Raw genomic sequence first — 53,763 nt, forward strand, 5'->3', positions numbered from 1 at the left:
AAAGCAGGCGCCCCGCCGGGGCCAAATGCCTGCCAAAGTTTCAGCAACGTGATTTCGGCGCACAATTGTGAACACCGTCCACAAACCATAACAAAGAGAATGGACGGTGTCCACGTTTCCATCGTCCATGACCGTAACCAACCGCAACACGCCGACCCTCCGCAGCACCTACCGCCATGGCGACCTGCGCCGCGCCCTGCTGGAGGCCGGCATCGATCTGGCGCGCCAGGGCGGCCCCGATGCCGTGGTGCTGCGCGAGGCCACACGCCGCGCGGGCGTGGCGCCGAATGCGGCCTACCGCCATTTCGCCAACCGGGACGACCTGCTGGCCGCCGTCCGCACGGCGGCCCTGGCGGCCGTGGCCGAGGCCATGGAAGCCGAACTGGCCCAGGTGCCCACCACCGGCACACCCACCGCGCAGGCCCACGCCAAGGTGCGCGCCGTGGGCGCGGGCTACCTGCGTTTTGCGCACGCCGAGACCGGGCTGTTCCGCACCGCCTTCGGTGGCCGCTTCACCGTGCAGCACGACCCCGACCCCGCCATGGGTGGCGCCACCGGGCTCAACCCGTTCCAGCACCTGAGCGCAGCGCTCGATGACCTGGTGACCGCAGGCGCCCTGCCGCCCGCGCGCCGCCCCGGCGCCGAATACCTGGCCTGGTCCACCGTGCACGGCATGGCATTGCTTTCCATCGACGGACCATTGCGGGGCACGCCGCAGCAGATGCTGGATGGCCTGGGACAGCGGCTGCTCGATATGGTGGAGCGGGGGATTTAACCCCGCGCCGGATGGCAGGTGCAGTGCCCACGCCGCCACAGGCCCGCAAGGTGCGCCCCATGCACAGCCTGGCGCCACACCCATTGCGCGTAAACGGTAGCGCGCGCGCCAAAAAAACCGCTCAGCAACACGCTGGGGGTGTGGTTCACCACTTCATGCCACCAGCGCGCGGGCACATAGAGCACGTCCCCGGGCTCCAGGTCCACCGCCCAGGCGTCGCCTGCAACAACACCTCGGTCCACCACGGCATCAGCATTCAGTGAAGCCAGGGCCGCCCAGCGGTCATGCTTGGCGGCAACGGCACCCAGCCGCTCCACCACCCCCGGGCGCAGCAGATAAAAGCGCTTGCGTCCCACCAGCTGCACGGCAAGGTTGTCGAGGTAGTCATTGTGCAAACCGGTGCGCGCCCCTGCAGGGCCGATCCAAGTCTGGGAGTCATGCAGCGCCCCGGGCGGAAACAGCTCTTGCGGGCGCACATCGGCGCGCAGCGGTGTGAAGGTGCCCAGCAGGTCAAATTCCTTGAGGTACATCGGCACCTTGCCGGTGGCAGCGGGGCCTTGCAAGGACTGGAGATAGGCGCCCAGGGTGGAAGACTGGAACACCGTGGCGCCCAGCTCGCGGTTGCCCTGTACCAGCCGCACGGGCAGGTCGGGGGCCAGCGCACCCAACCGCTCCCAGGTCCATTGCGCCACGGCTGGCCAATGGGCTGCGCGCTGGCGAAACACACAGGGCTCGCGGCGGCCGATGGCCTCGGCCACGGAACCTGCCTGCACGGCCAATGGCTCCCACGCGCCTTCATGGCCCGCCATCACAGCACCCTGGCCAGGCAGCGTTCCATCCCGCGCAGCCAGGACAACGGCACATGTCGCCACAGCGGAGCCAGGAAGGACAGCGGGATGCGCCCCCGCACCACCACCCCGTAGTCCAGCGACGCTGCATGCGGAAAGTAGCCCGCCTTGCAGGCCACGATGGTCTTGAAGCCCTTTTTCCAGTAGTAACGCAGCTGCGGGTCTTGCGGCCCACCCCGGCGCATGGCGTAGACGTACGACTCGACCGGGGCATGGGGCTCCCCCCTGCGCCAGCGGGCGAGGCCCGGCGCGGGCGAGCCCAGGTAGATCTGGCGCCAGCCGGCCTTCAGCGCACGTGGCCAGAAGAACGCAAAGATCGCCTCCACGCCTTGCGGGCTGATGCTGCTCAGACTGATGCCGAACAGGTCACGGCTGGATTGCCCCCCGTCATGGCTGCAAATCTTCGCGCAATCTGCCCAGGTGCGGGCACTTTGCAACTGCACCGCTGAAATGGGCTTGAGGAACAGCGAGGCCAGTGCCTCGCCCGTGCGCGGGCAGAACGCCCCCATGCACAACTGCGGGTGGGCCGCGATGCGCTGCGCCATGGCGTCTGCATCGGCAGCCTGGCCGTCGCTCCACTTCTTGTGCTCCAGCACCAGCAAGCGGGGGATGTCGCAGGCCTGCAGCGGGCGCACTTCGATGCGTGCCTTCTCTGCGTTTCGGCCCACCTGCGAGGCTGGCGCCAGGCGGTGCATCGGCAGCCCGTAGCCCAGCCACCCCACCGCCATGCGGGCCAGACCCACGGCCTGTCGCAGCACAAAACCCGCCACAGACCGGGCACCACCGAGCCAGCCCAGCCGGCCTTGCGCGCGGTCGGTCTGAAAAAAGTCCCAGGTGTGGCGCGCCACATCCCCCAACAGGATCAGGGACGCCAGCACATACAGCGCCATGCGGCGCCCGTAGCCCACCCGACCCACCTCACAGAGCATGCGCAACGCCACACCATGGTGTGCCACCTCTTCTTCGCAATGCCAGCGCCACAGGCTGGACTGGCGGGACGCGTTGTGAACCAGCCATCCCTCGCCGCGCAGCGCATGGCGTGAGACCAGCGCTGTCAGGTATTCAAGTGCCGCCGCCAGGGCCAGTCGCTCCCTCCAGGACAGCGCATGCTCCAGGCCCTGCACGGCGCGTTCAATGCGCGCCTCCAGGGCTATGGCGTTGTAGCCCTGGGCCGCCAACTGCGCGTTGTACAAGCGGTGCGCCCGCTGGTGGGCACGCTCTTCGCGCACGAACTGCGCCACCTCGTCCTGCAACGGTGCGCCTTCGGGCAGGTGCGTGGCAGCATCTTCCATCGCCCGGATCACAAACTGCTCCCCCGAGGGCAGCAGCAACGACAACGCATTGAACAAATACGAACGAAAAGGGGTCTGGTTCCAGAACCGCTCGGACTCCCCTGGCACCACCATCACTGTTTGCATCACCGCAGACCATTGGTTAAAGCCTGCCGAAGGTATTGAAGGTGCATGTCGCCCATGTGACACCATCCACAAATATCGGTACGGCGGCTGCAGCGGCGGGGCACGGTCTGCGTTGACGTGCCTGCTCGTTTTTTTTTGACGCTTTTATACCTTTGCCGCTTATCTACAAAGCGTAGACAGCTACAAGTTAGATAGCATTTTCCATCCAGCCCCAGTCACGGCAACCCATAAAGCTGCGCTGTGGCCCTCACCCGTGCCACCAGCGCGCGGCGCAACGCAGCAGGCCGCAGCACCTCCACCTGCGGGGACAGCCGCATGAGTTGCCCACAGGCATGCTCCACCGATTCGATGGGAATGGTCACGGCCACGCGACCGTCATTGCGGCGGGGCGGCGGGGCGGCCGCCACCGCGCGTGCCACGGCACGGCTGAGCGCGCGCAGCCCTTTGAGCCCTGATGGCGTGGCCAGCAGGGCCGCCTCGCCGGTGTAGAGCCCCGCTTCAAAGCGCTGGATCGACTGCGCCCAATAGCCGGCCAAGTCAAACCGCGCAGGGCGGCGCACCGGCGTGGCCAGCGCCGTGGCCACCCGGATGTTCGACACGCGGTAGGTGCGTGGCCCGCCCTCCGCAGAAGCGGCCGCGCCCGCAGGCACAGCCACCAGGTACCAGACCCCTGCCTTGAGCACCAGGCCCAGCGGGTTCACCGTGCGCTCCACCGTGTCGGCCCAGCTTTCGTAGCGCATCGCAACCTGGTGCCCGCTCCACACGGCGGCGGCCACGGTGGGCAGGTGCGGCGTGGGATCGCTCTCGCGGTACCAGTCCACCGGGTCGAGGTGCAGGCGGGTGCTCACGCGCTGCGCGTCCTCGCGCCACGACGCGGGCAGCGACGACAACAGCTTGAGCCGCGCCCCCTCCACATCGCCGCCCAGGCCGAGTTCCTGCGCGGGGCCGGGCAGGCCACTCAAAAAGACGGCCTGCGCCTCCGACGGTGTGAGCCCCGTGAGCGTGGTCTTCCAGCCCGGCAGCAGCGCAAAACCGCCATGGCGCCCGCGCTCGGCGTAGATCGGCACACCGGCCGCGCTGAGCTGGTCCACATCGCGGTACAGCGTGCGCACCGAAACCTCCAGCGCCTGGGACAACGCCTGTGCGCTCATGCGGCCCTGGGTTTCGAGCAGCATCTGAAGGGAAAGCAGGCGGCTGGCGCGCATGGGGAGTCAGTTTGTGTGGTGCGGCTAAGAATTTTTAGTCGCTTGAGGCAATGGCGAAAGATAGCGCAAATACCTGCCATAGGTTGGCAGGTATTGCGGCGCAGACTGCAGCCTGACTGTTGAAACCACCCCACCAGGAGCCCGCATGCCCGACACCGCCATGGCCACGCGCCACACATCCGTCCCCATCACTGCCGCCGCCGTCGTTGCCGACGACTGCCCCATCGTCGAACTGCGCCAGTACACGCTGCACGCGGGGCAGCGCGATGTGCTGATCGACCTGTTCGACCGCGAGTTCGTGGAGACCCAGGAGGCGCAGGGCCTGCGCGTGCTGGGCCAGTTCCGCGACCTGGACCGGCCTGATCAGTTTGTCTGGCTGCGCGGCTTTGGCAGCATGGAGGCGCGCCGCCAGGCGCTCGAAGCCTTCTACAGCGGCCCCACCTGGGCCGCGCACCGCAACGCCGCCAACGCCACCATGGTCGACTCCGACAACGTGTTGCTGCTGCGCCCCGCGTGGCCTGGGGCGGCAGGCGCGCTGCCGCAGCACGCGCGCCCCGCGGCTGGTGCCAGTGGCTCGGCCCCGGGCGTGCTGGCCGCCACGGTGTTCCACCTGCACGAGGCCGCCACACCCGCGCTGCTGGACTTCTGCCGCCACCGCATGGCCCCCACGCTGCAACGCGGTGGCGCGCGCCACGTGGCCTGGTACTGCACCGAGACCAGCGCCAACACCTTTCCCCGCCTGCCCGTGCGCGAGGGCGAACACGTGCTGCTGGGGCTGGCGCTGTTCGGCCGCGAGGCCGCGCTGGAGGCTTTCACCGACAGCGCCGCATGGGCGCGCGGTGTGGCGCCGGGCCTTGCACCCTGGTTGGCCCGCGCGCCCGAAATCCACCGCCTGCAGCCCACCGCCCGCTCTGCGCTGCATGCCTGACGTCCCCCCGCTCGCCTTGCCGATGAAAGAACCCGCCATGACCACGCCGAACCTCATCACCATTCCCTCGCCTGCCGAAGCCCCCAGCGCCGCACGCGACTTCGACTTCCTCCTGGGCCCCTGGCGCATCCGGAACACGCGCCTGGTGCACCGGCTGCAAGGCTGCAACGACTGGGAAGTGTTCGATGCCACCGGCACCGCCCACGCCCTGCCTGGCGGCATCGGCAACTGCGACGACTTCACGCCCCTGGCCTGGAAGCCCGGCTTCGTCGGCATGACGCTGCGCGTGTTCAACCCGGTATCGAAGCGCTGGAGCATCTACTGGCTCGACAACGCCACGGGCGGCCTGGACCCTGCCACCGGCCTGCTGCAGTCACCCGTGGTGGGCGGCTTCCAGGACGGCGCAGGCCTCTTTGAAGGCGAAGAAGTGTTCGAAGGCCGCCCGGTGCGCGTGCGCTTCGAATGGTCGCAAAAGCACAGCGGCGCGCCGCGCTGGCAACAGGCGTTTTCGGACGACGGCGGCACCACCTGGGAGGTGAACTGGGTGATGGAGTTTTCGCGCCCGACGTAAGCCTCGCAGCACGCAATCAGGTCGTTCAGTGCGCGGCCGACATCACCTCGGCCAGCCAGTCCACGAACACCCGCACGCGTGGCGAAAGCTGGCGGCTGTGCGGATACAGCACGGACACCGGCATGGGCGCGGGGCGAAACGGCGCCAGAACCTCGCACAGGCTGCCATCGGCCAGCCGGGGCGCGATGTGGTAGCGCGGCACCTGGATCAGCCCCAGGCCCGCGGCGCAGCAGGCGTGATAGGCATCGGCATCGCTCACGGCCACGGGGCCCTTGAGCTGCACGCTCCTGGCCACGCCATCCACAATGAAGTCAAAAGGCAGCGGCTTGCCCGTGCGCTGCGAGAGGAAGTTGACGGCACGGTGCCCGCGCAGCGCGTCCACCGTGGTGGGCGTGCCGTGGCGCGCCAGGTACTCGCGGCTCGCGCAGGTCACCTGCGGCAACAGCGCCACACGCCGCGCCACCATGGTCGAGTCGCGCAGCTCGCCGCCGCGCAGGACACAGTCCACGCCTTCGCGCACCAGATCCACCAGCCGGTCACCCATGCCGATCTCCAGTTCCACATCGGGGTAGCGCATGCAGAACTCGCCGATGCGCGGCAGCACGAAGTGCCGCGCCAGCGTGCCCTGCAAATCCACGCGCAGCTTGCCGCGCGGCGTGCTCACGGCGTTGCCGAACGCGGTTTCGGTTTCTTCCAGGTCGGCCAGCAGGCGCTGGCAGCGTTCGTAGTACGCCTGGCCGTCGGGCGTGGTGCTGACGTGGCGCGTGGTGCGCTGCAGCAGCCGCGTGCCCAGGCGCTTTTCCAGGTCCTGCACGGCCAGGGTCACGCTCGCGCGCGGCAGCTGCAGGTCTTCGGCCGCGCGCGTGAAGCTGCCCAGCTCGACGATGCGCGTGAAAAGCTGCATGGATTGAAAACGGTCCATCACGAAAGGGCTTCTGGCTGTGAGCGATTGTTGTGTTCAGCTGAACAGTGATGGCAATTTTAGGTATTTATCAATTCTGACAACAACAGAACAATGCCTCCATCCCTGGCGCCGCCCACCCGGCGCCCCAATCACCGCACCAGGAGCCTTGCCATGCACCCGATCACCACCACCCCTTTTCAGGCGTCGACCCCCGCGGGCCCGCGCGTCGCCCTCGTCACCGGTGCATCGCGTGGCATCGGCGCCGCCATTGCCCACCGGCTCGCGCGCGACGGCTTTCGTGTGGTGGTCAACTACGCGGGCCGCGCCGCGGACGCACAGATGGTGGTGCAGGCGATCACGGCGGCGGGCGGAGAGGCCATCGCGGTGCAGGCCGACGTGGCCGACAGCAGCGCCGTGCGCCAGTTGTTCGATGCCACCGAGCAGGCCTTTGGCCGCGTGGACGTGCTGGTCAACAACGCGGGCGTGATGCCATCCACCCTGCCGCACCTGGCGCAGACGGACGATGCCACCTTCGACCGCCTGGTCGCCATCAACATCAAGGGCACGTTCCACACCCTGCGCGAGGCCACGCACCGGCTGCAGCCCGGGGGGCGCATCGTCAACTTCTCGAGCAGCCTGGTCGGCACGGCCCTGCCAGGCTATGCCGTGTACGCGGCCACCAAGAGCGCGGTGGAGACCCTGACCAGCGTGCTCGCCAAGGAACTGCGCGGCCGGAACATCACGGTGAACGCCATTGCGCCCGGCCCCACAGCCACCGCGCTGTTCCTGGACGGCAAGACGCCCGAGCTGATCGAGCGCCTGGCCCAGGCCAACCCGATGGAGCGCCTGGGCACGCCCGAGGACATCGCCAACGCAGTGGCCTTCCTGGCCGGGCCGGATGGCGGGTGGATCCATGGGCAAACGCTGCGGGCCAATGGCGGGATGGTGTGAGCGTCTGCTTTTCCATAAAAATGGCCACTACCGCTTTATCCCATTGCGGTGAATGCTATCAAAAGAGAAGCAATTAACCACGCCTACGCAGTCACTGCCTGCGCGGCCTCGTGCGCCGGGAAGTCCGTGGACGCTGCCACGGCCCGCCACTGCGCGGTTTCTTGCGCCACGAAGGCGTGTGTGTCGGCAATGGTCTGCAGCGTGTCCGTGCCCAGCGGCAGGCGCAGCGGCGGCGTGGGGCTGGCCACCAGCTTCATCACGGCCTGGGCCAGGCGCACGGGGTCGCCAGGCTGGTTCAGGTTGATGCGGCGCGCCGCTTCGCGCACGGCACCCGCGCTGGCGGCGTAGTCGTCCAGCACGCACGGCGCCACGGCCAGCGAGGCGCCGTCGAGGAACTCGGTGCGGAAATAACCGGGCTGCACTGCCGTGGCATGGATGCCCAGCGGGGCCAACTCGGCATGCAGCGCCTCGGTCAGGCCTTCCACCGCGAACTTGGTGGCGCAGTACACGCCAAAACCTGCGCTGGAACGCACCCCCCCCAGCGACGAGATGTTGATCACGTGCCCTGCGCGGCGCGCGCGCATGGCGGGCAGCACGGCCCGGGTCACATGCAGCAGGCCGAACACGTTGGTGTCGAACAGGCGCTGCACTTCGTCGGCCGTGGATTCCTCCACCGCGCCCAGCAGCCCGTAGCCCGCGTTGTTGACCAGCACGTCGATGCGGCCAAAGTGCTCCAGCGCGGCGCCCACAGCGTGGCGCGCCTGGGCTTCGTCGGTCACGTCGAGCGCCACAGGCAACAGTGCGTCGCTGGGGCCCAGGCGCTTTTCAATCGACGCGGCATCGCGGGCCGTGGCGACCACAGCGTCGCCCTGTGCGAGCGCGGCCTCGGCAATGCGGGCACCAATGCCGCGCGAGGCGCCGGTGATCATCCAGACACGGGGGAAGGAGGAGGAAGGGATAGCAGTCGAAGCGGTCATGTCGGAAGTCCTTGAAAGGGATTGGGAACGGGGTTCTGGCAAACGCAACACGCAGAGATGCTGAGGCGCGGCCATGGAGGTGAACTTTAGGCAGACCATTGCCATCGCACTAGCCCATAATTGCTGACTTTATTTACAAGCAAAACTTGCCAATCTCTCGAAACGGACACCATGGCCATCAATGAACTGCGTGCCATTGCCACGTTTGCCAAAGCCGCCGAACTGGGCAGCCTGCGGCAGGCCGCCTCGGCCCAGGGCATCACCCCGCAGGCCGCCAGCCTGGCGCTGGGGCAGCTCGAATCGCACCTGGGCGTGCGGCTGTTCCACCGCACCACGCGCAGCCTGAGCCTGACCGAGGAGGGGCGCCAGTTTCTGGAGGCTGCGCAACCGGGCCTCTCGACCCTGCAGCGGGCGGTGCACGGCGCACGGCGCGGGCGCGAGGAGATTGCGGGGCCGCTGCGCATCGTGGCGCCGCGCTCCGTCATGCTGGAGGTGGTCTGGCCCGTGCTCGACGCGTTCTGCCGCCGCTACCCGCTGGTGGAGCCCGATGTGCAGCTGGACGATCGCATCGGCAACTGGGTGGAGGACCGGGTGGACGTGGGTTTTCGCTCAGGCTACCCCCCCGAGGGCGGGGTGATTGCGCGGCGCCTGATGGCGCTGCAGCTGGTGGCGTGCGCCACGCCGGACTACCTGGCCCGCCATGGCACACCCACCCGCATCGAAGACCTTGCGCAGCACCGCTGTAGTGGGTTTCGCCACCCCAGCACGGGCAAGCCCATGCCCTGGGAGTTCCAGGTGGGCGATGACATCGTGGCCCATGCCATACCGCCTGCGTTCTGCGTCAACGACATCGAGCTGGAAGCCCGCGCCGTGCTGGGCGGCCACGCCATCGGCCAGCTCGTTGGCGTGACGGCGGCGCCACTGGTGCGCAGCGGACAACTGGTGCCGGTGCTGACCGAATTCGTGCCCCAGCACCTGGGCCTGTACGTGTACTACGGCAGCCGGGCGGCGCAGCCGGCCCGCGCACGCGCCTTCATCGATCTGGCGGTGGAGATGCTGGCAGACAACCCGGCGTTCGGCCTGAGCGCGCAGGAGCTGCGGGGCACGGCCCCAAGGCCCCGGCGGCGCAAGCCCTCGTTGGCCTGAACGGGCACATGTAGCTCGCGCCGCCACATGCAGCCGTGCGCCCCCAAGCCGTGTTGGCGCACCGCTTCTTCGCCTGGGAAAGGGGCGATTGCTGGCCATTCGGCAAACAGTCCGTTGTGGAAAAGGGTATTTATCGCTTTCGCCGCGCGCCCTACAGTGACTTGACTGCCCGAGAGGCGGAAGCAACGCACCGGATTCACCCATGACCACCTTCTCTGCCACGGTCCAGACGCACATCAAGGCCTCCCCGGCACTGGCGTTCCAGCACATCGCGCCCATCGACCCGCGCGCCCTGTTCACCGGCTACGGGCCTTTGCCCGCAGTGACTGGCACGCGCGACCAGACGGGCGCCTGGGACACGCCGGGGCAGACCCGCACCGTGGCGCTGTCCGATGGCAGCCTGGTCGAAGAAAGGCTCAAGCACTACCACCCGGCGCAGTACTTCAGCTACACCGTCAGCGGCTTCACGGGTGCGATGCGCTGGCTGGCCACCGGCGCCAACGGGGCGTGGTGGTTTGACCCCCAGGCGGGCGGCACGCAGACCACCGTGCGCTGGCGCCACGCCTTCCACCCCCGCTCCAAGTGGGCCGCACCGGTGCTCTGGTTGCTGGCCAACCTGCTGTGGCGCGGCTACATGCGCAAGGCGCTGCGGCTGGCCAAGATGCAGATCGAGACCCCCCTGCGTGCGCCCGCAGGCCCGGCGATTTCAGCCTGAGTCGGCCCCCATCCGGCCCGACGACCGCTCACCACAGCTCAGTTGCTTTTGGCTTCGAAGAACGGCGTGCCCTGGATGGTCGACGGGCTGACGGTAAAAGTTCTCAGCGGCTGCAGGGGCTGGGTCTCGCCTTGTTTCAGCGCAGGGCGCGGGGCGCCAGGGTTCAGCGCGGGCGCTATGCAACCCGTGCGCACCGTTTGCACCACTTCAGGGTCCAGCGCCCGGCGTTTGCCCAGGCGGCTGCCCGACAGAAACAACATGTCCCCTTGCAGCTCGGCCCGCTGGTTCATGAGGGGCATGGCCTGCAGCGGATCGAACCCCACCCGCACCGAATTGGCACCGTCCAGCCGGTACTGCACCACCTTCACCACCGCGGGCTTGCCCGGTGCCTCCTCCACCACGTCGCCCAGGTAGAAGTAGCGCACCGACTCCGCAGGCAAAGGGGGCAGCGGGTAGTTTTCAGACCAGTTGCTGTTGCCCTGGCCAAACAGCGGGCGCAGCGCGGCCGGGGCCTTGTCGTCCGCCGACACCGCAAACACCGGCGCGCGGGCACTGGACAGCGTGTGGCCATGAAAGTCGAACTCCACCATGGCACCCAATGCGGCCACCTTGCGGGCATAGGCCGGGAACAAGGTCTGGTCCTGCCGCACCTGTTGCAGCCGCACTCCGCTGCCTTCCGACTTCCAGCGGCCCGCCATCACCATATCCAGCGCCCCGCCGGTCAAGGCAAAACAAAAGGTGTTGTCGGCCAGCAGCGCCAGTTGCGCGATGGTGTCCACGGAGCCGCCCCGGTATTCGCCCACATAGCCGGACTCGGCGGTGGTGGCGGCGTGCAGGGTGAAGCTGGCCGTCAGTGCGGCCAATGCTGCGGCAGTGGCGCAGGCGCTGCGCAAGAGGCGAGGAGTGTGGTTCACAAACGTGGTCCCAGGTGGAAGGGTGGGCCACTATATCGCTGCGGGCGCAACCACCCGCCCTGATCCCCCTGGGCGGCAAAGACATCGCACCACACACTCCCACCGACGACGGCTGCCCGCGCCGATGCGACGTAAGCGACGTAAGCGACGCGGCGGATCAGCCTGCCGCACGGGGCCAACGCGTCCAGGGGCGCTCTGGATCAGGCCGCAAACCCGCCATCGATGAGCAGGCTGGCCCCCGTCACCATGCCCGACTCCGGCCCCGCCAGATAGGCCACCATACCCGCGATTTCGTCGGGGTGGGCGTGGCGGTTTAGCGCCATCATGCCGTGCATGTTGCTGGCCAGGGGGCCGTCGGCGGGGTTCATGTCGGTGTTGACCGGGCCGGGCTGCACGTTGTTCACCGTGATGCCACGCGGCCCCAGGTCGCGCGCCAGGCCCTTGGTGAGGCCCACGATGGCGGCCTTGCTCATGCCATACACGCTGAAGCCTGCCCATGGCACACGGTCGGAGTTGGTGCTGCCGATGGTGATGACGCGGCCATAGGCCCCGCCCTGGCCCATGTGGCGCACGGCGGCCTGCGTGGCCACGAACACCGCGCGCACGTTCACGTTGATCGTGTGGTCGAAATCGGCCAGCGCGAAGTTGTCGATCTCGCCGGCCACCGCCACGCCCGCGTTGTTGACGAGGATGTCGAGGCGGCCCAGCGTGCGCGCCGCGCCGTCGATGGCTTGCGTGAGGGCGGCGGCGTCCGCACTGTCGGCGCGCAGCGCCAGGGCCTTGCCACCACCCGCTTCAATGGCAGCCACCAGCGCCTGCGCGGGGGCTTCGGAGCTGCTGTAGGTGAAGGCCACCGCCGCTCCGTCGCGCGCCAGGCGCTGGACGATGGCGGCGCCAATGCCACGCGCGCCGCCGGTGACAAAGGCAACCTTGCCAGCCAGCACACGTGAAGAGGCTGCGGGTCCCGCTGCCGAGGGGGATGCGTCAAGCACAGAAGACATGGTGTTTCTCCAAAAAACAGGTGATTGAAAAGGTTCGTCACAGAACCCGGAATGCCTGCAGTGTCGGCAAACAATTGCCTTCCCGGTAGCCATGAATAGGCTAGATCTATTTCAACTGCCAGTTGAAAATGCAGGCCATGCAACCTCTGAGCCACCTGGAATCGTTTGTCAAATCCGCCGAGTCCGGCAGCTTCTCGGCCGCTGCGCGGCTCATGGGCCTCACGCCCGCCGCCGTGAGCAAGAACGTGGCGCGGCTGGAGGCCAGCCTGGGCGTGCGGCTGTTCCAGCGCAGCACGCGGCGCCTCACGCTCACCGAGGGCGGGCAGCGCCTGCTGGCGCAGATCAGCCCGCCGCTGACCGCGCTGGCCGATGCGGTGGACCACGCGGCCGAAGCCGAGCAGCAGCCTGCGGGCACGCTCAAGGTGAGCATGGGCCAGGCCTTTGGCCGCGCCTACATCGTGCCGCTGCTCACCGAGTTCTTGCAGCGCTACCCGGCCATCCAGCCCGACTGGCGCTTTGAGAACCGCCAGGTCGACCTGATCGGCGAGGGTTTTGACGCCGGCATTGGCGGCGGCCTGAACCTGAACCCCGACATGGTGGCGCGCACGCTGGGGCCCATCCACCTGGTGGTGGTGGCCGCCCCCGCGTTGCTCAAGGGCCGCAAGACGCCCCGCCATCCGGCAGACCTGGCGCAGTGGGACGGCATTGCGCGCCGCGCGATCCGCACGGGGCGCGTGCCCGTGACCACGCTGCGCAACAAGGCGGGCGACGCTGCAGCGGCAGAGTTCTGCCCCCGCATCGTGTTCGACGACCCCGAGGCCATGTGCCAGGCCGCGCTGATGGGCCTGGGCCTGGCCGTGCTGCCCATGCCGTTTGCGCAGCCCTGGCTGGCGCGCGGCGACCTGGTGCGGGTGCTGCCAGGCTGGTGGGCGGATGCGGGGCCGACATCGCTGTACTACCCCAGCAAGAAGCTGCTGCCAGCGCGCACGCGGGTGTTTGTGGATTTTGTGGTGGAGCAGTTCAGCCAGCGCGGGTTTGCGCAACGGGTGCGCGGAGATGGATGAACGCCCGGTGGGAGTCTCCAAGCGGCCAGCCCGGGCCAGGCGGCGCCTTTGGCGTGCGCAAAGCTTGCCGCTCCTACACTGCGCGCACCCGTTGACCGCTTGCTGATCGCTGGAAGGAACCCGCATGCACCCCCGCTGGCCCACCCGTTCGACCACCTGGATGACCCTCGGCCTGCTGGCCTGCCTGGCCACCGGTGCCGTGCACGCCCAGCCCGCCGATGCGCCCTGGCGCGAAACCTCGGCATCCGCCGAACAAGCGCTGGACGCCACGGCCTTTCAGGGCGTGGACGCCGCACTGGCCACCCAGTTCACCGATGTGCAAAGCGCCGTGGTGGTGCTGCGCGGCCGGGTGGTGTACCGGTTCTACCGCGATGGGGAGCCTGACAAGCTGCGCGATACGCAGTCGGCCTCCAAGAGCGCGCTGTCGGCCTTGCTGGGTGCGGCCATCGCGCAGGGCCGGATCACCAGTGTGGACCAGCGTGTGATAGAGCTGGTGCCTGAGTGGGTGCCCCTCAACACCGACCCGCGCACCGCCACCATCACGCTGCGGCACCTGCTGACACTGACGGCGGGATTTGCGCAGGACAGCGGCCCGCGCACCCGCGCTGGCACCGCTGCGCCGTTGCCCGTGCGCGAGGCCTGGGCGCGGCCGCTGGCGGCAGACCCGGGCCAGGTTTTTTCCTATGACAACTCTGTCACGCCACTGCTGGTCACCGTGCTGGAAAAAGCCACCGGCATGCCCCTGGCCGACTACGCGCGCCAGCAACTGGTGGGCCCGATGGGCTTGGCCGAGCCAAGCTACCGGGACAGCATCGTGCACCTGCGCACGCTGGACATGGCCAAGCTTGGCCAGTTGTACCTGCAACGCGGCCAGTGGAACGGCAAGCCGCTGGTGCCCGAAGCGTTTGCGGACGCCTCGGTGCAGGCGCAGAACACAGGAGGCCCGCCGGTGGGGTTGCACTATGGCTACCTGTGGTGGGTGGTGCCCGGCAAGGCGCCGCGCCCCACCTTCATGGCCAGTGGGTATGGCGGGCAGTTCATCTGGGTCTATCCGCCCCTGGACCTCGTCGTGGCCACCACGTCCGCCGTGTCATCCGACAGCCAGCAACGGGGCCACGCATTGCAGCTGATCCGCGGCCCGCTCTTTGCGGCAGCCCAGCGCCGCGTGGCGGGCGAGCCGAAATAGGCTTCGGCCCGGACTGTCCCAAAGAATTCGATTCTTTTTGCTCTTCAGCGCTTATCCATCCAGCGCAGGCAGCTATGCTTTTTGAAGCACCCAATAACAAACGTGCTCAGGGCTGTTTGCCCACAAACGCGACCGACAGCCCCTGGGCCGTCACAGTGATGGGCCCCGGCTGCAGGCCCAGACCGTCGAACACGGCGGTATCCTGCGGGCGCAGCTGGTGCAAGGTGACTTCGCGCAACGACTGTTCGGCGAGCACGGGCGCGTAGGCGTTGAGCAGTTCGGTGACGGCCGGCTTGAGGGACGGGAAATCCAGCCGCACCAGCCGGATCTGGTGGGCGCGCAGCGTGCGGTCGCTGGCTTCGTAGCGCAGCCCAAACTCCACATCAAAACTCCCGGCATGGCTGCGGCGCAATGCGGCACCCGCCGCGTCCACCACCATGGCCGCGCCCAGGCGATTGACCTCGGGCAACAGGCGCAGGTTGGGCGCCTGCAGGGTGAGGTCGAACAGGCCCTGCACCGGCACGCTGCGCGGGAACTTCGTGGCCACCATCTCCTGCAGCTGCGCGAGCGGCACGGTGTAGGTGGGCTGGGCCAGCGCGCCACGCCCCGCCAGCAGCAACGCGGCCCCGCCCAGGGCCAGGCCGCTGGAGGCGGTGGTCAGAAATCGTCGGCGATGCAGCATGCGTGCGCTCCTTGGGGCTGTTGTGGCAGTCGATGCAATGGTTGCCATCGTTGTGGTGGTTGCGGTGTCGCGGATGCGGCGGCCGGGCACTATGCAGGGCGGATGGGCCAGAACATGCTCCGGGCAGGCCGGCGCAATAATCGGCGCGATGACGCCACCGCCCATCCATCGATGCCAGGTTTTCGCCTCTCCCTGGCAAGGTGTGTACTGCACACACGCAGAAAGTTCCCGCCACTACGGCCGGCACTGGCATGCAGTCTACGGGCTGGGCCTGCTGGACGATGGCGCGCAAAGCTCCGCCAGCGGGCGCGGCCCGGTGGATGCCTATGCGGGCGACCTCATCACCACCAACCCGGGCGAGGTGCACGATGGCCAGCCGCTGGGCAGTGCCTCGCGCCGCTGGCGCATGGTGTACCTGGAACCGGCGGCGCTGCAGGCCCTGGCGGACAACGAGGCCCCTGGGGCGGGGGCCGACATCGCGCTCACCCGCCCCGTCATCCAGGACCCTGCCCTGGCCCGCGCCCTGCACACGCTCATCACGCGCGTGTTCCGGTGGAACGCCCTGCAAGCACAGCCGCTGCACGCCCCGCCGTCGGCCGATGCCATGGACCGCCTGGCCTGCGAGGAATCGCTGGCCCTGACCTCTGCGCTGCTCCTGGAGCGCCACGCCAGCACGGCGACACCGCCCACTTCGCGTGCCACCGCTGCCGCCGAGGTTGTGCAACAGGTGCGCGACTGGCTGGCCGATGCGCCACTGGCTCCGCCCTCCCTCGCACAGATGGCAGCCCTTGCCGGGCTCAGCCGCTACCAGCTGCTGCGGCGCTTTGCCGAGGCCTATGGGTTGCCGCCGCACGCCTGGCTGCTTCAGCAGCGGGCCGAGCGCAGCCGCCACCTCATCCGGCGCGGTGCCAGCCTGGCCGATGCCGCGGCGGCCAGCGGCTTTGCGGACCAGAGCCACATGACCCGCATGTTTGCGCGGCAATTTGGCTTCACGCCCGGTGCATGGCAAAAGGCGCACCGCCGCCCCGGGGCGCAATAACGTTCAAGACGCAGCGCGCGGGCCCCGGGAGACTGCCGGTTGATTCATCACTTCGGCAAGGTTTCCGCTCATGTCAGATTCGCTCAAAGGCCAGCTGCTGTGCAGCCTGGGGATGGTGCTCGTGGGCAGCACGGTGGTGGCCAGCAAGGTCATCGGCCAGGACATCGAACCTTTTCTCGCCACGGTGCTGCGGCACGCGCTGGCGCTGCCCGTGTTCTTTGCGCTGATGCACTGGCGCGGCCAGCGGCTGCCGCGCGTGGGCCGGCGCGACGCGGTGCTGCTCACGGTGCAGGCGGCGGCGGGGAGCGTGGGGTACTCGGTGCTGCTGATCCTGGGCGTCACCCTGGCCAGTGCGTCTGACGCGGGCATTGTGGCGGGCACGCTGCCGGCGGCGGCCGCGCTGTTCTCGGCCCTGCTGCTGGGCGAGCGGCCCGGCTTGCGCCTGGTGCTGGCCATCGGCCTGGCCACGGCAGGCGTGATGGCCGTGGCCTTTTCCCCCGACGCGGCTGGTGGCAGCAGCAACCCCACGCGGCTGGCAGGCATCGCACTGGTGCTGGCCGCCGTGGCGTGCGAGGCGGTGTTCATCCTGGCCAACAAGCGCCTGTCGCGGCCCCTGCCTGCGCTGGCGATGTCCACCCTCATGTCGGCGGGCGGGCTCTTGCTGTCGGCCCTGCCCGCCGCGTGGCTGGCGCGCGAGGGCTCGGGTTCTGCTTCGGCCTTCACCGCCCCGGCAATGGCGGGGGTGCTGTACTACGCGTGGGTGCCCACGGTGGGCGGATTTCTGCTGTGGTACGCGGGCAGCGCGCGCACCAGCGGCGTGCGCGCATCGCTGGCCACCGTGTGGCTGCCGGTGTCGGCGCTGGCGCTGTCGGCCGGCGTGCTGGGCGAAGCCATCCGCCTCTGGCAGTGGGCCGGGCTGGGCTGCGTGCTGGCAGGGATGGTGCTGGCGGCCACCGCCCCCCGAGAGCGGCCATGACGGGAGGCCACAACGCCCTGTGCGGGCCCGCCAGAGGCTGTTGATCCGCCGCGCCCTTAGAGCCTGTTTACGATCTCCCAGAGCATGAAAATAGGGAGGTGACCAGAAAGCCATACCCAAGCGATATCAGCCGAGAGAAATTTGCAGAGATAGAGGAGCTGCTGCGTGGAGTTCGTCGCAGCACTAAGCCTGCGACGCTAGACCTTTATGAAGTGTTCTGCGCGGTGTTGTATCTACTGCGCACGGGTTGCCAATGGCGCTTTCTGCCACCTGAGTTTCCCAAGTGGCAAAACGTCTATGCGTACTGGCGCAAGTGGAGCGAGCCTGACCAGCACGGCGCGAGCGTGCTGGAGCAGGCTTTAAAAAAATCAGGTTGGCGTGGCCCGAGAGAGACTGGGGCGCAGCGCCTCAAGCGCGTTCTTGATCGTGGACGCGCAGAGCGTGAAGAACACGGACACGGCGGCCTTGAAGGGCTATGACGCGGGCAAGAAAGTCTCTGGCATCAAGCGCCACATTGCAGTGGACACCCAAGGGCTGCCGCACGCCATTGCGGTGACTACAGCACAAGTGACGGACCGCAAGGGGGCTTTGCAGGCACTGCAGCGCTGCAAGCCAGCTCTGGGCAAGGTGCAAGCCTTGCTGTGTGACAGCGGCTATGTGGGCAAGCCGTTCGCCCAGGGCGGTGCAAGAGATTCTGGGCGGACAGGTCAGCGTGCACATTGCCAAGCGCAGTGAGCTGCATACGTTCAAGGTGATGCCCCAGCGCTGGGTGGTGGAGCGCAGCTTTGCGTGGCTGGAGAAGAACAGGAGGTTGTGGAAGAACTGCGAGAGGCTACTCAACACCAGCTTGCAGTTCATCCACTTGGCGTTCTTGGCTCTGCTACTTCGGAGATCGTAAACAGGCTCTTAGAGGAAGAAAAGAGGCTACCGCCCCACCACCGACCAGCCTGCTTTCTGGTTGTCCTTGTCGTTTTCATATTCCCACGCCGTGCCGCAGCGGTCGCACACATAGCGGGTGATGGTGACGGAGCCCGTCTCGCGGTCTTCCTTGCGGTTACCGCGCTGCACCAGCTCGGCGTGGCCCGGCGCCTTGCGCCAGTTGCGCTGAATGCCCTGGCAGGGCTCGCACAGCGCCATGGGTTTGAGTTCGTTCTGTCGGGCCAGGTCTTTGGTCATGGGGTGTCAGCCGTCGTGGGCCGGTGGGGTGGGTTTGTCTGCTGCGGGGCGGCTACTGTAAGGCACCTGCGGGGGCAAAGACACAGCACGGCGGCTGAATTTGAAGCCAAATTGGCCTCCAGCGCTTGATGGATAAGCGCAATCAGCTATCAAATATGGAGCTACCCCTTAGAACCTGTTCAAGATCTTTTCGGGGTGCACAAGTACCTTGCCCGAAGGGTTGGAGTGAAATCCCCGAAAAGATTTTGAACAGGCTCTCAGCCCAACACCAGCGCCTTGGCCATGCGCGCATTGCGCAGCACCACGCCCGCGCGCTGCACCTGCTGGCGCTCTTCCACCACAAAGCCCTGCGCGGCAAAAAAAGGCTCGGCGGTCAGGCTCACGTGGGCGTGCAAGTGGGCGATGCCGCGCTGCGCCGCCTGCGTGTGGATGTGTGCCATCAGCGCCCGGGCCACGCCCTGGCCTGCAAACGCCGGGCCCACAAAAAACATGTCGATGGTGCCGCTGGCCTGCAGATCGGCAAACCCGGCAATGGCGCCACCGCCCTGCGCCTGCGCGATGAAGGGCTGGTTGGCCTGCATGCGCCCGGCCCACTGCGCGGCGTCATGGTGCGGCGGCGCCCAGGCAGCGAGTTGTTCGGCGGTGTAGTCCTTGCAGGCCAGGCCATGCACCGAGGCGTGGAAAACGGCGCGCAAGGCGGGTTCGTCGCCAGAGCGAAAGTTGCGGATGTGGATGGACGGCATGGCGAGCAAGCTGCAGAGAAAAAGGGGCGCGATTGTGCCGCAAGGCCTTGGCGCCACCCTGCCACCTGCGCATCTCCCGCACGCGGCGGGCTGGACGAGAGGCGTCAGCCCGCCGCCATGCGCAGCCTGCGCGCCGCGTCTTCGTCGCGCGCGTCGTCGATCTCGCGCAGCACGGCCTGCATGTCCACATCGACATGCTGCGGCGCATAGCGGCCGGTCAACGGGGTCTCGTTGCTCAGCAGCCCGCTCTGGTACAGGCTCCAGATTTCGGGGCCATATTGGGTAGTGCGCAGCTCGGGCGCGAACTGGCCGAAGAAATCGCGCAGGTTGGCCACGTCGCGCAGCAGCATGCGCTGGGCGTGGTTGTTGCCCGCAGCGTCCACGGCCTGGGGCAGGTCGATGATGACGGGGCCGTCGGCGCCGGGTTCACCCTCGGCGCCGGGCAAGTGCGCCAGCAGGATGTTGAACTCCGACAAGTCACCATGCACCACCCCCGCGCACAGCATGCGCACCACCTCGGCCACCAGCGTGGCGTGGTGGGCTCGGGCATCTTCGGGCGTGAAGCTCACATCGTTCAGGCGCGGGGCGGCATCGCCGTGGGCGTCGGTCACCAGCTCCATGAGCAGCACGCCGTCGTGAAAGTTGTAGGGCTGCGGCACGCGCACGCCCGCAGCGGCCAGGCGGTAGAGCGCATCGACCTCGGCGCTTTGCCAGGCGGCCTCTTGTTCTTGCCGACCAAACTTGCTGCCCTTGGCCATGGCGCGGGCCGAGCGCGAGTTCTTGACCTTGCGGTTCTCGGTGTAATCCACGGCCTGCCGAAAGCTGCGGTTGTTGGCCTCTTTGTAGATCTTGGCGCAGCGCGTTTCATCACCACAGCGCACCACGTAGACCATGGCCTCCTTGCCGCTCATGAGTTGCCGGACCACGGTGTCGATCAGGCCTTCCTCAATGAGGGACTGCAGGCGGGGGGGTGCTTTCATCGGGGCTGTGCGGTAGAGGGGAACCGTCCATTGTCGCTGTAAGAGCCTGTTCAAAGTCTTTTTGGAGATCGCATTGGAGTGCAATCGGGATGAGTGGATGCTTCGGATGTGCCGCATGGGCTCGTGCCCATGCAAGCAGCCGAGGCTTCCAATCGCCCGATTTCACTCCAACCCTGCGGGCAAGTGCCTTGCCGGGCGGTCTGCGGCGTTGCGGCGCTTGTGGATAGCCAAGCTATCAACTGCGCACCGCGCCTTGCATCCCATCCAGGCAAGGTACTTGTGCGACTCCAAAAAGACTTTGAACAGGCTCTGAGGCCGTTGCGGGGCTTTCGGCGGCCGCCAGCGAGACCAAGGCCACCGAGGCTCTGAACGACAATCCGACACGGCCCGTGGATGCCTGTTGCACCTGGGCCCGGCCCCTTTCACACGGCCATCCGCCTGCTGTACAGACCGCAGCACTTCACGGACCGCTGCTGCGTCCCCCCCAAACACCCATCGCCCGCCTTCGCGCCGCGAAAACCCAGGAGACTTCCCCCATGCCCTTTCCCACTGCGCACCCAGCCCCTGCCCGGCGCGCCGCTTCGTTGGCGGGCCTGCTGGTCTCGTGCGCCCTGGCTGCGCAGCCAGCGGCGGCTGCCGGGTTCCGCCAGGGTGCCTATGCAGACTCGCTCGGCGGCACGGCGGCGGTGTGCGTGACCTCGCAGCACATGGCCAACCTGACAGCCACCGCCTGGAAACAGTCCATGCAGCAGCGCGGGATGGACTGCACGGTCAGCGAGTCCACCCGCCCCCTGCCCGGCCACGAGACCTGGAAAGCCAGTTGCATCGCCAAGGCCCCGGGCGCGAGCGCGGGTGCCACCGCAGCGCACCTGTACCAGTTCACCGTGCATGCCGACGGCGAGCAGCTCATCATCGACAGCGGCATGAAGACCTCTGCGGGACAGCAGGTGATGAAGAATGCTTTTTCTGGCACCTACCAGGGCGCCTGCGCGCCCGGCACCCCGCCCCTGGACGTGTGGGCCTACCTGGACGGCACGGACGGGATGGGGACGCCCGCGCAGAGCGAGGCACGCAAGGCGGTGGCCACCGACCTCATCCGCTGCGCCAACGTGTTCAACGGCCTTTCGCTCAGCGTGGCAAAACCACGGCAGGAAGGCATGCGCGCTGCTGCGGCCGCAGTGATGGAAGCAGCGGTGGAGCTGCACCCGGGCGAGGGCGACTTCCACCTGGACGCGCTCAAGAAGTCGGCACCCGAGGTGTCGGCCGAGCTGGTCGGGACGTCGGCAGAGAGGAAGTTTGCGCTGTACCAGTCCTGCAGCCCGTATCTGGAGCCGGACGGCATCGCCAAGGCCGTGCAGAGCCGCGCGGCAGCGGGCGCCACCCCACGCTAGAACGGCGATTCGTTCACGGCTGCCGCATGCCGGTGCCCCCACGCACGAACGCCCCGCACCACGCGAAGTGGTGCCGGGGCGTTGGCTGGGCCATGGTGACCGAACGGGGCTTCTTATTTGTCCAGCTCGGCGGCCAGCATGTCCCAGCTGGGGTAGGAGCTTTCGTCCAGGGTGATCGCACCCTTGCCTGCGGCAAACTTGAAGGCGGTGGTGCCCGTGCGGGCAAATTCCAGCGTCTTGAGTTTGCACACTGCGGCCTTGGAAGGGGCATCGTTGCAGTAGCGCGGCGCGTTGTCGACGATGGTGCCGGCCGCGTAGCGCACCTGGCGCAGGTGGTCCACGGTCTGAAAGCTGTCCTGCTTCACATCCATCTTCACATCGCAGCCGCACGACTGCTTGAGGGTGCCGGCGGCAGCCTTCAGGGCCGGGGTCACCTCGGCGGCAAAAAAGTCGCGCTCGGCCTTGCCCGCGTGGGCCAAAGATGCGGCGACAAGGCTCAGGGATGCGATCACCAGCGTGTGTTTTTTCATAGTTCCTTAAAGTGATGGGCTCCAGAAATACGGGCCCTTGCTCCTCCCTCGCAAGTGGCCCGCGCCGCCATGGGCGGCTGGAGCGCCGCGGATTGTGCAGCGTGCCGGGCCCCGCAGCTGTAACCATGCGCTAACGGCGCGATGCATTTTTCGCAACAGGTCATGCAAGCCCTGCGGGCGCCTTACCCGGCCCCGCCTATGGATGCGTTGCGCAGCGCCTGGTGTGCCTCGCTGGCCCAGTCGGGCGGCAGCTGGTGCTTCGCCTGCAGGTAGTGGTGGGTGAACACGTCCAGATACGCCTCCAGCGTCTGCGCGGCCTGCAGCTCGCCCGCCAGCGCGAGGCACAGCGCGCCCACCTCGGAGGTGCAGAAGTGGTCCGTGCGTGTAGAGCGGCGCAGGTGGTAGCGCGAGAGCTGCTCGGGCTGCAGACTCAGAACCGGAAAGCGGTCCAGGTAAGGGCTTTTGCGGAACATCTTGCGCGCCTCGGGCCAGGTGGCGTCGAGCAGCACAAACAGCGGGCGCTTCCATCGTTCTGGTTCGACCCCGGCTCGGGGCACCGCCACCTGTGTGACCACCCGCTCGGGCGCCACGAACTCGCCAGGGAACACCACATAAGGTTGCCACTGCGGGTCGGCCAGCAGCGCCAGCAGGTCGGGGTGGACCTCGGTGCGCGCCCAGCCGAAGGCATGGGTGTCGGCCACCACATCGGCAATCAGCCAGCCGGTGTTGCTGGGCTTGAGCGGCTCGATGTCGGCCATCAGCAGGCACATGCCCGCGCGCGTGGGCAGCACGGGGCGCAGCGCGCAGATGCAGTGGCTGGGCACCAGGCGACAGCCCGCGCAGCGCTCGCCCTTGGGGCCGCCCCGGGCCAGAAAGGGCTTGGCACTGCGGGCCAGGCGCTCAGTGCGCAGGCGCGAAACAGCGTGGGGGGCTGCGGGGGTGGCCATCCCCGCAGCCGATTTTTCAAGGGGCTGCGTCACCGGCCGCCCGCACGTTCCAGCGCAAACAGCGGCAGTTCGGCCTGCGGGCTCAGCCACACACCGCCGCCCAGCTCGGTAAAGCCCTCGCCAAGCGTGCGGCGGTAGAGCTGCGCGGGGTGGCGGAACATGCGCGGGTCGGTCACCTGCTCGTCCACCACGTCCTGCTCCCAGTCCTCGCGCGCGACGGCCTCCACATACAGGGCGCCCCGGCTCAGGCGGGCCAGGTTGCGCATGGCCTTTTGCACGTCGGCCTCGCTCAGGTAGGGCAGCACGCCCTGGCAGATCACCAGGTCATACGGCGTGCGGGCCTTGTAGTCCACTACCGAGCCACGCTCCCACCCAAAACGCTCACACAGGTATTCGCTGAACTCCACGCCGTGGAACTGCGCCTGCGGAAAATGCCGCGCGATCACATCGCGCCACAGGCCAATGCCGCAACCCACATCCAGCACACGCCGCACGGGCACGCGCAGGTACTGCAGGTAGCTGCACACAAACGCACCCAGCCGCTCGGTGTGCGCCGGGTCCACCACGCTGGTCTTCTTGTCGAAGTAAAAGCGCTGGTAGTACGCCTCGTCAAAGATGGCCGCGTCCGCGCTGCCGCTCACTGGTTTCACTGCTGGGTCCTTCCGCCACGGGCCACCCTGCAGGGGCGGGCGCCGGGCACCTGTTCATGGCGGGGAGTATCGCCCACCCGGTGGCCCTGGCCGATGTCGGTGTAGTCTGTGGCCATGGATTCGCTGATCTCCGCCGCAGCCCGCGCGCTGGCTGCAGGCGATGCCCTTGCCGCCCTGCAGCGGGTGGCCCTGCGCGACGACCCACCGGCCCTGGCCCTGCGTGGCATTGCCATGGCCCAGCTGGGCGAGCACCCACGCGCCCGCGAACTGCTGCGCCGCGCTGCACGCGGCTTTGGTGCGCACGAGCCCGTGGCCCGCGCGCGCTGCGTCGTGGCCGAGGCCGAGGTGGCCCTGGCCCTGCGCGACCTGGGCGGACAAACACACGCGCTGATGACTGCCGCCGCCATCCTGCAGGCCCACGGTGACATGGCCAACGCACTGCAGGCGCGGCTGGTGGCGGCGCGCAAGCTGATCTTGCTGGGCAGGCTGGACGAAGCATCGGCTGCGCTGGAGAGCGCGCTGCCAAGTGCCCAAGCCACCGGCTCGGCAGCCCGCCTGCCCGCATCCCTGGCCGCAGTGGCCGAACTTGCCGCCGCAGAGCTGGCCCTGCGTTCGCTGCACATCGGCGCGGCGCGCACGGCCCTGCAGCGCGCACACGAGGCGGCGGGCCAATCGGGCGTGCCCGCCCTGGGGGCGGAGGTGGCCCACGCCCACAGGCTGCTCCACCAGCCAGCAGCCCGCCGCCTGGCCCAAGGCGCCGAGCAGATGCTGCAGCTGGAGGACGTGGCGGCGCTGCTGGCATCCCCCACGCTGGTGGTGGACGCCTGCCGCCACGGCGTGCGCGCGGGCGACGTGTGGCACCCGCTGGCACGCCGCCCCTTGCTGTTTGCGCTGGTGCGTGCGCTGGCCACAGCCTGGCCGGGCGGCGTGGACCGCGAAGCCTTGATTGCCGACGTGTTCCGCACCCGCCACCCCGATGAAACCCACCGCGCCCGGCTGCGGGTGGAAATCGGCCGCCTGCGCGCCCTGATCGCACCGCTGGCCGGGGTGGAGGCCACACCGCGCGGCTTTGTGCTGCAGCCCCACGGCGGGCGCGATGTGGCCGTGCTGGCCCCGCCCGTGGATGGCGAGCAGGGCGCGCTGGTGGCCTTGCTGTCTGACGGAGCGGCCTGGTCCACATCGGCCCTGGCGCTGGCCCTGGGCGACAGCCAGCGCACCGTGCAGCGCGCGCTGGCCGATCTGGAAGGCAGCGGCCGCGTGCGCGCCATCGGCCAGGCGCGAGCCCGCCGCTGGCTGGCCGCGCCGCTGGTGGGATTCACGACGATCTTGTTACTCCCCACCGCGCAGCCGATTCAATAAAGTGACTTCACCGCCCAACGCACACCCCCTCCGCCGTGCACCGGGCACCCCACCAGGAGCCACAGATGACCACCGCCACCAACGCCCCCGCCCACGACACCGCCTGCAGCAGCGACATCGCCGACACCCCGCCGTCTCGCACACACGCGCCGATTGCCTCGCGCCAACCCGCCGAGGTCGTGCGCGAATACGGCCCCTTTGCGGGCGCCAGCGCCATCCACGGCGTGACCCACGACGGCCAGCGCGTGTGGGCCGCCACGGGCGAACAGCTGGTGGGTTTCGACCCCACCAGCGGCGCCACCACCCGCACGCTGGACGTGACCTGCGACGCGGGCACGGCGTTTGACGGAACCCACCTCTACCAGATTGCCGAGTCGCGCATCGACAAGATCGACCCCGCCACGGGCCAGGTGGTGGCCACGATTCCCGCGCCGGGCGGCGGCAACGATTCAGGCCTGACCTGGGCCGAAGGCAGCCTGTGGGTGGGCCAGTACCGCGACCGCAAGATCCACCAGATCGACCCCGCCACGGGTGCCATCCGCCGCACCATCGAATCCAACCGCTTCGTCACGGGCGTGACCTGGGTGGACGGTGAGCTGTGGCACGGCACCTGGGAAGGCGACGAAAGCACACTGCGCCACATCGACCCCGCCAGCGGCGCGGTGCTGCAGCAGCTGGACCTGCCGCCCGGCGTGGGCGTGAGCGGGCTCGAGTCCGACGGAGCCGGGTTGTTCTACTGCGGTGGTGGCGGCAGCGGCAAGGTGCGCGCCGTGCGTCGGCCACAGGCCCACACGGCGGCTTAAAGAAGGGAACGAGGCGGAGCCCAAGAGCGGCTCACAAAACTCAGCGAAGCGGTTCTGGCTAGGCGCTGCGTCGCAGGCAGTACGGCCAGTACGACAAGACGCAGCAACGACGCCAGAAGAGTTTTGTGAGTCGCTCTACGCCACAGCGGGCTTGGGCGGGCGGTGCAGCGCGCAAATCTTGTTGCCATCTGGGTCGCGCAGATACGCCAGGTACAGCGGACCCGACGGGCCTTCACGGTAGCCCGGCGGGTCTTCGCAGGTGGTGCCGCCGTGGGCCACGCCCGCCGCGTGGAACGCATCGGCCTGCTCCGGCGACTGCATGGCAAAACCGATGGTGCCGCCATTGGCAAAAGTGGCCGCCTCGCCATTGATGGGCGTGCTGATGCAGAACGTGCCAGTGGGGCCCCGGTAGAAGTAGCGGTTCTTGTTGGCAACGCCCGGGGGTACACCGATGGTGCCAAGCAGCGCGTCGTAAAACTTCTTCGACACCTCCAGGTCGTTCACACCGACCATCACATGACTGAACATATTTCTTGTCTCCGTTGAAGCCCCGGTGGGGCGGGTTGTGGGCGGGAAGAATGTTACTTGCTGGTAGGTAGCCCGGGCCGGGCCTTGGTCGTTTGGCCTCCGCGCCACACCGCGCTGCCGCGTGCCCCATAGGTCGCTATCCGTTCGGGCTGAGCCCGTCGAAGCCAGGGCGCTTCCTGCGAACAGCCCTTCAACCCTTTGGCGAACCCAGGGGCGAACGGCCTGTCGGAGCCAGCAGGCGTGCCATCAAAAATTCAAGCAAAATTGGCCTCCAGCGCTTATCCATCCATCGCTATCAGCTATTAAATGCAGAGCATCCACTGCCGACTGCTCCGCTACCCACACCGCCCGCCATGCCGCTGCCCACACCCCCCGCATATTTCACCCCCGTCCCGCTCGACAAGGCCTACCGCCTGCTCAACCACGGCCCCACGGTGCTGGTATCGGCCGCGCACGCCGGCCAGCACAACGTGATGGCCGCCGCCTGGGCCTGTGCGCTGGACTTTTCACCGCCCAAGGTGACGGTGGTGCTCGACAAGGCCACCCGCACGCGCGAGCTGGTGGAGGCCAGCGGCGAGTTTGCGCTGCAGCTGCCCACCGCGGCCATGGCCGCGATGACCGTGGCGATTGGCACCGACAGCGCCAAGACCCACCCCGACAAACTGCAGCAACATGGCGTGCAGCTGTTCCACGCGCCCGGCCACGCCGACACCCCGCTGGTGCAAGTCTGCGCCGCCTGGCTGCTGTGCCGCGTGATCCCCGAGCCCCACAACCAGCAGACCTACGACCTGTTCATCGGCGAAGTGGTGGCCGCCTGGGCCGACGAGCGTGTGTTCCGCAACGGGCACTGGGAGTTCGACACCGCGCCCGATGCACTGCGCACGCTGCACTACGTGGCGGGTGGGCAGTTTTATGCGACGGGGGCTTCGGTGCGGGTGTAGGGACCCGTTCCGAAGCCGGGGGAGCAGCGGCGATGCAGCAGCGGCTGCAGTCATGGGGCAGCGGGTACCGTTGAGACTGACGCTGCAACAAGCTGCGCCTTATCAAGACAAAGTGGCCTCTAGCGCACCGCACGGCCCTCCCCCTCATTCCCCATCCGAAATCCCCAGCTGCTTGAGGTCCGCAAATTTGGCTGCCATCGTCGGGTTGCCGCGTGTGAGCTTCTTGATCGTGAGATCTTCGGCCTTGTCGTTGGCCAGGCGCAGGTTGTTGGCCGACTTGTGCAGCGCTTCCTTGGTCTTTTCCAGGTCTTTGATGGCCTCATCAATGCGCTTGATGGCCTCCTCGAACCCGTCCGACGCCAGGCGCCAGTTGCGCCCAAAGGCCCCCTTGAACTCCTCCAGTTGCGACTCGAACTTGGTGATGTCCAGGTTCTGCGCTTTCACCAGCGCCAGCTCGGACTTGTACTGCAGCGACTTCATCGACGCGTTGCGCAGCAGCGTGATGATGGGGATGAAGAACTGCGGCCGCACCACGTACATCTTGGGGTAGCGGTAGAACATGTCCACGATGCCGGTGTTGTAAAGCTCGCTCTCGGGCTCCAGCAGCGACACCAGCACCGCGTACTCGCAGCCTTTTTCAGTGCGGTCCTTGTCCAGCTCTTTCAAAAAGTCTTCGTTGCGCTTTTTGGTGGCGGTCTCGTCGTTCTCGTTCTTCATCTCGAACATGATCGAGACGATCTCGTTGCCCGACTCGTCCAGGTCGCGAAAGATGTAGTCGCCCTTGCTGCCACTGCGCGCGTCGTTGTCCTTCTCAAAGTACGCGCGGGGAAACGCCGTGGCGCGGATGCGGTTGAACTCCGTCTCGCAGTGCTGCTCCAGCGTCTCGCCCACCATCTTGGTCGACAGGCGCGCCTTCATGTCCCGCAGCCGCGCAATCTCGCCGTCGCGGTCACGCAACTGCAAGGCGTACTGCTCCTTGATGGCGTTCTCCTCCAGCTGCTTTTTCATCACCACCAGGTTCAAGTCGTTCTTGAATTCATCGCGCTCCCGGGCGACCACCGTGACCGCCTCGGACACCGCCAGCCTGCGCACCACCTCGCCTGCCTCCAGTTGCGACTTGAGCTGCTGGATCTCGGCGTCCTTTCTGGCGGCCACGCCTTGCAGCTCCTGCGCCAGCCGGGCTTCTGCCAGCTGGGCCGCTGTTTGCTGCGCTTGCCGCACGCGCTCCAGCTCATTCGCCATGGCATCGCGCTGCTTTTCCACCGCGCTCAGGGCCTGCGCCACCGCCAGATCGCGCTCCACCGCGCCCGCACCCAGCTGGGCCTTCAGGGCTTGAATCTCGGTGTCTTTGGCGGCCGCCGACTTCTGCAGCTCATTGGCCACCTGGGCCTGCGCCAGCGCCACCGCATTGCGCTTGTCCTGCTCGGCCAGCTCCAGCCGCTCGTGCAACTGCGCGCTGAAATCCGCGTCGCGCACCTGCTTGAGGATGTCGGCATACCCGGTTTCGTCGACCTTGAACGCCTTGTTGCAGTGGGGGCAGATGATGTCGTGCATGGCGGTCACCGTGTGTCTTGTTCGTGTTTAGTGGGTAGGGGAGCATAGCGGGCAGGAGCGTGCGCGGACGGAGCCTGTCGCAGCGTCGCGCAGCGCTTCAGCAGGCTCAGCGAGAACGGCTCCAGTGGATTCATGCCGCCTCAGCCGCAGGCCTGCGGCGGCAGTTCTTGTATCGCGCCCATCTTGCGGATCACGAGGTCAATGAACGCAGACACCGCCAGGGGCAGGTAGCGCCGGCTGGGGTAGACCATGTGCACGCCGTGCCCCTGCCGGTGGTACTGCGGGAGCACGGGCACCAGCAGGCCAGCGCGTAGATCGCGGTGCGTCAGCGTGGAGGGCAGCAGCGCAATGCCCAAACCCGCCAGCGCGGCCTTGCGCAGGGCCTGCGCCGTGTTGCCGCTGAAGCGGCCAGCCACCTGCACCTCGGCCGGCGCGCCCTCCGGCCCCGTCACGCGCCAGGTGGCCTTGCCGCTGGGGTGGCTGAACACCAGGCAGTCGTGGCCTGCCAGGTCTTGCAGCGTGGCCGGAACACCCTGGCGGGCGATGTAGGCCGGGCTGGCCACCAGGCCGTCGTTGCCCGCATCCAACACCTTGCGCGCAAACAGGCCCGAGTCCTCCAGGATACCGCCCCGAAGGGCCACATCAATCCGGTCTGCAATCAGGTCGGCGCGCCCATCACTCAGCACAAAGTCCACCCGCACTTTGGGGTGCGTGACCAGGAACTCGGTCAGCCACTCCATCGCAAAGAAATCAAAAAAATCAGCCGGGGCCGCCACCCGCACCAGGCCGCTGGGCTCCTGGTTCACCGCCAGCAGTTCCTCGCCCGCGTCCATCAGCCCCTCTACTGCGCCGCTGCAGCGCTCCAGAAACACCTGGCCCGCGCTGGTGAGCGTGAGATGGCGGGTCGAGCGCTGCATCAGCCGGGTGCCCAGCTGCGCTTCCAGCTGCTGCACCCGGCGGCTCAGGGTGTTGGGCGGCACGCCCAGGCGGCGCGAGGCCTCGGCAAAGCTGCCGCAGCGCACCACCTGCACAAAGATGGCCACGTCGTTCAGATCCAGCATGGTTTCGCTCATTCATTCGATTAATGGACGAGTGCAATCATATTGCGCTATCTAGTCAATAAATCGACGAATTTTTAAGCTACAGGCATCAGTTCAACACCTCCAAGGTTCTCTGTATGTCCGCACCCGCCACCGCCCCCCGCGCCATCGCCCACCGCACCCGTGGCACCACACACGGCCCCATCACCCGCCTCATGAGCCCCGGGGACCTGGGCCAGGTGCTCAAGCCCTTTATCTTTTTGGACCTGGTGCACTTTCAGCCTGGCGCGGCGCAGCAGGGCTTTGGCATGCACCCCCACTCGGGCATCGCCACGGTCACTTTCTTGTCGGAAGGCGATGTGCGCTACGAAGACAGCACCGGCCAAGCCGGCCTGTTGCCTGCGGGCGGCGTCGAATGGATGCGTGCTGGCAACGGCGTGTGGCACACCGGCGCCCCCGTGGGCGACACACCGGGCCGAGGCTTTCAGCTGTGGGTGGCCCTGCCCGCAGCGCTGGAGAACGCCCCCGCCCAGAGCCAGTACCTCGCCCCCGAACTGGTGCCCCAGGTGGGCCCGGTGCGCGTGCTGATGGGCGCCTACGGCCCAGCGCACAGCCCGGTGGCGGCGCCCGATGGCATGACCTACCTGTCGGTGCACCTGGCCCAGGGCGAACGCTGGACTTACACGCCGCCCCAGGGCCACACGGTGATGTGGGCGGCGGTGGCTACCGGCGCACTCACTGCAGGCGAAGCCATTGACGAAGGCGATCTGGTGGCGTTCGAGCCCAGCAGCCAGAGCATCGACTTTGTGGCCACCCAGGCCACCAGCTTCGTGCTGGGCTCCGCCGTGCCGCACCCCCACGACCTGGTCATGGGCCGCTACTCGGTGCACACCAGCCCGGCCGCCCTGGCACAGGGCGCCACAGAAATCCGGCGCATTGCCACACAACTGCGCCAGGCCGGGCGGCTGGCATAGCGCTACTCACTTCCCATCACGTTCTTTCAACCCACTTCACTCATCCAAGGAAAACATCATGAACATCGGCATCATCGGCTCTGGCGGTCTCGGCTCCAACGTGGCCCGCGCATTGGCCAACAAGGGACTGTCAGCCACACTCTCTACCCGGCGCGGTCCGGAATCCCTGGCCGCTCTGGTGGCCGAACTGGGCCCCACCATCAAGGCGGGCACCGTGGCAGAAGCTGCAGCCGCCGACATCGTGCTCATCGCCGTGCGCTGGGAAGACCTGGGCCAGGCGCTGGGCAGCCTGCCCGCCTGGAACGGCCGCATCGTCATCGACGGCACCAACCCCGTGGCGTTTCTGGACCCCAACTCACCCGACGCCCAGGACCCCACCAACCCGCTGGCGGCCTACGGCATCAAGGCCATCGACCTGGGCGGGCGCTCGTCCAGCGAAGTGTTCAGCGAATTCGTGCCCGGTGCCCGCGTGGTCAAGGCGTTCAACCACCTGGATGTGAACGTGCTGGCCCAGCCCCAAGTGTCGGGCGGCCAGCGCACCATGTTCTATGCAGGCGACGATGCGGCCGCCAAGGCCGAAGTGCGCAAGGTGCTGGACGCCGTCGGCTACTTCCCGGTAGACCTGGGCACGCTGGCGGTGGGTGGCCGGTTGTCGGAGCTGCCGTTTGGAGCGCTGTCGAGCACGCAGTTCATCAAGATCTGAGAGGGGTGCCTGCCCAGGCACTTTCAGGGCCCCAGATGCACCTTGTTTAGCTCAATGTGCCTGGGGCCTATGTATTTATTGCAAGCGCTGGTCACCGCTGAATTGGTATCCATGGAAGAGGTGCCCGGGGCAGGCTCCCTCAGCCCGTGGGTGTGGCGCCGTGAGGCTTGGGTGTTGGATCGCTGGATGACAACACGCTGGAGGTGGCACTGACCGCGATGGACACTGAATACCAGCGGGACGATGACCGGGATCATTGGCCATGTGGATGTGTTGAAGGAGCGGATTCAGGCGCAGATCAGGGTTAAATTGCACAGCATGCGTACCACTCCCGCTTCTGCACACGTCGCCGCCCCGGCCTCCCTCATCGACTCCCCCCAAGCCGCGTGGCGCTTGCTGACCACCCTGGGGCTGGTGGTGCTGGGCAACAGCAGCATGTATGTGGTGTCGGTGGTGCTGCCTGCCGTGCAAGCCGAGTTCGGCGTAGGCCGCGCGGATGCATCTCTGCCCTACACGCTGATGATGGTGTGCCTGGGGCTGGGCGGGCTGTGGACGGGGCGGATGGCGGACCGGCATGGGCTGATGCCGGTGCTGTGCGTGGGGGCGGTGGCGGTGTGTGGCGGCTTTGTGTGGGCGGGGCTGTCCGGCAGCATCTGGATCTTTGGGCTGGCCCATGGGCTGATGGGGCTGATTGGCAGCTCGGCCACGTTTGCGCCGTTGATGGCCGACACGGCGCTGTGGTGGAACAAGCGGCGGGGCATTGCGGTGGCTATTTGCGCCAGCGGCAACTACATCGCCGGTGCGCTGTGGCCGCCCATCGTGCAGCACGGCATCGAGGCCATTGGCTGGCGCCAGACCTATGTGCTGATGGGGCTGGTGTGTGGCGCGGGCATGCTGCTGCTGGCGCTGCGCATGCGGCAGCGGGCGCCGATGGTGTTGATGGATGTGGCTGCGGCTGCGACGGCGGTGCCTGCATCGTCTGCGTCGTTACCTTCGGCAGTGGGCGCTGCGGCGGGTGCTGCCTCTTCTACAGCGACTGCGGCACCCGCTCCATTGGTTCCTTCAGCCGTAGACCGCAGCCGCCCGTTTGGCTTGCGCCCGGTGCACGCGCAATTGCTGCTGTGTGTGGCGGGCGTGGCGTGCTGCGTGGCCATGGCGATGCCGCAGGTGCACATCGTGGCCTATTGCACCGACCTGGGTTTTGGCGCGGCGCGGGGGGCCGAGATGCTGTCGCTGATGCTGGCGTGCGGCATTGTGAGCCGCCTGGTGTCGGGCGTGATCTGCGACCGCATTGGCGGTGTGCGCACGCTGCTGCTGGGGTCGGCGTTGCAGGGGGTGGGGCTGGCGCTGTTTCTGCCGTTTGACGGGCTGGTGCCGCTGTATGTGATCTCGGCGATGTTCGGGCTGTTCCAGGGCGGCATCGTGCCTGCCTACGCGATCATCATCCGCGAGTATTTCGCGCCGCAAGAGGCGGGCGCCCGGGTGGGCGCGGTGATCATGGCCACGCTGGTGGGCATGGCGCTGGGGGGCTGGATGTCGGGTTGGATCTTTGACGTGACGGGCAGCTACCATGCGGCGTTTTTCAACGGCATGGGGTGGAATCTGCTGAACCTGTCGATCATGGGCTGGCTGTACTGGCGGGTGCGGCGCCAGGGTGCCGTGGTAGGGCGGGTGCAACCCAGTGCGGGGTGAGTGCGGCAAGCGCTGGCGGCTTGCTGGCCACGCGGCGCCACCATGCCGCTGAAATTTGGTTCAAATTGGCCTTTAGCGCTCAATGGACAAGCGTTAGAAGCTATTTATTTGTGAGCAATTGAGCGCTACAGCATTCGCTCAACAGGCCCCGGCAGGTGCAACCCGATTTTTGGATCGGCCTGCACCTGCCGGGGCCCCACGGGAACGCAATAGCAGCTGCGGTCCCTGAGCAGGTCGTCGTTGCCTTCGACCCCGTGTTCGGGCAGCTCAGCAAGGCGCTTCTCACCGGGCGCATGCCTTCATCCAGAAGGCATGCGCCCCGCGCTAGTAGCAACTACGTCGCCTTTGCTGTCAGCCTCTCCTCCCTGTTCCCGACCTTGTATGCATTTGTTACTTCAACTTCACTGTAGGGGGTGAGGGGGCACGGCGCAACCTGCGAAAGTTGGTAGGTACGGCTGGTTGCGTGGGGCGTGGATACGGCAAGAAGAAACAGCTAAAAATTGATCCGCCGCTTTGCTGTATTGCGCCAATAGCTCCCGTTTTGATAGCAAATGGCATTTACACGGCGCAAGCCCGCGCGCAATGCGCTGCGCGTTTCTTCGGGGTCTTTGTGCGGATTGGCTACACCACCGCCTGCAGATACCGCTTGGCAAGCTCTTTCTGCGCGGTGGCATCCACCCCCAGCACGTCCACCAGATACGGCTGCAGGCCACCGAACTCGGTGTCTACCTTGTGCAGGGCGGCGTCCAGAAACTCCTCTTGCACACGCCACAGCACGGCCAGCACCTCCTCGGGGGCGTGGCTGCCCATGCCTTCGGGGCGGCGGTAGAGGGTGTTGGTGAGCAGGTAGTCGTGCATGACCACGTCGCGCGGCACGCCCAGGGTGAGCAGGATGAGGGCGGCGGCAAAGCCGGTGCGGTCTTTGCCGGCTGTGCAGTGGAAGACGGTGGGGGCATCGCTGTCCAGCAGCAGGCCAAACAGCTCGGCAAAGCGCGGGGCGTTGTCGTGCACAAAGCCCCGGTAGGTGTCTTGCATCAGCCCCACGGCGTCTTGCGCGGTGAGCTGGCGGCCGGTGCGCTGCAGCTCTAGCGCGCGCTGCACCACGGTGGGCTCGATGGCCAGCGGGTGATAGCTGATGCCGGGCAGCGCGTAGGCATAGGCAGCGCTTTCGGCCTTGCCGCGAAAGTCCACCGCGCGGGCCACGCCCAGTTCGGCCAGCAGGGCCTGGTCCTCGGGGGTCAGGGCCGCCAGGTGGTCAGAGCGAAAGATGCGCCGCCACTTCACGGGCCGCCCGCCCTGGCCGGTGTAGCCGCCCAGGTCCCGAAAGTTGGTGGCGCCTGCGAGGGGGAGAGATCGGGTGGGTGCTTGCTCTTGCTGCATGGTGCGTGGCACAGGTGTGCGGTGGATAGGGATGCTGAAGCAACAAGGATAGTCGGGTGGTGCGGCTGGCGCATGTCGCACGGGTGGCTGGTGCAATGCGTGGAGCGCGACCGTGTGCAGAATCCGGGCATGCAGCGTTTTGTGCCCGTGCCCTCTGATTTGCAGCCCTGGTTGATGGCAGGGGTGGTGGTCGATGCCCCTGCGGAGCTGGTGCAGTCGCAATTTCCGGCCATGGTGTCAAGCATGCTGGTGGTACGGCTGGCGGGGCAGGTGTGTTGCCAAGGAGCGCTGGTGCCGCCAGCGGCCTGGATCAGCGCCAGCACCACGGCCACGGTGTACGAACACGGCGGGCCGGTGCGGGCCGTGGGGCTGGTGCTGCAGCCGGAAGCCGCGACGGCACTGTTTGCCAGCGCGCGCGGGCTGGTGAACACACTGCGGCCGTTGGCGGAACTGGTGGGGCCTGGGTGGACCGAGGTGGAGCACGGCGTGCATGCGGCGCCGGATGATGGCGCGCGGATCGCGGTGCTGTGCCAGTTCGTCCGGCAGCTGGTCGCGCCGCCGTCACCGTGTGAAGCCCGGCGGCAGCAGGCGCTGGCCTTGCTGCATGCGGCCAGCGACGATGCAACAGACGCGGACCAGCGTCTGGGCCTGAGCCAGCGGCAGTTTGAACGGCGCTTTGTGGCGCACTGGGGCATGGCGCCCAAGCAGTTTCAGGTGATTGCGCGGCTGAACAGCACGCTGGGCAACGCCCTCGCCGCGCCCGGCGGCCCGGTGGTGGACCTGGCGGCCGACCAGGGCTATTACGACCAGTCGCACATGGCGCGCGATGTGCGCAGGCTGGCGGGCCACCCGCTGCAGGCCCTGGTGCAAGGCACGCGCAGCCCGCTCACCGCGCACTGGCCCTTGCAGATCGGCGCGCAGGCCCTACCGAATCAGCCAGCCCCACCCTTGGAGCCCACGCGCAAGCGCTGAGCCAGGTACAGCGGCATCACAAACGCGAGGCCAATGCCAAAGCAGGCTGCGATGTAAGCCCAGCGCCATGCGCCCAGGCTGCGGTCTGCCGCCACCCAGGCGGAGAACGCCACGGCGGCCAGGTACACGTCGCAGGTGATGCCGGTGGTCAATGCATTGGCAAAGGCATCGCGCCAGAAAACGTCGGGCATCACGCTGCCACCCGCCAAAAAGTACACGGTGTTGAAGTACCAGGGAACGGCCAGGCCCAGGAGGGCCAGCAGAAGAAAAAAAGCGCGCAGGTGGGTGTGGTTTTGCATCGGTGCATGCGGCCCTCTAAAGAGAAAGAGAGAGGCCTTGGGTAGTGAATCAACGCACCGATTGAATCCGCGCAGCCCCTGGCGGGCTAGGAAAAAACCGACATGTCTCACACGGGGGGCCTGCCGCTGCACGCCATCTTCATGAACTTACTGCGCGCGCGGCAGCGAGGTCACGGCGCCATCCACCGGCAGCTCCTGCGTGCCCTTCGGGCAGGGCTGGTCGGTGTAGGTGGTGCGGCCGTCCTTCACGCACTTGCGCGGCTGCGGGGCCACGGGCTCGGACGCGCCGCCACTCGCAGCCCGGGCTTGTGCGGCGGGCTGCTGCTTGCCGGGCGGCAAGGTGTCGGGGCCGGGGCGGGTGATCTTCTTCCAGGCCTGCTCGGTCCACGGCCCGGCGTGGGGCAGCCACTGGTCGGCCGTCCACCATGCGGCGGCTGCGGCGGCCAGCAGCAGTGCCGCCAGGATGGACCAAAGGGCTCGTTCGCGGGTGCTGCGCATGGGGTGGGCCTGGGGTGTGGTGGGTATGACCACCAAGCTTAAAACATCAGGGCGCCCACCGCCCACGTGGTATCACCGCTGCGTGCCCTTGGCCGCAGGGCGCCCATAGCGCGCCGTGAGCGTGGCCTTGCCCAGGCTGTTGGCGTTGATCATGTAGCCGGCCAGCGCCGCGGTGGCGTCGGCAGGCAAGTCCAGGCGCGGCACCTTGAGGGCATGCACGGTAAAGATGTAGCGGTGCGGCGCATCACCTTCGGGCGGGCAGGCGCCGCCCCAGGCGGCCACGCCGTAGTCGATGCGCACGTGGCTGGCACCTGCGGGCAGTTGCGCACCGCCCACCGCGCCCGCATCCGCGCGCAGCTCGGTGACGCCGGCGGGGATGTTCACCACCGACCAGTGCCACCAGCCCGAGCCCGTGGGTGCGTCGGGGTCGTACACGGTGACGGCAAAACTCTGTGTGCCCGCAGGTGCGCCGCTCCAGCGCAGGGCCGGCGACTGGTTGTCGCCCGCACAGCCAAAGCCCTTGAACTCGAAACGCTGGGGCAAGCTGCCATCAGCCGCAAAGTCGGGGCTGCTGAGCGTGAACGCCTGGGCATGGGCAGCAAATGCCAGGCCGATGGTGGCAAGTGCGGCGATGGAGGTCAATGCGCGACGGGGGCGTGAAAGTGGGTGGCTCATCCAAAAAGCTCCTTGCAGTAGCGGTGTGAAACAAGGACTTGATGGTGCGGTGTGCCACGCCGTCGCATTGGCCCGGCGGCGTCAATGGCTGTGCGCTGTGCGTCAGCCGCAGGAATCAGGGCCTCAGTTGCGAGGGCGGAAAGCCAAAGCGTTCGCGGAAGGCCGCGCTGAAGCGGCTGTGCGACTCGTAGCCGCAGCGCGCTGCGATTTCGGACACCTGCAGCGTGGAGCTTTGCAGCAGCACCAGCGCCGTCTCCAGCCGCACATCGCGCAGGCACTGGCTCACGGTTTCGCCCTCTTGCGCCAGGCGGCGCTGCAGGGTGCTGGCGCTGGTGGCAAAGGCGCTGGCGATGCGCTCCACCGTCCAGTCGGCCTGCGGGCTGGGGCCCACAAGGCGGCGCACGCGCTCGGCCCAGCCCAGCTCGCCGGGTGGGGCGAAGACGATGCCCGCCTCGGCCAGCATCAGCAGCACCTCCAGCGCGCGGTGTTCGCGCAGCGCCTGCGAGCTGGCATCGCTCTCCAGCGCGGCCACGGCGCGCATGTAGCTGTCTTCGAACGCTGTGTCGGCAGCCAGGCCTGCGCAGCCCTGCACCGGTGCCACCGCCGCAAACTGGCCGAACTGCCGGTGGAACTGCGCTACCAGCTCGGGCGCAAAACACAGCAGGCGCGCCACATAGCGGCCTTGCGGCGCCGGGTCGTTGACGACCTCCCACTGCGCGCCGCGTGGCAGCACGAACACCCGCCCGCTGGGGTAGCGGTGCCCACCGCCGGGCGTGACCAGGTGCTTGGTGCCCGAGACCACCCAGCCCACCGAATCCATGCGCACCGTGACGGTGTGGATGCGGTGGTGCACCGTGGTGGCTATCTGCAAAGACAGTGCGGGTTCGCCCATCATTCTTTCCCCCGCGGCTCAGGGTCCATCATCAATCGTTGGGGCTGGAAGGCTGGCTCCACGCGGGTACGGCAGGTTCCATGGAGATGGCCTGTAAGGCAGCACACCCCACGTCAGCGCGTGCGCTCCCGCGATACGCCCACATCGATATCGCCAAACACTGTGACGCCGCCGGCACCCTGCGATGGCTGCGGGCTGGCGGGGTCGCTGGAGCGCGCAGAACCTGGCGTGCTGGTGCAACCGCCCAGCGCACCAGCAACTGCGAGGGCCACCAGCGCGGAGCGCCAGAAGCCCCGCACAGGCGACGCGGCAGATTCATCAGCGTGTTGCGTCATCCTTCGCCACCCAGGTGGTTGCCCAGAATGCCCGCCAGCTCGAACATGCCCGCGCTGTCTTTGCCAAACACCGCACGCAGCTTGTCGTCGGCGACGATGGTGCGCTTGTCCTTGGGGTCTTGCAGGTTGTGGGCCTTGATGTATTCCCACATCTTCTTGACCGCCTCGGGACGGGCCACGGGCTCGGTGCCGATCACGGCGGCCAGGGCGGCGCTGGGGGCCTTGCCTGCGGCGGCCTTGCGCGGTGCCTTGGCGGCAGCGGTCTTGGTGGCCGGGGCTTTCTTGGCAGCGGCAGGTTTGGCGGCTTTTTTGGTCGCAGCGCTTGTCTTTCCTGCCTTGGCTGCTATTGCTTTTGCAGCAGCACCTGGGCGCGGCGGGAACTTGCTGGGCGCAAACTCGAAGTTGACCTTGCCCGCCTCCTTGTCCCACGCCAGGTGGGCCTTGAAGGCGCGGCGGGTGCGCATGCTCACGAACTTGTCGAGCAGGTCGGTCTTGCCGGTCTCCAGCAGCTTGTGCATCTGCTCGCGCTCCACAGGCTGCTGCAGGATGATCTTGCCGCTCTTGAAGGTGCAGCTGGGCGTGGGCTGCGCGGCAGTGGGCACAGCCTTGCTGCACACGTAGTTGCTGCCGTGCTCGTGCACTTCCGATCCGCAGATGGGGCAGGGGCCGAGCGCGGCGTCTTCAAACTCCACCAGCTCGCCCGACTCCTCGCCCTTCTTGTCGTCGCCAAAGTCGAATTCGAGCTTGTAGTTGTGCGCCTCGTCGTCGTACTTGATGACGATCTCGGACGTGAAGGGCCAGCCCGCCTTGGAGCGGAAACCCTCCAGCGGGCCGATCTTCTTGTCGCGCAGGAGCGCGTTGGCCTCGGCCGTCTCGAACGTGCGGCCGGCGGGCGACTTGCCAAAGCTGAAGCCGCAGCCTTCCGCACCGGGCTTGCCCACGCAGGCAAAGCGGCGGTAGTTTTCCTTCACCACGCCGCCACAGTTGGGGCACGGCGATTCGAGCGTGGCGTAGTCGCCGGGGATGGTGTCGCGGTCGTATTCCTTGGCCTTCTTGACCATGCGCTCGGTCATGGTGGCGATGCCGGCCATGAAGTCTTCGCGGCTGAGCAGGCCCTTTTCCATTTGCGAGAGCTTGAACTCCCATTCACCGGTCAGGTCGGCACGGCAGAGCTCTTCGACCTCCAGCCCGCGCAGCAGCGTCATCAGCTGGAAGGCCTTGGCCGTGGGGATGATCTCGCGGCCTTCGCGCAGCATGTACTTTTCGGTCAGCAAACCTTCGATGGTGGCCGCGCGCGTGGCAGGCGTGCCCAGGCCTTTTTCCTGCATGGCTTCGCGCAGCTCTTCGTCGTCGATCTGCTTGCCGGCGCTTTCCATGGCGCCGAGCAGCGTGGCTTCGGAATAACGCGCGGGCGGCTTGGTCTTGAGGCCCTTGGGGTCCACTTGCAGGGTGTTGACGCTTTCGCCAGGCTTCACCGGCACCAGGTTCTGGCCCTTGTCGCCGTCCTTGCCACCTTCCACCTCATCGGCGGCTTCCTTGCCGTAGATGGCCAGCCAGCCTGGCTTGACCAGCACCTTGCCCTCGGTCTTGAAGCTGTGGGGGGCCACGGTAGAAATGCGGGTGGTCACGGTGTATTCCGCGCTCGGGAAAAACACGGCCATGAAGCGGCGCACGACCAGGTCGTACAGCTTCTGCTCGGCTTCACTCAGGCCGCTGGGCGCCTGCAGTGTGGGGATGATGGCAAAGTGATCGCTCACCTTGCTGTTGTCGAAGATGCGCTTGGACGGGCGCACGTAGTTGTTGTTCAGCGCTGTGAGCGCGTGCGGCGCCAGGTGCCGCATGCCGCTGTCGGCCAGCATCTCGAAGGTCTGCTTGGCCACCGGCAGGTAGTCCTCGGGCAGCGCGCGCGAGTCGGTACGTGGGTAGGTCAGGGCCTTGTGGCGCTCGTACAGGCTTTGCGCCAGCGCCAGCGTGGTCTTGGCCGAGAAGCCGAACTTGCCGTTGGCCTCGCGCTGCAGGCTGGTCAGATCGAACAGCAGGGGCGATGCCTGCGTGGTGGGCTTGCTCTCTTCGGTGACCGTGGCCTGCTTGCCGCGCACGGCGTCGGCGATGGCCGTGGCTTCTGCAGCCGACCACACGCGGTCCGCGCGGGCTTCGACGTCTTCGCTTTTCTTCCACTTGGGGTCGAACCACTTGGCGGGGTACTCGCCGGCTTCGGCGCCGAAGGTGGCATGGATTTCCCAGTAGTCGCGGCTGATGAACTTGCGGATCTTTTCTTCGCGTTCCACCACCAGCGACAGGGTGGGCGTCTGCACCCGGCCCACGGTGGTCAGGAAGAACCCGCCATCGCGCGAGTTGAACGCCGTCATGGCGCGGGTGCCGTTGATGCCCACCAGCCAGTCGGCCTCGCTGCGGCTGCGGGCGGCGTGGGCCAGGCCCGCCATCTGCTGCTCGGTGCGCAGTGCGTCAAAGCCGTCGCGGATGGCCTGGGGCGTCATGGACTGCAGCCACAGGCGCTTGACGGGCTTGCCCAGCGGCTTGGCGCCGCCGGCGTACTGCTCGATCAGGCGGAAGATCAGCTCACCCTCGCGGCCCGCGTCACAGGCGTTGATGAGTTGCGTCACGTCCTTGCGCTTGGCCTGCTTGACCACGGCGTTCAGGCGCGTCTTGGTCTTGTCCACAGGCTTGAGGTCAAAGTACGGCGGGATCACGGGCAGGTGGGCAAAGCTCCACTTGCCGCGCTTCACGTCAAACTCTTCGGGCGCCTGGATCTCCACCAGGTGGCCCACGGCGCTGGTGACTACATAGCGGTCGTTCTCGAAGTGTTCTTCGTGTTTCTCGAACTTGCCGGCCACGGGGGTCAGTGCGCGCACGATGTCTTGCGCGACGGAAGGTTTTTCTGCAATTACCAGGGTCTTGGTCATTTTGGGGCTCTCGCCAGTCATTCTGGTTGCCCGGGTTCCGGGCGCTTCTACAATTCGGGTCTCACGCGCATGCACACGCATACACGCGCACGCACACATGTGTGCACTATCAAGTTAACAGAGTTTTTGCCATGCCCCGCTCCGCATCGCCTGCCGCCCCCACCCTTGCACCGGGCCGCCGCATCCAGACCCGGCGCTCGGGCGTCCATGGCAAGGGCGTGTTTGCCGTGCAGGATATTGCGGAAGGCGAAGTCCTTGTGGAGTACACGGGCGAAGTGATTGGCTGGCAGGAAGCGCAGGACCGACACCCCCACGACCCTCAGCAACCCAACCACACGTTTTACTTTCACGTGGATGAAGACCACGTGATCGACGCAAAGTTCGGCGGCAACTCCTCGCGCTGGATCAACCACAGCTGCAACCCCAATTGCTACGCCGACGAACGGGACGGCCGCATTTTCATCACTGCGCTGCGCAATATCCAGGCGGGCGAAGAGTTGAACTACGACTATGGCCTGATCATTGAAGAGCGTTACACGCCCAAGCTCAAGGCCGAATACCCCTGCTGGTGTGGCAGCACCAACTGCCGGGGCACGCTGCTGGCGCCCAAACGCGGCTGGGCACCGCCCGTGCCGTTGCCGCCGTCCAAGCCATCTGCCTCCAAAAGCAGCAAGACGCCCCAAAAGGCCCAGCCACGGGGCCGCACCCAGTGACCACCACCCCGATCCGCTGGCCGGCCGAGGCCATCTGGGAAGCAGTGTCACCGCTGTTACCGGGTTTTACCGTCGAAGTGTTGCCCAGCATCGACTCGACCAACACCGAGCTCATGCGCCGCGCGCGCACCGGCCAGTGCGAGCCCACGCTGCTGGTGGCCGAGCAGCAGACCGCCGGGCGCGGGCGGCTGGGGCGGGTGTGGCAAAGCGATGCCGGTGCGTCGTTGATGATGTCGCTGGGCCTGCCGCTGGCGCCCCAGGACTGGTCCGGCCTGTCGCTGGCCGTGGGGGTGAGCGTGGCCGAAAGCCTGCAGCCTGTGCTGCCTCCGCTCGGCCCAGGCCAGCCAGCGCGCGTGGGCCTCAAGTGGCCCAACGACCTGTGGCTGGGCGGCGCGGCGGGTGACCGCAAGCTGGGCGGCATCCTGGTGGAGACCGCCAGTTTTGTCGCGCCACAAGATGCGCAGGCAGTGCCACAGGGCACCAGCGCCGGCACTGCACGTTATGTGGTGGTGGGCATCGGCATCAACGTGCTGCCACGCAGCGCCGAAGGCATGAGCATGCCCCCCGGTTGCCTGCAGGACGTGGAACCCGGGCTGGACGCCCCCAACGCCTTGCTGCGCATCGTGCCCCCGCTGGTGGCCATGCTGCGCTCGTTCGAAGGCTACGGGTTTGGCCCCATGCAGCCCCGTTTTGCGGCCCGCGACGTGCTGCAAGGCCGCGCCGTGACGCTGAGCGATGGCCACACCGGCACCGCGCACGGCGTGGGCGACGATGGTGCGCTGCTGGTGCACACGGCCGGCGGCATGCAGGCCATCACGAGTTCCGAAATCAGTGTCCGGCCGACTGCGGTGCCTCCGGTGTGACAAAGTTTCCCTTGAAAGGCCACGCTCCATGCTCCGTCTTGCCGTGATCGCACTGCTGCTGGCCAACGCGGGCTACTACGCGTGGTCGCAGGGGCTGCTCAAGGACTGGGGGTTTGCCCCCGAGGAACAGGCCGAGCCGCAGCGAATGAACCACCAGATCCGGCCTGAAACGCTGCAGATCCTGCGGGTGAACCCCAGCAAGACCTCTTCCTCTTCTTCGTTCTCCCCCCCTCCCGGCACGGCCACCGCTTCGGCCGACGGCGCGTCTTCCGCCGCATCCCCCCCTCCCCCTGCCGATACCGCCGAATGCCTGCAGGCGGGCGTGTTTGACGAGCGCCAGGCCGACGCCCTGCGCACAGCCGCCGCCAACCTGCCGCCAGGCAGCTGGCTGCTGGAGCCCACGCCTGTCCCGGGCCGCTGGATGGTCTACATGGGCCGCTTTGAAGACGTGGAAACCCTGGACAGGAAACGCGCCGAGCTGCGTGCCCGCAAGGTGGACCACGACCGTGCGGGCGGAACACTCGAATTCGGCCTCTCGCTGGGCCGCTTTGCCACCAAAGATGCGGCCGAGCGCGAACTGGCCAACCTGGGCAACAAGGGCGTGCGCACAGCCCGCGTGATTCAGGAGCGGCCGGACACGGCCGGCTTCACGCTGCGCCTGCCTGCAGTGACCGACGCACTGCGCCCGCAGTTCGATGCCCTGCGCACCGCCATGGCGGGTAAGACGCTGCGCAACTGCGCGTAGCCGCAGTGCGGCACAGGGCTCAGCAGCCGGATGGCAGCCACCGCGCCCGTCCCCCCTCCTTCCCCCCACTGATTTCTCCATGACCGAAGAAAACCCGCCTGTCCACTGCGATACCCACGGCGAGGCGGTGGCAACCTACGTGTGTGGGCATCTGTGCAGGAATTCTGCACAAAGGTGGTTTTGCGATATGCCGTCGACCGATTGCCGGTACCCGGATGCCTGGTGCGCCAGCTGCCATGCCGAACTCCTGAAAGAAGGCGAGTGGAATGAGCGCAACGAGGCCTGCCTGGACCTCCAGATCATTTGCCACCACTGCTACCAGGCTTCCATGGCTGCCAGCGTCGATGCCCTGGACGGCCCCGTGGAGAAGGCCTGGATCGACACCGTGGCAACCGCCCACCAGGCACTGTACGAAAAGCAGCGGGTGCTGGAGTCGGACTACGGCATCTCTCGCTTCTCGCGGTGGGACTATGACCAGCCCACAGGAACGCTGACCTTCTCCGACAACGGCGTGGCGCGTGTGGTCGCAGACATCGAGTTCATCGGCTCCGTCTCTGAAACCACCCACACCTGGCTGTGGGCCTGGGCCAATTTCCACAACCACGCCAAAGTGATCTCCCGCATTCCGGACGTGTGGGAATTTGGTGAAGACAAAGGTTTTCGGCACCTGACCGTGCCCCTGTGGAAAGGCGACGCCACGGATGGCTGGGAAGTATCGGGCGTGGCCGCCGACGTGCTGGGGGCGCAAGGGGTGTACCGAGCGCCCACGGCCCACGGTTTTCTCTACATGGCACTGATGTCCGTGCAAACGGTGGGCTGACGGGCCTGTCGCAGCCGACGCGGCCGCAAGCCAGGCAGGCAACACGGCCACCCGGTGGTCACACCGCGATGGCCCGCGTCTCCCCGTGCCGCATGAGCCATACGCGCTCCGCCGCAATGCCACGCTGCGCCAGTGCGGCCGCCAGGTCGCGCGGCGGGTGGTCAAACGCCTCCTGCGTCAGCATGAACGTGCCCCAGTGCACGCCCATGGACTGCTTGGCCTCCACATCCAGCATCAACTGCACGGCGTCTTCGGGGTTCACGTGCATGGGCTTCATGAAGTCGCGCGGCAGGTAGGCGCCGATGGGCAGGGCCAGGAAATCGACTGCGCCAAGGCGCTGGCGGATGGCCTTGAAGTCGTCGCTGTAGCCCGTGTCGCCCGGGAACAGAAAACGCCAGGGGCCTGCCGCCTCCGGGCGCGCCCATTCAAGCAGGTAGCCGCCCCACAGCGAGGCATTGGTGTCCCACGGGGTGCGGCGGCTCCAGTGCTGGGCGGGGGTGAAGTGCACCCGCACACCGGGGGCGATGTCGGTGTGTTCCCACCAGTTCAGCTCGGTCACGGGGCCCATGCCGCGTTGGGTGAACCAGTGGCCCAACCCTTGCGGCACCACGAAACGCGGTGACTGGCCTGCGTCCCGCAAGCGGCGCAAGGTGCCGTAGCAGAGGTGGTCGTAGTGGTTGTGCGAGACCAGCACCACATCGATGGGCGGCAGCTGCTCGGGCGCCAGGGGTGCAGGCACGCGGCGCGGCGCGCCAAAGCGGCCCAGTGGTCCGGCAAAGCCGCACAGCGTCGGGTCCATGAGCACGTTCAAGCCGGCCACCTGCAGGAGGATGGACACATGGCCCAGCCAGGTGACCACCGGCGCCTGTTGGCGTTGCGCCAGGCGCGCGTGGTCCACGGGCACGCTCCACTGCTGGGCGAAGGCCGCATAGCCCCCTGTGGGCTCCGAGCGGGGTTTGAAGTCACCGCGCAGCGAGCGCCAGACCATTTCGTACCAGGGGAAATTGCCAATGACGACGCCGGGGTGGGTGTTGGCAAAACGGCGGGGTGGTGGGGACATGGTGGGGCATCAGGCTGGGGGAATGCACATGATGCCGCAGACACCGGCACTCCGCCGCTCAATGGCTCCCGTCAGCTGCCCGCCACCACATCCCGTGCCGCAAAGCGCACGCTGAAACATGCGCCGGGCGGATGGTGGCCGGGACGCGCTTCTTCGAGCGTGACCTCGGCGCCGTGCTTGCGCGCGATCTCCAGCACGATAGGCAGACCCAGGCCGGAGCCGTCGGCCTCGCTGCCCAGCGCCCGGTAGAACGGCTGAAAGACCAGCTCGCGCTCGGCCTCGGGCACGCCGGGGCCGGAGTCTTCGACCTGCAGCAGCAGCACATGGCCAAAGGTGTCGGCCAGCACGCGGGCAGTGACCACGCCGGGCTTGTCGGGCGTGGAGGGCGTGTAGTTGATGGCGTTGTCCACCAGGTTGCGCACCAGTTCCTTGAGCAGAGTGGGGTTGCCGTCGATCAGCACACCGGGCGAGCCGGGCTCGGCACCGTCGTAGCCCAGGTCGATCTTTTTGTCGAGCGCGCGGGGCACCGAGTCGCGCACGACCTCGATGACCAGGCGGGCGAGGTCACACGGCTGGCGCGCAAAACCCACGCCGCTGCCCTCGGCCCGCGCCAGCGCCAGCAGCTGGTTGACGGTGTGGGTGGCGCGGATGCTGGAGCGGCCGATCTGCTGCAGCGAGCGTTTGAGTTCTTCGGTGCTGGTGCCTTCGCGCTGGGCCAGGTCGGCCTGCATGCGCAGGCCCGCCAGCGGTGTCTTGAGCTGGTGGGCGGCGTCGGCCAGAAAGCGCTTTTGCGTGGCCAGCGAATCGTTCAGGCGCGTGAGCAGGTCGTTGACGGACGACACCAGCGGCGCCACTTCCAGCGGCACCGTGCGGTCGTCCAAGGGCGAGAGGTCGTCGGGGTTGCGCGCGCGGATGCGCTGCTCGAGCTGATTGAGCGGCTGGATGCCCCGCGCCAGCGCCAGCCACACCAGCAGCACCGCCAGCGGCAGGATGACGAACTGCGGCAGCATCACGCCCTTGATGATTTCGGTGGCCAGCACGCTGCGCTTTTCGCGCGTCTCGGCCACCTGCACCAGGGCCACGGGCGTGTCGGGCAACGGCAGCCGCACCCAGATGTAGGCCACCCGGATGTCGATGCCACGCATTTCACCGTCGCGCAGGCGCACCTCGCCAGACATGGGCACCTCGTCGGCCGGCGGCTCGGGCAGCTCGCGTTCGCCCGAGAGGAACTCGCCACCCGGGCCCACCACCTGGTAGTAGACGATGTCGGACTCATCGGCCCGCAGGATCTCGCTGGCGGGCTGGGGCAGGTTGAACTGCACCTTGCCGCCTGCCACGCTCACCAGCTGGGCCAGAGCGTGGGCGTTGTATTCGAGCGCGCGGTCGAACGGCTTGTTGGCCAAGCCCTGGGCCACGAGCCAGGTCAGCGCCAGGCTGACGGGCCACAGCAGCAGCAGCGGCGTGAGCATCCAGTCGAGGATTTCGCCAAACAGGGAGCGCTGCTCTCGCTGGAAGATTTTCAAGGTTTTAAGCCTTTTTGGCCTCTAGCGCTTATCCAGTAAGCGTTAGTAGCTAACATTTTTATATCATCGGTCCACATGGTGCACTGGCTCGCAGCGGACAAAACTGGCGCCGCTCCAAGCCAGTGCACCCGTGGAACTGGCTCCGCCAGGCCACCGGGTGCGTCCCCCTTGGGGGAAGGCGCGAAGCGACTCAGGGGGGCCTCCTAGCTCGCAATCTTTTCAAGGCAGTAGCCCAGGCCGCGCACCGTGGCGATGCGGATGGGCCCGCCCTCGATCTTCTTGCGCAGGCGGTGGATGTAGACCTCGATGGCGTTGTTGCTGACCTCTTCGCCCCACTCGCACAGGCGCTCCACCAGCTGTTCCTTGCTCACCAGGCGGCCGGCGCGCTGCAGCAGCACTTCGAGCAAACCCAGCTCGCGCGCCGACAGCTCGATCATCTTGCCGTCGATGGTGGCCACGCGGCCGGCCTGGTCGTACACCAGCGGACCGTGTTTGATGGCGCTGCTGGTGCCGCCCATGCCCCGGCGCGTGAGGGCCCGCACGCGCGCCTCCAGCTCTTGCAGCGAAAAAGGCTTGGCCATGTAGTCGTCGGCCCCGAAGTCCAGGCCCTTCACACGTTCTTCCACGCTGTCGGCGGCAGTGAGGATGAGCACGGGCAGGGCCGAGCCCCGGCCACGCAGCTTTTTCAGCACCTCCAGCCCGTGCATCTTGGGCAGGCCCAGATCCAGGATGAGCAGGTCGAACTCGTTGTTGGTCATGAGGGCCGCATCGGCCTCGGTGCCGCTGGCCACATGGTCCACCACGGCGCCCGAGGCGCGCAGGGTGCGCAGCAGTCCATCGGCCAGCACCTGGTCGTCTTCGGCAATGAGGATGCGCATGCGGGTGTCTCCTTGGGCGGTACGCCCCAGGGGGGCGGGCCTGTTGTCTGGCTATGCGACGATTTTAGGCGCGTGCTACCCGGTCTGGTCTTTGGTTTCGCGCAAGCTGGGGCAGAGACAATCGCCGCCATGCACATCCTGCTCATCGAAGACGATCTGGACCTGGGACAAGCGCTGCTGCAGGCCCTGCAGCTGGACGGGTTCACCGTGCAATGGCTGCGCAGCGCGGCCGCCACGCCGCCCGTGCCCGACGCCAACGAGATCGCCGCCGTGCTGCTGGACCTGACCCTGCCCGACGGCCAGGGCATGGCACTGCTGCGCCGCTGGCGGCGCGCGGGCATTGCGGTGCCCGTGATCGTCATCACCGCCCGCACGGCGCTGCAGGACCGGCTGGACGGCCTGGACGGCGGCGCGGACGACTATGTCCTCAAGCCCTTTCACGTGCCCGAGCTGCTGTCGCGCCTGCATGCGGTGCTGCGGCGCAGCGCCCGCCAGGCCTGCGAGGAATGGACGCTGGGCACACTGCGGATTGCGCCCCGGCGGCATGAGGCCTGGCAGGGCGACGCCCCGCTGGCCCTGTCGCCGCGTGAGTTCCGCCTGTTGGTAGAGCTGGCCCGCGAGCCCGGAACCGTGGTCGCCAAGAACGTGCTTGCCCAGCGGCTCGAACCGCTGGGCGACGCGCTGGACGCCGCCACGCTGGAGGTGCATGTCTCCAACCTGCGCAAGAAGATCGGTGCCCAACGTGTGGTCACGGTGCGCGGCGTGGGCTACCGGCTGCAGCCATGAGGTGGCTTGCCCGGGCACACGGCGCTGGGAACGGCTGGTGGGGCCCCAGCCTCATGCGGCGCACCCTGCTGGCGCTGCTTGCAGCCATGGGGCTGGTGTGGCTGGTCCTGCTGGCGCAGATGGCCTACACCCACTACGAAACCATGGGCACCAACCCGGGCGTGCGCCAGCTGGCGCAGGGGCTGGCGCGGCCACTGGCCTCCATGCCCGACCCGGTGGAAGCCCGCGCGCTGGTGCGTGGCATGGCGCAAACCTTCAACGCCATGCGCCTGGATGTGGAGCTGTTGCAGGGTGAAAAGGTCCTGCTGCAGTTGCAGGACACACGCGGGCAGCTGTTTCACAGCAGCGCCGCCGACCTTCCCGCCGTGGCCCTTGCCGGCCCGTCCGGCCACGCCAAGATGGTGATTGCGGGGCGCCCGCACTGGGCTGCGTGGGAAACCTCGGGCGCGTGGCGCGTGCTGGTGGCCGAGCCCCTGTTGTCCGACGCGCGGCTGCTCAGCTTCATGGGCGAGGACCTCGCGGCTTCGGTGCTGCTGGCGCTGCCCCTGGTGGGCCTGCCGCTGTGGCTGGCCGTGCGCACGGGCCTGCGCCCCCTGGCGCGGCTTGGCGCCCAGATCGCGGCGCGCTCTGCCCACGACCTGCGTCCCCTGCAGGACCTGCCGCCCGAACGCGAACTGCGCGGGCTGGCCCAGGCATTCGACCATTTGCTCACCCGCCTGCGCGCCCATCTGGCGCGCGAGAAGGCGCTGGTGCACGACGCGGCCCACGAGCTGCGCACGCCCATGGCGGTCATCGCCACCCAGGCCCACGTACTCCTCCAGGCCCCTGAAGGCCCAGCGCGGGCGCGGGCGTCCGAGGCGCTGATGCACGCCGTTGAGCGCGCAGCGCACCTGAGCGAGCAGTTGCTCACCCTGGCCGCACTGGAGGAAGCCCCCACCCCCAACGCCGAGCGGCAGGACCTGATGGCCTTGTTGCAGGACTGCCTGGCCCAGCGCATGCGCTGGGCGGATGAGATGGGCGTGGAGCTGTCGCTCGAAGGGCCCGATACCTGGGTGCTGGTCTTCGACCGCCAGCTGCTGTGGTCGGCGCTGGGCAATGTGCTGGACAACGCCCTCAAGCATGGCTGCGGGCCGGGGGCCGGACGCGCGGTGCAGTTGCGCGTGGGCGAGGAGGCAGACGATGTGGTGGTCTGGATTGCCGATGACGGCCCAGGCATCGAGGCCGGCGAGCAGGCACGGGTCTTCGAGCGGTTCTGGCGTTCGCCGCGCGCGCGCAGCAGCGGCTCCGGCCTGGGGCTCACCATCGCGCAGCAGGCCATGGGGCACCTCGGCGGGCGGGTGAGCGTGGGCGGGGGCCTGCAGGGCCGGGGCGTGGGCTTCACGCTGCGCTGGCCTGCCCGGGCATCGGGATAGGCCTTTGGGTAGGCCCAAGGTTCGCATTCCAACAATCCGGCATCTTTTCTTTGCGAGATGCCATGAACTTCCTGAACTCCATTGCGGCGCGCGGCGCCATCCTCTCTCGGCGCCGCTGGCTGGCCGCTGCGGGCCTGGGCACCCTGGTGACCGCCTGTGGCGGCGGCAGCAGCGACGATGGCGCCGACGCCTTGATGGAGCGCCTGCAGTCCCAAGCCCGCAAGCTGGTGTCCCAAGGCGTTGTGGGTGCGGCCACGGGCTGGGCGGATTCCACGCGCGCCCGTGGGGCGGTGGCCGGGCTGCGCCGGTTGGGCGGCACCGCTGCGCTGGAACGCGGCGATGTCATGGCGATTGGCTCCAACACCAAGGCCATGACCGCGTGTGTGGCGGCCAGCGTGGTGGACCAGGGCCTGCTGCGCTGGGACAGCACCCTGGCGCAGACCCTGCCCGGCCTGGCCCGCGAGGCCCTGCCCGCGTACCAGGGCGTCACGCTGCGGCAGCTGCTGGACCACCGCGCGGGCGTGATGGCATTCAACAAACCGGAGGATGTGGCGATATTCCTCGGCGAAGTGGGCACCGACGTGCTCACCCGACTGCAAGAGCCCGCCGAAGTGGAGGACTTCTTCCTGCAGTGGCTGCTGCGCCAGGCCCCTGTCCGGGGCACGGGGGCCGACCCGGATTTTGCGTACTCCAACGCTGGCTACGCGCTGGCGGCCCGTATGCTGCGCGCCGCTACGGGCCAGGACTGGGAAGACCTGCTGCGCCAACGTGTGGCCCAGCCGCTGGGCATCTCCCTGTTCGTTGGCGAGCCTTTGCGAAAGGGCAGCGACCAGCCCGCAGGCCATGCCCTGGAAGGCGGGCAATTGCAGCCCCAAGGCCTGCCCGGGGCGCCCGAGCGGGTATGGCTGGAAATCCTGAGCCCTGCCGGCGCCGTGAGCCTGGCCGCGCGGGACGACGCCCTGTGGCTGCAGTGGCACCTGCACGCCCTGCGGGGCGATGCCACGCCCCTGCCCCGCAGCTACGTGCAGGGGCTGCAAGACCTGGCACGCGCTCCCGCCAACCGCTATGCGCTGGGATGGATCTCGCACGCCATGCAAGGCGCAGGCTGGCTGTTGCACACGGGCGAAACCGGCGGGTTTCAGGCGTTGTCGCTCGTGGCCATGGACGGTTCGCGCGCCGCCTTTGCGCACAGCAATATCGCCACCGAGGACAGCATCGCGCTGCTGTACGAGAGCGTTTCGGCGCTGCTGGCCTGAGAAGCGGTTCTGAAAGCGGTGCGCGCCCGTCAGCGCGGATCGTGCGCGAGCAGCCTGCGCACCAGCACCTGCAGATCTGCCTGCAGCCGCGCCATGCCCTCGGGCATCTGCGCCAGCGTGCGCTCGTCCATATAGAGCTTGCGGTTGATCTCAACCTGGATGCTGTAGCGGTGCTCTGCGGGGTTGCCGTAGCGGCGCACCAGCTCCACGCCTTTGTAGGGGTGGTTGTATTCCACGCTGTAGCCACAGCCGCGCAGATGCTCACAGATCAGAGCGGACAGCGCCGGGCTGGCCGTGGTGCCGTCGCGGTCGCCCACCACGAAGTCGGCGTGCTCCAGGCCCGGAAAGTCGGTGGCAAACCGCCCCGCCACGGCGGGCATCGAGTGGCAGTTGAGGTGAATGCTGTAGCCGTGGCGCGCGTGGGCGGCATCGATGGCCTGGGCCACCGCCGCGTGGTACGGGCGCCAGCACTGGTCGATGCGCGCGCGCACCTCGGCCACGGTGAGCTGGCGGTTGTAGATGGGCTCGCCTTCGTCGGTGAACTTCCAGATCAGGCCTTTGCCCAGGCGCACCTTGCTGAGCACCTGGGGGTCGGTGGAGATGGGGTCGGTCCACTCGCCATCGAGCAAGCTGGTGTCGAGCTCGGTGGTGTCGCGGTTGGCATCCAGATAGATGCGCGGGAAATGGGCCTCGACCCAGGCGGCACCCAGCGCAGGGGCAAAGGCGTAGATTTTTTCGACATGGGTGTCTTCGGCACGGCGCAGCGTGGGCAGGTCGCAGGCCGAGCCGAAGTCGGCGGGGTACTGCGTGCCGCTGTGGGGCGAGTCGAGCACCAGCGGGGTGTTGCCGGGCATGGCCGTCACCCTGCGGGAAGCGGGGGGGTGGGTGGCCTGTCCGGGTGACCCAGTGGCGCCCGGCTGGGCGTGCTGGAAGCGGTGGTGGATCAGTTTCAAGGCTGAATGCATAGGCAGAGTGTGCGCAAAGTGGGGCGGCTGGCCTGGCCGTCCAGACCGGGTGAAGACCATGGTTATATCCCTGCAAGGGTCTTCCCCGGCTATGGCCGCCGGGCCGGCAGGCCCGGTGTGGGTTCAATCCAGCGCCACCTTGGCGTAGGTGGCAATACCCTTCATTTTGTCGATCTCATGGGCAATCTGTGCGGTGAATTCCTTGGAGGTCGTGCCCGAGGGATACAACCCCTGCCCCGCCAGGCGCTCGCGCACGGCAGGCTCCTTGAGGGCCTGTGCCACGGCCTGCTGGATGCGGTCTATCGCCGCCGGGGGCGTCCCTGCCGGGGCCACCAGACCGAACCAGGAGGGCTCGTTGGCCTGTTTGTAGCCCAGCGCGGCATAGGTGGGCACATCGGGCAGTACATCCAGCCGTACTGGCCAGGAAACGGCCAACGCCTTGAGTTTTCCAGCCTTGATGTAGGGCAGCGAGGAGGCCACCTGGTCAAAGTACACCCCCACCTGACCAGCCAGCACATCGTTGATGGCCGGGCCTGCACCCCGGTAGGGGATATGAACCATGGCGGTGCCTGCGCTGCGCTTGAACAGCTCGCCCCACATGTGGCCGATGGTGCCGTTGCCCGGGGTGGCGTAGGACACCTTGCCGGGGTTGGCCTTGAGGTGCCTCACCAGATCCGCAAGGTCCTTGACGGGCAGGACGGCCGGGTTGACCACCACCACTCCGGGCGCCTTCACTATCTCGGTCACGCCCACAAAGTCCTTGGTGGGGTCATAAGGCAGCTTGCTGTAGACGGCGGGGTTCACGCCATGGGTGGACAGCGTGGCCACGCCCAACGTCAAGCCGTCCGCAGGGGCCCGGGCCACTTCGGCCATGCCGATGGAGCCACCCGCGCCGCCACGGTTTTCCAGCACCACGGGCTGCTTGAGGATGCGGGCCAGCGGCTCCTGCAGGCTGCGGGCCGTGATGTCGGTCGCGCCGCCTGGGGGGAAGGGCACGATGATGCGCAGAGGCTTGCCCTCTTGCGCCAGTGACATTCCAGGAACGAAAGATACAGAGGCCAGCGCAGAGAGCATGTGACGGCGTTTCATGGGTTTTTCTCCTATGGGGTGCTTTAAGGTTAAGTGAGGCACAGACAATTTCCAAGCAATGGATACGCCTGATAACATTCCAAAATGGAATGATCCAACCCTGCAACCATGTCCTCTCTTCGTCGGCTTTCGCCCCCTTTGCACCTGTTGCGCGCGTTTTCCATGGTCACGCGGTTTGGCAGCGTCTCCCGCGCGGCCGAGGCCTTGCACCTGACGCAAAGCGCGGTGAGCAAACAGGTCAAGGAGCTGGAGGGGTGGGTGGGCGTGGCGCTGTTTGAGCGCAGCCGCAAGCGCCTGGCGCTGACACCGGCGGGCGAACGCTACGAAAAGGCCGTGCGCGCGGTACTGGCGCAGCTGGAGGCGGCGA

Annotated in this window: 55 protein-coding genes and 1 pseudogene (1 of these 56 running past the window's edge); 27 read left to right on the plus strand and 29 right to left on the minus strand. The window is 67.6% G+C overall.

Annotated features, from left to right (window positions below; translation table 11 throughout):
- Positions 1–127: 127 nt before the first annotated feature.
- Entirely contained in the window at positions 128–775 is a 648-nt protein-coding gene (locus tag ASE52_RS15605) for a TetR/AcrR family transcriptional regulator (protein WP_057227412.1), read from the plus strand.
- On the opposite strand, the gene ASE52_RS15610 is transcribed toward ASE52_RS15605, so the two are convergent.
- The 3 genes from ASE52_RS15610 to ASE52_RS15620 all read right to left on the minus strand — a co-directional run bounded on the left by ASE52_RS15610 (position 772) and on the right by ASE52_RS15620 (position 4,246).
- Positions 772–1,584 (minus strand): cupin-like domain-containing protein, encoded by an 813-nt coding sequence (locus ASE52_RS15610; RefSeq protein WP_057227414.1) that lies wholly within the window; start codon positions 1,582–1,584, stop codon positions 772–774. The genes ASE52_RS15605 and ASE52_RS15610 overlap by 4 nt on opposite strands.
- The gene (locus ASE52_RS25200; protein ID WP_158004167.1) at positions 1,584–3,041 is read right to left on the minus strand and encodes a metal-dependent hydrolase; all 1,458 of its coding nucleotides are present in this window, start codon (positions 3,039–3,041) and stop codon (positions 1,584–1,586) included. The genes ASE52_RS15610 and ASE52_RS25200 overlap by 1 nt, the downstream gene beginning before the upstream one ends.
- A gap of 215 nt (positions 3,042–3,256) precedes the next feature.
- Positions 3,257–4,246 (minus strand): WYL domain-containing protein, encoded by a 990-nt coding sequence (locus ASE52_RS15620; protein WP_057227416.1) that lies wholly within the window; start codon positions 4,244–4,246, stop codon positions 3,257–3,259.
- Between the two features lie 145 nt (positions 4,247–4,391).
- Between ASE52_RS15620 and ASE52_RS15625 the strand changes: the two genes are divergently transcribed.
- Together ASE52_RS15625 and ASE52_RS15630 are read left to right on the plus strand one after the other, a co-directional pair.
- Complete coding sequence (locus ASE52_RS15625) at positions 4,392–5,174, plus strand: NIPSNAP family protein (protein ID WP_057227418.1); 783 nt, start codon at positions 4,392–4,394, stop codon at positions 5,172–5,174.
- A 37-nt stretch (positions 5,175–5,211) separates the two neighbouring features.
- Entirely contained in the window at positions 5,212–5,745 is a 534-nt protein-coding gene (locus ASE52_RS15630; protein ID WP_057228458.1) for a hypothetical protein, read from the plus strand.
- A gap of 25 nt (positions 5,746–5,770) precedes the next feature.
- On the opposite strand, the gene ASE52_RS15635 is transcribed toward ASE52_RS15630, so the two are convergent.
- A complete protein-coding gene (locus tag ASE52_RS15635; protein WP_010464416.1) occupies positions 5,771–6,667 on the minus strand; it encodes a LysR family transcriptional regulator in 897 nt (298 codons plus the stop codon).
- Between the two features lie 153 nt (positions 6,668–6,820).
- On the opposite strand from ASE52_RS15635, the gene ASE52_RS15640 reads away from it, so the two are divergent.
- Positions 6,821–7,600 carry an SDR family oxidoreductase gene (locus tag ASE52_RS15640; protein WP_057227420.1) on the plus strand — a complete coding sequence of 260 codons (780 nt, stop codon included), beginning with the start codon at positions 6,821–6,823 and terminating at the stop codon, positions 7,598–7,600.
- An 83-nt stretch (positions 7,601–7,683) separates the two neighbouring features.
- Here ASE52_RS15640 and ASE52_RS15645 read toward each other — a convergent pair whose 3' ends face one another.
- Entirely contained in the window at positions 7,684–8,577 is an 894-nt protein-coding gene (locus tag ASE52_RS15645) for an oxidoreductase (protein ID WP_057227421.1), read from the minus strand.
- A gap of 171 nt (positions 8,578–8,748) precedes the next feature.
- On the opposite strand from ASE52_RS15645, the gene ASE52_RS15650 reads away from it, so the two are divergent.
- Both ASE52_RS15650 and ASE52_RS15655 read left to right on the plus strand, forming a co-directional pair.
- Positions 8,749–9,723, plus strand: coding sequence for a LysR family transcriptional regulator (locus ASE52_RS15650; protein ID WP_057227423.1), 975 nt, complete (start codon positions 8,749–8,751; stop codon positions 9,721–9,723).
- 202 nt (positions 9,724–9,925) lie between these two features.
- Positions 9,926–10,438 (plus strand): SRPBCC family protein, encoded by a 513-nt coding sequence (locus tag ASE52_RS15655; RefSeq protein ID WP_057227425.1) that lies wholly within the window; start codon positions 9,926–9,928, stop codon positions 10,436–10,438.
- A gap of 38 nt (positions 10,439–10,476) precedes the next feature.
- On the opposite strand, the gene ASE52_RS15660 is transcribed toward ASE52_RS15655, so the two are convergent.
- Positions 10,477–11,352: a hypothetical protein gene (locus ASE52_RS15660; protein ID WP_057227427.1), complete on the minus strand. Its 876-nt coding sequence runs from the start codon at positions 11,350–11,352 to the stop codon at positions 10,477–10,479.
- Positions 11,353–11,552: 200 nt separating this feature from the next.
- A complete protein-coding gene (locus ASE52_RS15665; RefSeq protein ID WP_057227429.1) occupies positions 11,553–12,353 on the minus strand; it encodes an SDR family oxidoreductase in 801 nt (266 codons plus the stop codon).
- A 137-nt stretch (positions 12,354–12,490) separates the two neighbouring features.
- Here ASE52_RS15665 and ASE52_RS15670 point away from each other — a divergent pair, with 137 nt between their 5' ends.
- Positions 12,491–13,417: a LysR family transcriptional regulator gene (locus tag ASE52_RS15670; protein WP_057228460.1), complete on the plus strand. Its 927-nt coding sequence runs from the start codon at positions 12,491–12,493 to the stop codon at positions 13,415–13,417.
- A 124-nt stretch (positions 13,418–13,541) separates the two neighbouring features.
- A complete protein-coding gene (locus tag ASE52_RS15675) occupies positions 13,542–14,603 on the plus strand; it encodes a serine hydrolase (protein WP_057227431.1) in 1,062 nt (353 codons plus the stop codon).
- A gap of 106 nt (positions 14,604–14,709) precedes the next feature.
- Here ASE52_RS15675 and ASE52_RS15680 read toward each other — a convergent pair whose 3' ends face one another.
- Positions 14,710–15,285 (minus strand): hypothetical protein, encoded by a 576-nt coding sequence (locus ASE52_RS15680; RefSeq protein ID WP_057227433.1) that lies wholly within the window; start codon positions 15,283–15,285, stop codon positions 14,710–14,712.
- A gap of 148 nt (positions 15,286–15,433) precedes the next feature.
- Between ASE52_RS15680 and ASE52_RS15685 the strand changes: the two genes are divergently transcribed.
- From ASE52_RS15685 to ASE52_RS25205, 3 genes and pseudogenes are all read left to right on the plus strand, one after another.
- Positions 15,434–16,324 carry an AraC family transcriptional regulator gene (locus ASE52_RS15685; RefSeq protein ID WP_057227435.1) on the plus strand — a complete coding sequence of 297 codons (891 nt, stop codon included), beginning with the start codon at positions 15,434–15,436 and terminating at the stop codon, positions 16,322–16,324.
- A 70-nt stretch (positions 16,325–16,394) separates the two neighbouring features.
- On the plus strand, positions 16,395–17,300 hold the full coding sequence (locus ASE52_RS15690; RefSeq protein WP_057227437.1) for a DMT family transporter: 906 nt from the start codon (positions 16,395–16,397) through the stop codon (positions 17,298–17,300).
- Between the two features lie 98 nt (positions 17,301–17,398).
- Positions 17,399–18,198 (plus strand): annotated as a pseudogene (locus ASE52_RS25205) (IS5 family transposase).
- Between the two features lie 26 nt (positions 18,199–18,224).
- On the opposite strand, the gene ASE52_RS15700 reads toward ASE52_RS25205, so the two are convergent.
- The 3 genes from ASE52_RS15700 to ASE52_RS15710 form a co-directional block, all read right to left on the minus strand.
- A complete protein-coding gene (locus ASE52_RS15700; RefSeq protein ID WP_010464440.1) occupies positions 18,225–18,476 on the minus strand; it encodes a hypothetical protein in 252 nt (83 codons plus the stop codon).
- Positions 18,477–18,733: 257 nt separating this feature from the next.
- Positions 18,734–19,219: a GNAT family N-acetyltransferase gene (locus tag ASE52_RS15705; RefSeq protein WP_057227440.1), complete on the minus strand. Its 486-nt coding sequence runs from the start codon at positions 19,217–19,219 to the stop codon at positions 18,734–18,736.
- A 104-nt stretch (positions 19,220–19,323) separates the two neighbouring features.
- Positions 19,324–20,199, minus strand: coding sequence for a PA4780 family RIO1-like protein kinase (locus ASE52_RS15710; protein ID WP_057227442.1), 876 nt, complete (start codon positions 20,197–20,199; stop codon positions 19,324–19,326).
- A 536-nt stretch (positions 20,200–20,735) separates the two neighbouring features.
- Between ASE52_RS15710 and ASE52_RS15715 the strand changes: the two genes are divergently transcribed.
- Positions 20,736–21,590, plus strand: a complete 855-nt coding sequence (locus tag ASE52_RS15715; protein ID WP_057227445.1) for a hypothetical protein — start codon at positions 20,736–20,738, stop codon at positions 21,588–21,590.
- 113 nt (positions 21,591–21,703) lie between these two features.
- Here the strand turns inward: ASE52_RS15715 and ASE52_RS15720 are convergent, their stop codons facing one another.
- From ASE52_RS15720 to ASE52_RS15730, 3 genes are all read right to left on the minus strand, one after another.
- The gene (locus ASE52_RS15720) at positions 21,704–22,120 is read right to left on the minus strand and encodes a hypothetical protein (protein ID WP_010464447.1); all 417 of its coding nucleotides are present in this window, start codon (positions 22,118–22,120) and stop codon (positions 21,704–21,706) included.
- Positions 22,121–22,302: 182 nt separating this feature from the next.
- The gene (locus ASE52_RS15725; RefSeq protein WP_057227447.1) at positions 22,303–23,067 is read right to left on the minus strand and encodes a tRNA-uridine aminocarboxypropyltransferase; all 765 of its coding nucleotides are present in this window, start codon (positions 23,065–23,067) and stop codon (positions 22,303–22,305) included.
- A 29-nt stretch (positions 23,068–23,096) separates the two neighbouring features.
- Positions 23,097–23,717: a class I SAM-dependent methyltransferase gene (locus ASE52_RS15730; RefSeq protein ID WP_010464449.1), complete on the minus strand. Its 621-nt coding sequence runs from the start codon at positions 23,715–23,717 to the stop codon at positions 23,097–23,099.
- Between the two features lie 114 nt (positions 23,718–23,831).
- Here ASE52_RS15730 and ASE52_RS15735 point away from each other — a divergent pair, with 114 nt between their 5' ends.
- Both ASE52_RS15735 and ASE52_RS15740 read left to right on the plus strand, forming a co-directional pair.
- Positions 23,832–25,076: a hypothetical protein gene (locus ASE52_RS15735; RefSeq protein ID WP_057227449.1), complete on the plus strand. Its 1,245-nt coding sequence runs from the start codon at positions 23,832–23,834 to the stop codon at positions 25,074–25,076.
- 65 nt (positions 25,077–25,141) lie between these two features.
- On the plus strand, positions 25,142–25,879 hold the full coding sequence (locus ASE52_RS15740) for a glutaminyl-peptide cyclotransferase (protein ID WP_241777020.1): 738 nt from the start codon (positions 25,142–25,144) through the stop codon (positions 25,877–25,879).
- A gap of 135 nt (positions 25,880–26,014) precedes the next feature.
- Here ASE52_RS15740 and ASE52_RS15745 read toward each other — a convergent pair whose 3' ends face one another.
- A complete protein-coding gene (locus tag ASE52_RS15745) occupies positions 26,015–26,407 on the minus strand; it encodes a VOC family protein (RefSeq protein WP_057227451.1) in 393 nt (130 codons plus the stop codon).
- 353 nt (positions 26,408–26,760) lie between these two features.
- Between ASE52_RS15745 and ASE52_RS15750 the strand changes: the two genes are divergently transcribed.
- The gene (locus ASE52_RS15750) at positions 26,761–27,348 is read left to right on the plus strand and encodes a flavin reductase family protein (protein WP_057227453.1); all 588 of its coding nucleotides are present in this window, start codon (positions 26,761–26,763) and stop codon (positions 27,346–27,348) included.
- A gap of 144 nt (positions 27,349–27,492) precedes the next feature.
- Here ASE52_RS15750 and ASE52_RS15755 read toward each other — a convergent pair whose 3' ends face one another.
- Positions 27,493–28,902 (minus strand): DUF2130 domain-containing protein, encoded by a 1,410-nt coding sequence (locus ASE52_RS15755; protein ID WP_057228462.1) that lies wholly within the window; start codon positions 28,900–28,902, stop codon positions 27,493–27,495.
- A 140-nt stretch (positions 28,903–29,042) separates the two neighbouring features.
- A complete protein-coding gene (locus tag ASE52_RS15760) occupies positions 29,043–29,963 on the minus strand; it encodes a LysR family transcriptional regulator (RefSeq protein WP_057228464.1) in 921 nt (306 codons plus the stop codon).
- 116 nt (positions 29,964–30,079) lie between these two features.
- On the opposite strand from ASE52_RS15760, the gene ASE52_RS15765 reads away from it, so the two are divergent.
- The 3 genes from ASE52_RS15765 (at position 30,080) to ASE52_RS15775 (ending at position 33,311) form a co-directional block, all read left to right on the plus strand.
- Positions 30,080–30,916, plus strand: a complete 837-nt coding sequence (locus tag ASE52_RS15765) for a pirin family protein (RefSeq protein WP_057227455.1) — start codon at positions 30,080–30,082, stop codon at positions 30,914–30,916.
- 58 nt (positions 30,917–30,974) lie between these two features.
- Positions 30,975–31,619: an NAD(P)-binding domain-containing protein gene (locus ASE52_RS15770; protein WP_057227457.1), complete on the plus strand. Its 645-nt coding sequence runs from the start codon at positions 30,975–30,977 to the stop codon at positions 31,617–31,619.
- A gap of 318 nt (positions 31,620–31,937) precedes the next feature.
- Complete coding sequence (locus tag ASE52_RS15775; RefSeq protein WP_057228466.1) at positions 31,938–33,311, plus strand: MFS transporter; 1,374 nt, start codon at positions 31,938–31,940, stop codon at positions 33,309–33,311.
- A 621-nt stretch (positions 33,312–33,932) separates the two neighbouring features.
- Here the strand turns inward: ASE52_RS15775 and ASE52_RS15780 are convergent.
- A complete protein-coding gene (locus tag ASE52_RS15780) occupies positions 33,933–34,691 on the minus strand; it encodes a tyrosine-protein phosphatase (protein WP_057228468.1) in 759 nt (252 codons plus the stop codon).
- Positions 34,692–34,763: 72 nt separating this feature from the next.
- Between ASE52_RS15780 and ASE52_RS15785 the strand changes: the two genes are divergently transcribed.
- Positions 34,764–35,663 (plus strand): helix-turn-helix domain-containing protein, encoded by a 900-nt coding sequence (locus ASE52_RS15785; protein ID WP_057227458.1) that lies wholly within the window; start codon positions 34,764–34,766, stop codon positions 35,661–35,663.
- Here the strand turns inward: ASE52_RS15785 and ASE52_RS15790 are convergent.
- The 6 genes from ASE52_RS15790 to ASE52_RS15815 form a co-directional block, all read right to left on the minus strand.
- Positions 35,624–35,962, minus strand: coding sequence for a DUF2834 domain-containing protein (locus ASE52_RS15790; RefSeq protein WP_057227460.1), 339 nt, complete (start codon positions 35,960–35,962; stop codon positions 35,624–35,626). The genes ASE52_RS15785 and ASE52_RS15790 overlap by 40 nt on opposite strands.
- A gap of 147 nt (positions 35,963–36,109) precedes the next feature.
- A complete protein-coding gene (locus ASE52_RS15795; RefSeq protein ID WP_057228470.1) occupies positions 36,110–36,460 on the minus strand; it encodes a DUF4124 domain-containing protein in 351 nt (116 codons plus the stop codon).
- 72 nt (positions 36,461–36,532) lie between these two features.
- On the minus strand, positions 36,533–37,135 hold the full coding sequence (locus ASE52_RS15800) for a YbhB/YbcL family Raf kinase inhibitor-like protein (protein ID WP_241777021.1): 603 nt from the start codon (positions 37,133–37,135) through the stop codon (positions 36,533–36,535).
- A 115-nt stretch (positions 37,136–37,250) separates the two neighbouring features.
- A complete protein-coding gene (locus ASE52_RS15805) occupies positions 37,251–38,027 on the minus strand; it encodes a helix-turn-helix transcriptional regulator (protein ID WP_241777022.1) in 777 nt (258 codons plus the stop codon).
- A gap of 113 nt (positions 38,028–38,140) precedes the next feature.
- Positions 38,141–38,362 (minus strand): hypothetical protein, encoded by a 222-nt coding sequence (locus tag ASE52_RS15810; protein ID WP_057227464.1) that lies wholly within the window; start codon positions 38,360–38,362, stop codon positions 38,141–38,143.
- Positions 38,359–41,286, minus strand: a complete 2,928-nt coding sequence (locus ASE52_RS15815; protein ID WP_057228475.1) for a DNA topoisomerase III — start codon at positions 41,284–41,286, stop codon at positions 38,359–38,361. The genes ASE52_RS15810 and ASE52_RS15815 overlap by 4 nt, the downstream gene beginning before the upstream one ends.
- 131 nt (positions 41,287–41,417) lie before the next feature.
- Between ASE52_RS15815 and ASE52_RS15820 the strand changes: the two genes are divergently transcribed.
- The 4 genes from ASE52_RS15820 (at position 41,418) to ASE52_RS15835 (ending at position 44,427) form a co-directional block, all read left to right on the plus strand.
- Positions 41,418–41,999 carry an SET domain-containing protein-lysine N-methyltransferase gene (locus tag ASE52_RS15820; protein ID WP_057227466.1) on the plus strand — a complete coding sequence of 194 codons (582 nt, stop codon included), beginning with the start codon at positions 41,418–41,420 and terminating at the stop codon, positions 41,997–41,999.
- On the plus strand, positions 41,996–42,862 hold the full coding sequence (locus tag ASE52_RS15825; RefSeq protein WP_057227467.1) for a biotin--[acetyl-CoA-carboxylase] ligase: 867 nt from the start codon (positions 41,996–41,998) through the stop codon (positions 42,860–42,862). Before ASE52_RS15820 ends, ASE52_RS15825 begins: the two co-directional genes overlap by 4 nt.
- Before the next feature lie 28 nt (positions 42,863–42,890).
- Positions 42,891–43,607: an SPOR domain-containing protein gene (locus ASE52_RS15830; RefSeq protein WP_010464484.1), complete on the plus strand. Its 717-nt coding sequence runs from the start codon at positions 42,891–42,893 to the stop codon at positions 43,605–43,607.
- A gap of 187 nt (positions 43,608–43,794) precedes the next feature.
- Positions 43,795–44,427 (plus strand): DUF6882 domain-containing protein, encoded by a 633-nt coding sequence (locus ASE52_RS15835; RefSeq protein ID WP_057227469.1) that lies wholly within the window; start codon positions 43,795–43,797, stop codon positions 44,425–44,427.
- A gap of 58 nt (positions 44,428–44,485) precedes the next feature.
- On the opposite strand, the gene ASE52_RS15840 is transcribed toward ASE52_RS15835, so the two are convergent.
- The 3 genes from ASE52_RS15840 to ASE52_RS15850 all read right to left on the minus strand — a co-directional run bounded on the left by ASE52_RS15840 (position 44,486) and on the right by ASE52_RS15850 (position 47,888).
- Positions 44,486–45,487 carry an MBL fold metallo-hydrolase gene (locus tag ASE52_RS15840; protein ID WP_057227471.1) on the minus strand — a complete coding sequence of 334 codons (1,002 nt, stop codon included), beginning with the start codon at positions 45,485–45,487 and terminating at the stop codon, positions 44,486–44,488.
- Positions 45,488–45,558: 71 nt separating this feature from the next.
- Complete coding sequence (locus ASE52_RS15845) at positions 45,559–47,010, minus strand: sensor histidine kinase (RefSeq protein WP_057227473.1); 1,452 nt, start codon at positions 47,008–47,010, stop codon at positions 45,559–45,561.
- Between the two features lie 203 nt (positions 47,011–47,213).
- Positions 47,214–47,888: a response regulator transcription factor gene (locus tag ASE52_RS15850; RefSeq protein WP_010464491.1), complete on the minus strand. Its 675-nt coding sequence runs from the start codon at positions 47,886–47,888 to the stop codon at positions 47,214–47,216.
- Positions 47,889–48,017: 129 nt separating this feature from the next.
- Between ASE52_RS15850 and ASE52_RS15855 the strand changes: the two genes are divergently transcribed.
- The 3 genes from ASE52_RS15855 (at position 48,018) to ASE52_RS15865 (ending at position 51,342) form a co-directional block, all read left to right on the plus strand.
- Positions 48,018–48,674 carry a response regulator gene (locus ASE52_RS15855; protein WP_057227475.1) on the plus strand — a complete coding sequence of 219 codons (657 nt, stop codon included), beginning with the start codon at positions 48,018–48,020 and terminating at the stop codon, positions 48,672–48,674.
- A complete protein-coding gene (locus ASE52_RS15860) occupies positions 48,671–50,086 on the plus strand; it encodes a HAMP domain-containing sensor histidine kinase (RefSeq protein ID WP_241777023.1) in 1,416 nt (471 codons plus the stop codon). Before ASE52_RS15855 ends, ASE52_RS15860 begins: the two co-directional genes overlap by 4 nt.
- Before the next feature lie 62 nt (positions 50,087–50,148).
- On the plus strand, positions 50,149–51,342 hold the full coding sequence (locus ASE52_RS15865) for a serine hydrolase (protein WP_057227479.1): 1,194 nt from the start codon (positions 50,149–50,151) through the stop codon (positions 51,340–51,342).
- Between the two features lie 29 nt (positions 51,343–51,371).
- Here the strand turns inward: ASE52_RS15865 and ASE52_RS15870 are convergent, their stop codons facing one another.
- Both ASE52_RS15870 and ASE52_RS15875 read right to left on the minus strand, forming a co-directional pair.
- On the minus strand, positions 51,372–52,307 hold the full coding sequence (locus tag ASE52_RS15870; protein ID WP_057227481.1) for an N-formylglutamate amidohydrolase: 936 nt from the start codon (positions 52,305–52,307) through the stop codon (positions 51,372–51,374).
- A 123-nt stretch (positions 52,308–52,430) separates the two neighbouring features.
- Entirely contained in the window at positions 52,431–53,396 is a 966-nt protein-coding gene (locus tag ASE52_RS15875) for a tripartite tricarboxylate transporter substrate binding protein BugE (RefSeq protein WP_055394592.1), read from the minus strand.
- Between the two features lie 108 nt (positions 53,397–53,504).
- Here ASE52_RS15875 and ASE52_RS15880 point away from each other — a divergent pair, with 108 nt between their 5' ends.
- Positions 53,505–53,763, plus strand: the 5' portion of a protein-coding gene (locus ASE52_RS15880; protein ID WP_035197544.1) for a LysR substrate-binding domain-containing protein. 719 nt of this gene lie beyond the right edge of the window; 259 of the gene's 978 nt are visible here — the first part of the coding sequence; its start codon is at positions 53,505–53,507; the stop codon falls past the right edge of the window.

Source organism: Acidovorax sp. Root275 (assembly GCF_001428965.1).
Lineage (GTDB): Bacteria > Pseudomonadota > Gammaproteobacteria > Burkholderiales > Burkholderiaceae_C > Acidovorax > Acidovorax radicis.

Excerpts from the sequence above, each read along its gene's own strand:
- ASE52_RS15775 (WP_057228466.1), top strand. The coding sequence starts at position 31,938 with ATGCGTACCACTCCCGCTTCTGCACACGTCGCCGCCCCGGCCTCCCTC.
- ASE52_RS15865 (WP_057227479.1), top strand. The coding sequence starts at position 50,149 with ATGAACTTCCTGAACTCCATTGCGGCGCGCGGCGCCATCCTCTCTCGG.
- ASE52_RS15870 (WP_057227481.1), bottom strand. The coding sequence starts at position 52,307 with ATGCATTCAGCCTTGAAACTGATCCACCACCGCTTCCAGCACGCCCAG.
- ASE52_RS15680 (WP_057227433.1), bottom strand. The coding sequence starts at position 15,285 with ATGCTGCATCGCCGACGATTTCTGACCACCGCCTCCAGCGGCCTGGCC.
- ASE52_RS25200 (WP_158004167.1), bottom strand. The coding sequence starts at position 3,041 with ATGCAAACAGTGATGGTGGTGCCAGGGGAGTCCGAGCGGTTCTGGAAC.
- ASE52_RS15780 (WP_057228468.1), bottom strand. The coding sequence starts at position 34,691 with ATGCAGCAAGAGCAAGCACCCACCCGATCTCTCCCCCTCGCAGGCGCC.
- ASE52_RS15725 (WP_057227447.1), bottom strand. The coding sequence starts at position 23,067 with ATGGCCACCCCCGCAGCCCCCCACGCTGTTTCGCGCCTGCGCACTGAG.
- ASE52_RS15750 (WP_057227453.1), top strand. The coding sequence starts at position 26,761 with ATGCCGCTGCCCACACCCCCCGCATATTTCACCCCCGTCCCGCTCGAC.
- ASE52_RS15690 (WP_057227437.1), top strand. The coding sequence starts at position 16,395 with ATGTCAGATTCGCTCAAAGGCCAGCTGCTGTGCAGCCTGGGGATGGTG.
- ASE52_RS15685 (WP_057227435.1), top strand. The coding sequence starts at position 15,434 with ATGACGCCACCGCCCATCCATCGATGCCAGGTTTTCGCCTCTCCCTGG.
- ASE52_RS15760 (WP_057228464.1), bottom strand. The coding sequence starts at position 29,963 with ATGCTGGATCTGAACGACGTGGCCATCTTTGTGCAGGTGGTGCGCTGC.
- ASE52_RS15655 (WP_057227425.1), top strand. The coding sequence starts at position 9,926 with ATGACCACCTTCTCTGCCACGGTCCAGACGCACATCAAGGCCTCCCCG.
- ASE52_RS15735 (WP_057227449.1), top strand. The coding sequence starts at position 23,832 with ATGGATTCGCTGATCTCCGCCGCAGCCCGCGCGCTGGCTGCAGGCGAT.
- ASE52_RS15770 (WP_057227457.1), top strand. The coding sequence starts at position 30,975 with ATGAACATCGGCATCATCGGCTCTGGCGGTCTCGGCTCCAACGTGGCC.
- ASE52_RS15630 (WP_057228458.1), top strand. The coding sequence starts at position 5,212 with ATGACCACGCCGAACCTCATCACCATTCCCTCGCCTGCCGAAGCCCCC.
- ASE52_RS15765 (WP_057227455.1), top strand. The coding sequence starts at position 30,080 with ATGTCCGCACCCGCCACCGCCCCCCGCGCCATCGCCCACCGCACCCGT.
- ASE52_RS15820 (WP_057227466.1), top strand. The coding sequence starts at position 41,418 with ATGCCCCGCTCCGCATCGCCTGCCGCCCCCACCCTTGCACCGGGCCGC.
- ASE52_RS15805 (WP_241777022.1), bottom strand. The coding sequence starts at position 38,027 with ATGGGCGAACCCGCACTGTCTTTGCAGATAGCCACCACGGTGCACCAC.
- ASE52_RS15755 (WP_057228462.1), bottom strand. The coding sequence starts at position 28,902 with ATGCACGACATCATCTGCCCCCACTGCAACAAGGCGTTCAAGGTCGAC.
- ASE52_RS15640 (WP_057227420.1), top strand. The coding sequence starts at position 6,821 with ATGCACCCGATCACCACCACCCCTTTTCAGGCGTCGACCCCCGCGGGC.
- ASE52_RS15860 (WP_241777023.1), top strand. The coding sequence starts at position 48,671 with ATGAGGTGGCTTGCCCGGGCACACGGCGCTGGGAACGGCTGGTGGGGC.
- ASE52_RS15815 (WP_057228475.1), bottom strand. The coding sequence starts at position 41,286 with ATGACCAAGACCCTGGTAATTGCAGAAAAACCTTCCGTCGCGCAAGAC.
- ASE52_RS15605 (WP_057227412.1), top strand. The coding sequence starts at position 128 with ATGACCGTAACCAACCGCAACACGCCGACCCTCCGCAGCACCTACCGC.
- ASE52_RS15745 (WP_057227451.1), bottom strand. The coding sequence starts at position 26,407 with ATGTTCAGTCATGTGATGGTCGGTGTGAACGACCTGGAGGTGTCGAAG.
- ASE52_RS15635 (WP_010464416.1), bottom strand. The coding sequence starts at position 6,667 with ATGGACCGTTTTCAATCCATGCAGCTTTTCACGCGCATCGTCGAGCTG.
- ASE52_RS15610 (WP_057227414.1), bottom strand. The coding sequence starts at position 1,584 with ATGGCGGGCCATGAAGGCGCGTGGGAGCCATTGGCCGTGCAGGCAGGT.
- ASE52_RS15855 (WP_057227475.1), top strand. The coding sequence starts at position 48,018 with ATGCACATCCTGCTCATCGAAGACGATCTGGACCTGGGACAAGCGCTG.
- ASE52_RS15670 (WP_057228460.1), top strand. The coding sequence starts at position 12,491 with ATGCAACCTCTGAGCCACCTGGAATCGTTTGTCAAATCCGCCGAGTCC.
- ASE52_RS15650 (WP_057227423.1), top strand. The coding sequence starts at position 8,749 with ATGGCCATCAATGAACTGCGTGCCATTGCCACGTTTGCCAAAGCCGCC.
- ASE52_RS15665 (WP_057227429.1), bottom strand. The coding sequence starts at position 12,353 with ATGTCTTCTGTGCTTGACGCATCCCCCTCGGCAGCGGGACCCGCAGCC.
- ASE52_RS15850 (WP_010464491.1), bottom strand. The coding sequence starts at position 47,888 with ATGCGCATCCTCATTGCCGAAGACGACCAGGTGCTGGCCGATGGACTG.
- ASE52_RS15715 (WP_057227445.1), top strand. The coding sequence starts at position 20,736 with ATGCCCTTTCCCACTGCGCACCCAGCCCCTGCCCGGCGCGCCGCTTCG.
- ASE52_RS15700 (WP_010464440.1), bottom strand. The coding sequence starts at position 18,476 with ATGACCAAAGACCTGGCCCGACAGAACGAACTCAAACCCATGGCGCTG.
- ASE52_RS15790 (WP_057227460.1), bottom strand. The coding sequence starts at position 35,962 with ATGCAAAACCACACCCACCTGCGCGCTTTTTTTCTTCTGCTGGCCCTC.
- ASE52_RS15710 (WP_057227442.1), bottom strand. The coding sequence starts at position 20,199 with ATGAAAGCACCCCCCCGCCTGCAGTCCCTCATTGAGGAAGGCCTGATC.
- ASE52_RS15875 (WP_055394592.1), bottom strand. The coding sequence starts at position 53,396 with ATGAAACGCCGTCACATGCTCTCTGCGCTGGCCTCTGTATCTTTCGTT.
- ASE52_RS15625 (WP_057227418.1), top strand. The coding sequence starts at position 4,392 with ATGCCCGACACCGCCATGGCCACGCGCCACACATCCGTCCCCATCACT.
- ASE52_RS15830 (WP_010464484.1), top strand. The coding sequence starts at position 42,891 with ATGCTCCGTCTTGCCGTGATCGCACTGCTGCTGGCCAACGCGGGCTAC.
- ASE52_RS15720 (WP_010464447.1), bottom strand. The coding sequence starts at position 22,120 with ATGAAAAAACACACGCTGGTGATCGCATCCCTGAGCCTTGTCGCCGCA.
- ASE52_RS15785 (WP_057227458.1), top strand. The coding sequence starts at position 34,764 with ATGTCGCACGGGTGGCTGGTGCAATGCGTGGAGCGCGACCGTGTGCAG.
- ASE52_RS15620 (WP_057227416.1), bottom strand. The coding sequence starts at position 4,246 with ATGCGCGCCAGCCGCCTGCTTTCCCTTCAGATGCTGCTCGAAACCCAG.
- ASE52_RS15675 (WP_057227431.1), top strand. The coding sequence starts at position 13,542 with ATGCACCCCCGCTGGCCCACCCGTTCGACCACCTGGATGACCCTCGGC.
- ASE52_RS15810 (WP_057227464.1), bottom strand. The coding sequence starts at position 38,362 with ATGACGCAACACGCTGATGAATCTGCCGCGTCGCCTGTGCGGGGCTTC.
- ASE52_RS15800 (WP_241777021.1), bottom strand. The coding sequence starts at position 37,135 with ATGAGCCACCCACTTTCACGCCCCCGTCGCGCATTGACCTCCATCGCC.
- ASE52_RS15835 (WP_057227469.1), top strand. The coding sequence starts at position 43,795 with ATGCCGTCGACCGATTGCCGGTACCCGGATGCCTGGTGCGCCAGCTGC.
- ASE52_RS15840 (WP_057227471.1), bottom strand. The coding sequence starts at position 45,487 with ATGTCCCCACCACCCCGCCGTTTTGCCAACACCCACCCCGGCGTCGTC.
- ASE52_RS15740 (WP_241777020.1), top strand. The coding sequence starts at position 25,142 with ATGACCACCGCCACCAACGCCCCCGCCCACGACACCGCCTGCAGCAGC.
- ASE52_RS15645 (WP_057227421.1), bottom strand. The coding sequence starts at position 8,577 with ATGACCGCTTCGACTGCTATCCCTTCCTCCTCCTTCCCCCGTGTCTGG.
- ASE52_RS15795 (WP_057228470.1), bottom strand. The coding sequence starts at position 36,460 with ATGCGCAGCACCCGCGAACGAGCCCTTTGGTCCATCCTGGCGGCACTG.
- ASE52_RS15705 (WP_057227440.1), bottom strand. The coding sequence starts at position 19,219 with ATGCCGTCCATCCACATCCGCAACTTTCGCTCTGGCGACGAACCCGCC.